General features: G+C 70.7%; 48 protein-coding genes and 1 pseudogene (2 of these 49 only partly in view). 24 read left to right on the top strand and 25 right to left on the bottom strand.

All coding sequences use genetic code 11. From position 1 onward, the window contains the following. The 8 genes from ACIRP7_RS06390 to ACIRP7_RS06355 form a co-directional block, all read right to left on the bottom strand. A protein-coding gene (locus ACIRP7_RS06390) for an alpha/beta fold hydrolase (protein ID WP_403654640.1) crosses the window boundary here: on the bottom strand, window positions 1-301 show its start. 1,001 nt of this gene lie to the left of the window's left edge; 301 of the gene's 1,302 nt are visible here — the first part of the coding sequence; its start codon is at window positions 299-301; the stop codon falls past the left edge of the window. Window positions 302-403: 102 nt separating this feature from the next. After that, window positions 404-1,423 (bottom strand): LacI family DNA-binding transcriptional regulator, encoded by a 1,020-nt coding sequence (locus tag ACIRP7_RS06385; RefSeq protein WP_403654638.1) that lies wholly within the window; start codon window positions 1,421-1,423, stop codon window positions 404-406. A gap of 79 nt (window positions 1,424-1,502) precedes the next feature. Beyond that, a complete protein-coding gene (locus tag ACIRP7_RS06380; protein ID WP_403654636.1) occupies window positions 1,503-2,927 on the bottom strand; it encodes a BNR repeat-containing protein in 1,425 nt (474 codons plus the stop codon). A 32-nt stretch (window positions 2,928-2,959) separates the two neighbouring features. Next, entirely contained in the window at window positions 2,960-3,280 is a 321-nt protein-coding gene (locus tag ACIRP7_RS06375) for an L-rhamnose mutarotase (protein ID WP_062040203.1), read from the bottom strand. Between the two features lie 17 nt (window positions 3,281-3,297). Next, entirely contained in the window at window positions 3,298-4,377 is a 1,080-nt protein-coding gene (rhaS, locus tag ACIRP7_RS06370) for a rhamnose ABC transporter substrate-binding protein (protein ID WP_403654634.1), read from the bottom strand. A 56-nt stretch (window positions 4,378-4,433) separates the two neighbouring features. After that, window positions 4,434-5,444 (bottom strand): ABC transporter permease, encoded by a 1,011-nt coding sequence (locus ACIRP7_RS06365; protein WP_403654632.1) that lies wholly within the window; start codon window positions 5,442-5,444, stop codon window positions 4,434-4,436. Beyond that, window positions 5,437-6,477, bottom strand: a complete 1,041-nt coding sequence (locus ACIRP7_RS06360; RefSeq protein WP_403654630.1) for an ABC transporter permease — start codon at window positions 6,475-6,477, stop codon at window positions 5,437-5,439. Before ACIRP7_RS06360 ends, ACIRP7_RS06365 begins: the two co-directional genes overlap by 8 nt. Further along, a complete protein-coding gene (locus tag ACIRP7_RS06355; RefSeq protein WP_403654628.1) occupies window positions 6,474-7,991 on the bottom strand; it encodes a sugar ABC transporter ATP-binding protein in 1,518 nt (505 codons plus the stop codon). The genes ACIRP7_RS06360 and ACIRP7_RS06355 overlap by 4 nt, the downstream gene beginning before the upstream one ends. A 274-nt stretch (window positions 7,992-8,265) precedes the next feature. Here ACIRP7_RS06355 and rhaI point away from each other — a divergent pair, with 274 nt between their 5' ends. The 6 genes from rhaI (at window position 8,266) to ACIRP7_RS06325 (ending at window position 15,970) form a co-directional block, all read left to right on the top strand. Continuing rightward, window positions 8,266-9,426, top strand: a complete 1,161-nt coding sequence (gene rhaI, locus ACIRP7_RS06350; protein WP_403654626.1) for an L-rhamnose isomerase — start codon at window positions 8,266-8,268, stop codon at window positions 9,424-9,426. Window positions 9,427-9,542: 116 nt separating this feature from the next. Next, complete coding sequence (locus ACIRP7_RS06345) at window positions 9,543-11,582, top strand: bifunctional aldolase/short-chain dehydrogenase (protein ID WP_403654624.1); 2,040 nt, start codon at window positions 9,543-9,545, stop codon at window positions 11,580-11,582. Then, on the top strand, window positions 11,579-13,015 hold the full coding sequence (locus ACIRP7_RS06340) for a rhamnulokinase family protein (RefSeq protein WP_403654622.1): 1,437 nt from the start codon (window positions 11,579-11,581) through the stop codon (window positions 13,013-13,015). The genes ACIRP7_RS06345 and ACIRP7_RS06340 overlap by 4 nt, the downstream gene beginning before the upstream one ends. Before the next feature lie 71 nt (window positions 13,016-13,086). Beyond that, window positions 13,087-13,842, top strand: coding sequence for a (Fe-S)-binding protein (locus ACIRP7_RS06335; protein WP_403654620.1), 756 nt, complete (start codon window positions 13,087-13,089; stop codon window positions 13,840-13,842). Then, complete coding sequence (locus tag ACIRP7_RS06330) at window positions 13,839-15,317, top strand: LutB/LldF family L-lactate oxidation iron-sulfur protein (protein WP_403654618.1); 1,479 nt, start codon at window positions 13,839-13,841, stop codon at window positions 15,315-15,317. The genes ACIRP7_RS06335 and ACIRP7_RS06330 overlap by 4 nt, the downstream gene beginning before the upstream one ends. Further along, window positions 15,314-15,970, top strand: a complete 657-nt coding sequence (locus ACIRP7_RS06325) for a lactate utilization protein C (protein ID WP_403654616.1) — start codon at window positions 15,314-15,316, stop codon at window positions 15,968-15,970. The genes ACIRP7_RS06330 and ACIRP7_RS06325 overlap by 4 nt, the downstream gene beginning before the upstream one ends. On the opposite strand, the gene ACIRP7_RS06320 is transcribed toward ACIRP7_RS06325, so the two are convergent. The 3 genes from ACIRP7_RS06320 to ACIRP7_RS06310 all read right to left on the bottom strand — a co-directional run bounded on the left by ACIRP7_RS06320 (window position 15,943) and on the right by ACIRP7_RS06310 (window position 20,363). Then, a complete protein-coding gene (locus ACIRP7_RS06320) occupies window positions 15,943-18,912 on the bottom strand; it encodes a family 78 glycoside hydrolase catalytic domain (protein ID WP_403654614.1) in 2,970 nt (989 codons plus the stop codon). The two genes, ACIRP7_RS06325 and ACIRP7_RS06320, sit on opposite strands and share 28 nt — an antisense overlap. A 149-nt stretch (window positions 18,913-19,061) precedes the next feature. Further along, window positions 19,062-19,661, bottom strand: coding sequence for a hypothetical protein (locus ACIRP7_RS06315; protein ID WP_403654612.1), 600 nt, complete (start codon window positions 19,659-19,661; stop codon window positions 19,062-19,064). A 57-nt stretch (window positions 19,662-19,718) separates the two neighbouring features. Next, complete coding sequence (locus ACIRP7_RS06310; protein ID WP_403654610.1) at window positions 19,719-20,363, bottom strand: hypothetical protein; 645 nt, start codon at window positions 20,361-20,363, stop codon at window positions 19,719-19,721. 142 nt (window positions 20,364-20,505) lie between these two features. Between ACIRP7_RS06310 and ACIRP7_RS06305 the strand changes: the two genes are divergently transcribed. From ACIRP7_RS06305 to ACIRP7_RS06290, 4 genes are all read left to right on the top strand, one after another. Continuing rightward, a complete protein-coding gene (locus ACIRP7_RS06305; protein ID WP_403654608.1) occupies window positions 20,506-21,291 on the top strand; it encodes an ABC transporter ATP-binding protein in 786 nt (261 codons plus the stop codon). A 3-nt stretch (window positions 21,292-21,294) separates the two neighbouring features. Next, window positions 21,295-22,605 carry an FtsX-like permease family protein gene (locus ACIRP7_RS06300; RefSeq protein ID WP_403654606.1) on the top strand — a complete coding sequence of 437 codons (1,311 nt, stop codon included), beginning with the start codon at window positions 21,295-21,297 and terminating at the stop codon, window positions 22,603-22,605. Between the two features lie 153 nt (window positions 22,606-22,758). Further along, window positions 22,759-23,616, top strand: a complete 858-nt coding sequence (locus ACIRP7_RS06295) for an AAA family ATPase (RefSeq protein WP_403655128.1) — start codon at window positions 22,759-22,761, stop codon at window positions 23,614-23,616. Next, entirely contained in the window at window positions 23,613-24,959 is a 1,347-nt protein-coding gene (locus ACIRP7_RS06290) for a VWA domain-containing protein (protein WP_403654604.1), read from the top strand. The genes ACIRP7_RS06295 and ACIRP7_RS06290 overlap by 4 nt, the downstream gene beginning before the upstream one ends. Before the next feature lie 356 nt (window positions 24,960-25,315). Here ACIRP7_RS06290 and ACIRP7_RS06285 read toward each other — a convergent pair whose 3' ends face one another. Next, window positions 25,316-26,017, bottom strand: a complete 702-nt coding sequence (locus ACIRP7_RS06285) for an SDR family oxidoreductase (RefSeq protein ID WP_403654602.1) — start codon at window positions 26,015-26,017, stop codon at window positions 25,316-25,318. Window positions 26,018-26,141: 124 nt separating this feature from the next. Between ACIRP7_RS06285 and ACIRP7_RS06280 the strand changes: the two are divergent. Continuing rightward, window positions 26,142-26,980, top strand: a pseudogene (locus ACIRP7_RS06280) (NAD(P)-dependent alcohol dehydrogenase). A gap of 19 nt (window positions 26,981-26,999) precedes the next feature. Here ACIRP7_RS06280 and ACIRP7_RS06275 read toward each other — a convergent pair. The 3 genes from ACIRP7_RS06275 to ACIRP7_RS06265 all read right to left on the bottom strand — a co-directional run bounded on the left by ACIRP7_RS06275 (window position 27,000) and on the right by ACIRP7_RS06265 (window position 29,169). Next, entirely contained in the window at window positions 27,000-27,359 is a 360-nt protein-coding gene (locus ACIRP7_RS06275) for a cupin domain-containing protein (RefSeq protein ID WP_403654600.1), read from the bottom strand. Between the two features lie 130 nt (window positions 27,360-27,489). Further along, window positions 27,490-28,473, bottom strand: coding sequence for a threo-3-hydroxy-L-aspartate ammonia-lyase (locus ACIRP7_RS06270; RefSeq protein WP_403654598.1), 984 nt, complete (start codon window positions 28,471-28,473; stop codon window positions 27,490-27,492). A 42-nt stretch (window positions 28,474-28,515) separates the two neighbouring features. Next, window positions 28,516-29,169: a transcriptional regulator gene (locus tag ACIRP7_RS06265; protein ID WP_403654596.1), complete on the bottom strand. Its 654-nt coding sequence runs from the start codon at window positions 29,167-29,169 to the stop codon at window positions 28,516-28,518. 141 nt (window positions 29,170-29,310) lie between these two features. On the opposite strand from ACIRP7_RS06265, the gene ACIRP7_RS06260 reads away from it, so the two are divergent. The 4 genes from ACIRP7_RS06260 to ACIRP7_RS06245 all read left to right on the top strand — a co-directional run bounded on the left by ACIRP7_RS06260 (window position 29,311) and on the right by ACIRP7_RS06245 (window position 35,858). Continuing rightward, a complete protein-coding gene (locus ACIRP7_RS06260) occupies window positions 29,311-30,477 on the top strand; it encodes an MFS transporter (RefSeq protein ID WP_403655126.1) in 1,167 nt (388 codons plus the stop codon). Between the two features lie 28 nt (window positions 30,478-30,505). Further along, window positions 30,506-32,263: a beta-galactosidase gene (locus ACIRP7_RS06255; protein WP_403654594.1), complete on the top strand. Its 1,758-nt coding sequence runs from the start codon at window positions 30,506-30,508 to the stop codon at window positions 32,261-32,263. After that, window positions 32,263-34,647, top strand: a complete 2,385-nt coding sequence (locus tag ACIRP7_RS06250) for a beta-galactosidase (protein WP_403654592.1) — start codon at window positions 32,263-32,265, stop codon at window positions 34,645-34,647. The genes ACIRP7_RS06255 and ACIRP7_RS06250 overlap by 1 nt, the downstream gene beginning before the upstream one ends. Window positions 34,648-34,766: 119 nt before the next feature. After that, window positions 34,767-35,858: a LacI family DNA-binding transcriptional regulator gene (locus tag ACIRP7_RS06245; RefSeq protein WP_403654590.1), complete on the top strand. Its 1,092-nt coding sequence runs from the start codon at window positions 34,767-34,769 to the stop codon at window positions 35,856-35,858. A gap of 4 nt (window positions 35,859-35,862) precedes the next feature. Here the strand turns inward: ACIRP7_RS06245 and ACIRP7_RS06240 are convergent, their stop codons facing one another. The 5 genes from ACIRP7_RS06240 to ACIRP7_RS06220 form a co-directional block, all read right to left on the bottom strand. Beyond that, window positions 35,863-36,867 (bottom strand): LacI family DNA-binding transcriptional regulator, encoded by a 1,005-nt coding sequence (locus ACIRP7_RS06240; RefSeq protein ID WP_403654588.1) that lies wholly within the window; start codon window positions 36,865-36,867, stop codon window positions 35,863-35,865. Between the two features lie 6 nt (window positions 36,868-36,873). Further along, window positions 36,874-39,777, bottom strand: a complete 2,904-nt coding sequence (locus ACIRP7_RS06235; RefSeq protein WP_403654586.1) for an aminotransferase — start codon at window positions 39,775-39,777, stop codon at window positions 36,874-36,876. Window positions 39,778-40,119: 342 nt separating this feature from the next. Continuing rightward, complete coding sequence (locus ACIRP7_RS06230; protein WP_403654584.1) at window positions 40,120-40,668, bottom strand: phosphatase PAP2 family protein; 549 nt, start codon at window positions 40,666-40,668, stop codon at window positions 40,120-40,122. Between the two features lie 56 nt (window positions 40,669-40,724). Further along, window positions 40,725-41,804 carry a YihY/virulence factor BrkB family protein gene (locus ACIRP7_RS06225; RefSeq protein ID WP_403654582.1) on the bottom strand — a complete coding sequence of 360 codons (1,080 nt, stop codon included), beginning with the start codon at window positions 41,802-41,804 and terminating at the stop codon, window positions 40,725-40,727. A gap of 99 nt (window positions 41,805-41,903) precedes the next feature. Beyond that, window positions 41,904-42,107, bottom strand: a complete 204-nt coding sequence (locus ACIRP7_RS06220) for a hypothetical protein (RefSeq protein WP_403654580.1) — start codon at window positions 42,105-42,107, stop codon at window positions 41,904-41,906. Between the two features lie 211 nt (window positions 42,108-42,318). Between ACIRP7_RS06220 and ACIRP7_RS06215 the strand changes: the two genes are divergently transcribed. Together ACIRP7_RS06215 and ACIRP7_RS06210 are read left to right on the top strand one after the other, a co-directional pair. After that, the gene (locus ACIRP7_RS06215; RefSeq protein WP_403654578.1) at window positions 42,319-44,517 is read left to right on the top strand and encodes an RICIN domain-containing protein; all 2,199 of its coding nucleotides are present in this window, start codon (window positions 42,319-42,321) and stop codon (window positions 44,515-44,517) included. Window positions 44,518-44,722: 205 nt separating this feature from the next. Next, window positions 44,723-46,981, top strand: coding sequence for a PQQ-binding-like beta-propeller repeat protein (locus ACIRP7_RS06210; protein WP_403654576.1), 2,259 nt, complete (start codon window positions 44,723-44,725; stop codon window positions 46,979-46,981). A 15-nt stretch (window positions 46,982-46,996) separates the two neighbouring features. On the opposite strand, the gene ACIRP7_RS06205 is transcribed toward ACIRP7_RS06210, so the two are convergent. Then, window positions 46,997-47,599 (bottom strand): TetR/AcrR family transcriptional regulator, encoded by a 603-nt coding sequence (locus tag ACIRP7_RS06205; RefSeq protein ID WP_403654574.1) that lies wholly within the window; start codon window positions 47,597-47,599, stop codon window positions 46,997-46,999. 86 nt (window positions 47,600-47,685) lie between these two features. Here ACIRP7_RS06205 and ACIRP7_RS06200 point away from each other — a divergent pair, with 86 nt between their 5' ends. Further along, window positions 47,686-48,054, top strand: a complete 369-nt coding sequence (locus ACIRP7_RS06200; protein WP_403654572.1) for a DUF1330 domain-containing protein — start codon at window positions 47,686-47,688, stop codon at window positions 48,052-48,054. A gap of 212 nt (window positions 48,055-48,266) precedes the next feature. Here the strand turns inward: ACIRP7_RS06200 and ACIRP7_RS06195 are convergent, their stop codons facing one another. Then, window positions 48,267-48,881 (bottom strand): SDR family oxidoreductase, encoded by a 615-nt coding sequence (locus tag ACIRP7_RS06195; protein WP_403654570.1) that lies wholly within the window; start codon window positions 48,879-48,881, stop codon window positions 48,267-48,269. Beyond that, window positions 48,878-50,464 (bottom strand): ISL3 family transposase, encoded by a 1,587-nt coding sequence (locus ACIRP7_RS06190; RefSeq protein ID WP_403654568.1) that lies wholly within the window; start codon window positions 50,462-50,464, stop codon window positions 48,878-48,880. The genes ACIRP7_RS06195 and ACIRP7_RS06190 overlap by 4 nt, the downstream gene beginning before the upstream one ends. Window positions 50,465-50,529: 65 nt before the next feature. Here ACIRP7_RS06190 and ACIRP7_RS06185 point away from each other — a divergent pair, with 65 nt between their 5' ends. Both ACIRP7_RS06185 and ACIRP7_RS06180 read left to right on the top strand, forming a co-directional pair. Then, the gene (locus ACIRP7_RS06185) at window positions 50,530-50,934 is read left to right on the top strand and encodes a sensor histidine kinase (RefSeq protein WP_403654566.1); all 405 of its coding nucleotides are present in this window, start codon (window positions 50,530-50,532) and stop codon (window positions 50,932-50,934) included. After that, on the top strand, window positions 50,931-51,596 hold the full coding sequence (locus tag ACIRP7_RS06180) for a response regulator (protein WP_403654564.1): 666 nt from the start codon (window positions 50,931-50,933) through the stop codon (window positions 51,594-51,596). Before ACIRP7_RS06185 ends, ACIRP7_RS06180 begins: the two co-directional genes overlap by 4 nt. A 905-nt stretch (window positions 51,597-52,501) precedes the next feature. On the opposite strand, the gene ACIRP7_RS06175 is transcribed toward ACIRP7_RS06180, so the two are convergent. Further along, on the bottom strand, window positions 52,502-53,467 hold the full coding sequence (locus tag ACIRP7_RS06175) for a pirin family protein (protein ID WP_403654562.1): 966 nt from the start codon (window positions 53,465-53,467) through the stop codon (window positions 52,502-52,504). Window positions 53,468-53,559: 92 nt separating this feature from the next. On the opposite strand from ACIRP7_RS06175, the gene ACIRP7_RS06170 reads away from it, so the two are divergent. The 3 genes from ACIRP7_RS06170 to ACIRP7_RS06160 are packed head-to-tail and all read left to right on the top strand — an operon-like array spanning window position 53,560 to window position 54,906. Continuing rightward, window positions 53,560-54,042 carry a MarR family winged helix-turn-helix transcriptional regulator gene (locus ACIRP7_RS06170; RefSeq protein WP_403654560.1) on the top strand — a complete coding sequence of 161 codons (483 nt, stop codon included), beginning with the start codon at window positions 53,560-53,562 and terminating at the stop codon, window positions 54,040-54,042. Beyond that, window positions 54,039-54,509 carry a MarR family winged helix-turn-helix transcriptional regulator gene (locus tag ACIRP7_RS06165; RefSeq protein WP_403654558.1) on the top strand — a complete coding sequence of 157 codons (471 nt, stop codon included), beginning with the start codon at window positions 54,039-54,041 and terminating at the stop codon, window positions 54,507-54,509. Before ACIRP7_RS06170 ends, ACIRP7_RS06165 begins: the two co-directional genes overlap by 4 nt. A 55-nt stretch (window positions 54,510-54,564) precedes the next feature. Next, window positions 54,565-54,906 (top strand): tetratricopeptide repeat protein, encoded by a 342-nt coding sequence (locus ACIRP7_RS06160; RefSeq protein ID WP_352384694.1) that lies wholly within the window; start codon window positions 54,565-54,567, stop codon window positions 54,904-54,906. 53 nt (window positions 54,907-54,959) lie between these two features. Here ACIRP7_RS06160 and ACIRP7_RS06155 read toward each other — a convergent pair whose 3' ends face one another. Further along, entirely contained in the window at window positions 54,960-56,351 is a 1,392-nt protein-coding gene (locus ACIRP7_RS06155) for a PepSY-associated TM helix domain-containing protein (protein ID WP_403654555.1), read from the bottom strand. A gap of 124 nt (window positions 56,352-56,475) precedes the next feature. On the opposite strand from ACIRP7_RS06155, the gene ACIRP7_RS06150 reads away from it, so the two are divergent. Next, on the top strand, window positions 56,476-56,768 hold the beginning of the coding sequence (locus ACIRP7_RS06150) for a peptide deformylase (protein ID WP_403654553.1). It continues 364 nt past the right edge of the window; only the first 293 of its 657 coding nucleotides appear in the window; its start codon is at window positions 56,476-56,478; its stop codon lies off the right edge, out of view.

The raw sequence follows: 56,768 nt of genomic DNA, 5'->3' as shown, positions 1-56,768 counted from the left end.
GGAGCGTCTGACGGTTGGCGGGCGTGGAGTGGCCGGTGCCGCGCTGGTCGAGCAGCAGGACGCGGTACTCCTTCAGGGCCCGGCCGAACCAGGCTCCCTTGCCGACGAAGCGGTTCGCCCCGAAGCCCGGGCCGCCCTGGAGATAGACCAGCCACGGCAGGTTCTGGCCCGCCTTGTCGCTCGCCACGGCCTCGCGGGCGTAGAGCTCGATCGTCTCCCCGGCCGGGTCGTCGTGGTCGAGGGGGACGGTGAAGCTGCGGTCGGTGAGGACGAGGCCGGGCTGGCGGTAGGTCGCGGTCAACAGGGCTCCCGGGACGGACGGATTCTTCAGGCGCGTCCCAGTTCAGCACATGTTCGTCCGCCGGCCGACCCCTTCGATCATGAAATCTTACTGACTCGCGGGTCAGCGGGCCGCCAGGCTGGAGCGCCGCACCACCAGTTCGGGCTGCAGCACCACCCGGCGGTGGTCGTGGCGCTTGCCGTTGGTCTCCGCCTCCTCCAGGAGCAGTTCGGCGGCCAGGGCGCCCATGGTGACGGCGGGCTGGCGGACCGAGGTGAGGGGGACGGCCGCGGCGGCGGCGAACTCGATGTCGTCGTAGCCGACGATGGCGAGGTCGTCGGGGACCGTGATGCCGGCCGCGTACATGGCCTGCAGGACGCCGAGGGCGAGCAGGTCGTTGGCGCAGAACACGGCGGTCGGGCGGTCGGCGAGGCCGAGCAGGCGGGCGCCGGCGTCCCGGCCCGCGGCCACGTCGAGCCGTTCGGTGGGCAGCTCGCGCAGGTTCTCGGGGCCCAGGCCCGCCTCGGCCAGCGCGGTGAGGGCGCCGGTGCGGCGGTCGCGGACCTGGTTGAGGCCGGGCGGGCCGCTGACGTAGGCGATGGAGCGGTGCCCGGCGTCCACGAGGTGGCGGACAGCCAGGGCGCCGCCGGCGACGTCGTCGACGGAGACCGAGCACTCGGTGGTGCCCTCGGCGACCCGGTCGACGAGGACGAAGGGGATGCCGTGGCGGCGGAAGGAGTCGATGTTGCGGCCGGAGGCGTCGGTCGGCGTGAGCAGGACGCCACGGACCCGCTGCTCGGCGAAGAGGGACAGGTACTCCGCTTCCTCGCTCGCGCTCTGGGCGCTGTTGCAGACCATCACGCCGAGGCCTTCCTCGCGGGCGGCCCGTTCGGCGCCGCGGGCGACGTCGACGAAGAAGGGGTTGCCCATGTCGAGCACGAGCAGACCCATGATCCGGCTGCGGCCCGCTCTCAGCTGGCGGGCGGACTCGCTGCGGACATAGCCGAGCCGGTCTATCGCGGACAGGACGCGCGCCCGGGTCTCGGTGGCGACGGAGTCCGGACGGTTGATGACGTTCGAGACCGTGCCGACGGAGACTCCGGCGGCGCGGGCGACGTCCTTGATACCCACCGACTGGGCCATCGGGCAGGGACCTCCAGGAAGACGGGGGCGACAGGACGACCTTCACATTATCGTCGAGTCGCCCCCACACCGGTCACGATCAGGCAGGCAGTGCGAAGTCGACGACGTGGAGCGCCGAGGGGGTCGTGCCGCTCGACTTCTCCTGGTACATGAACGACAGCACGTTGTCCTGTGCGATCCGCATCTCGTCGATCACGACCTCACCGAAGGCGTTGAGACCGCTGCCGTCGAACAGGATCTTCCAGTCGGTGTACCCGGACGCCTTGGAGGCGGCGGCGATCCGGCCGAACGGGAAGATCGCGTAGGCGTTGTCGTACTTGTCGAGGACCAGCTTGGTGCGCTGGCTGGAGCCGAGCACGACCGGGATCTCGGTCTTCTGCCAGGTGCCCGAGGAGTTCTTGCGGACGTGGAAGGCGCGGCCGTTGGCGGTGCGGTCGGAGACGTAGTTCGTGGTGCACTGACCGAAGCGGCCCGGCACGTACGAGATGATCGCGTGCGGCAGGCCGGAGGAGTCGGTGAACTGGCTCTCCTGGTTCATCAGGGAGTGGTCCGGGTTCAGCGCGTCGATGACCAGGCCGCTGTCGGTCACGGCGACCTTGTCGGAGCCGCCGGTGGTGCCGACGACGGTGCCGGCGTTGGTGCGCCAGGTGCGGCCGCGGTCGTCGGAGTAGACGTAACCGGTGTCGTGGTTGGTGATGCCGCCGCTGGAGCACATCACGGCGGCGCTCTGCTCGCGCCAGGTGAAGAAGGAGTGCAGCCGGCCGTTCTTGTCGTAGTCGATGCCGTGCAGGTACATGTTGCGGGCCGTCGAGGAGCCGTGCTCGCTGGTGTAGGTGCCGGTGGAGGCGGACCACTCGCCGAGGTCGGTCCAGGCCGAACCGTCGTACTCCGCCAGGGCGTTGCGGCCGTTGCCGGATATCCCGCGCCGGTAGCTGAGCTGGAGCTTGCCGTCCGGGGTGGAGACGAACTGCGGGTAGGTGAACTGCGACGTGAGGGCCACGCCGTCCAGAGTGGACTGGGGTGCGCCGAACCGGGCGGCGGTCCAGCTCAGTCCTGACGGGTTGTCCATGAGACCGGCGACCGACTTGACGTAGGTGAAGCCGTCGCTGTGCGAGTCCATGTTGAGGTGGAGGCGGCCGTCCACCTTGGAGACGCCCATGGAGATGACGTTGTGGGAGTCACTGGTCTTGAGGGTGTGTCCGACCTGGACGGTGGACCAGGTGCCCCCGCCGAGGACACGGCGGCCGACGACGGCGTTCTTGTCGGCGGTGTACCAGACGGCGTACTGATAGCCCTTGTAGGTCAGCAGGCCGTTCTTCTGGAACGAGTTGTTGTTGACGAGACCGTCGTAGGAGACGAAGAAGACGGCCTGGCTGTCGAGCGTGGTGGTGCCGGTCCGGGTGACGGAGGGACCGGGGTCGGCGGCGCGGGCGGTGCCGCCGGTGAGCGCGGTGGTGGACATGGCGGACACGATGGCACCTGCGAGCAGTGTGCGTCTTTTCATGGTGCGGCTCCTGCGGTCCTGATGGGGAGGTTTCAGGCGAGGTGGAACACCTCGGTGAGCGGTTTCATCGCCTCGTCGGGGCGGGCTCCGTCGAGGGACTCGAAGAACTCGCCCATCTCGGCCTGCCAGCGGGCGTTGACCTCGGTGGCTTCCATACCGGCCTTGGCGGCCTCGAAGTCCTCGGTCTCCAGATAGCCGACGAGCAGGCCGTCGTCGCGCAGGAAGAGCGAGTAGTTGTGCCAGCCGGTGGCCGAGAGTGCGTCGAGCATCTCCGGCCACACGGCGGCGTGTCGTTCGCGGTACTCGGCGAGCTTGTCCTGACGGACCTTGAGGAGGAAACAGACGCGCTGCATGAAGTACCGCTCCGCAACTAGAAGTTGAACTGGTCGATGTTCTTGGCGGTGAACACGGTCGGCTTGCCGAGGTTGATCACACCGTCCTTGCCGATGGTGTACGTGGTGCCGCCGGCCTTGAAGGTCTCGCCCTCCTTGCCGGTGATCTGGCCGGAGACCAGGGCGACGGCGGTCTGGGCGGCCAGTGCGCCGAGCTTCGCCGGGTCCCACAGCTCGAAGCCCTCGACGGTGCCGTTCTTGACGTACTTGCGCATGTCGTTGGGGGTGCCGAGGCCGGTCAGCTTGACCTTGCCCTTGTACTTGGAGCCGGAGAGGTACTGGGCCGCGGCCTTGATGCCGACGGTGGTCGGGGAGATGATCCCCTTCAGGTTCGGGTACTCCTGGAGCAGGCCCTGGGTCTGCTGGAAGGACTGCTGGGCGTCGTCATTGCCGTAGGCGACCTTGACGAGCTTGATGTTCTTGTACTTCGGGTCCTTGAGCTCGTCCTTCATGAAGTCGATCCAGGTGTTCTGGTTCGTCGCCGTCTGCGCGGCGGACAGGATCGCGATCTCGCCCTTGTTGCCGATCTGCTCGGCGAGCAGCTGCACCTCGGTGCGGCCCAGGTCCTCGGCCGAGGCCTGCGACACGAAGGCGTTGCGGCAGTCGGCCTTGGTGTCGGAGTCGTAGGTGACGACCTTGATGTCGTTCGACATGGCCTGCTTCAGGGCGGTGCACAGGGCGCCCGGGTCCTGCGCGGACACGGCCATGGCGTTCACCTGCTGCTGGGTGAGCGTGTTGACGTAGGAGACCTGCCCGGCGGTGTCGGTGGCGCTGGACGGACCGACCTCCTTGTACTTCGAGCCCAGCTCCGTCAGGGCCGCCTCGCCGCCCTTGTCGGCGGAGGTGAAGTAGGGGTTGTTGACCTGCTTGGGCAGGAAGCCGACGGTCAGGCCCTTCTTGGTGGCCGCGTTCGGGTCCGCCTTGGCGGTGGAGGCCGCCGAGGCGCCCTCGTCCTGCACGTCCTTCTTGGTGGTGCCGCCGCACGCGGTGAGCGCGAGGGCGAGGGAGGTGCCGGCGGCGAGGGCCGCACAGGAACGGCGGAGGGATGACTTACGCATGACGGATCTTCCTTACGAGGGTGAGCGGATACGAGGTTTCCTTGGGGCTTCCGGACCTATGCGGCCGGGGTGGGCGCCTTGGACGCCGGTGTCGAGGCGGCTCGGCGGCCGGCCCTCGCAACCGAGATCTGCCGTGCGACCCGGGGGCCGAGCACGGAGAGGACGAGGAGAACGCCGGTGACGACGATCTGGGACTGGGCGGAGACGTCCTTGAGGCTCATCACGTTCTGCAGTGCGCCGAGCAGGAAGACTCCCGCGATCGCGCCGCCGAGCGTGCCCTTGCCGCCGTCGAAGTCGATGCCGCCCAGCAACACGGCTGCCACGACGGAGAGTTCGAGCCCCGTGGCGTTGTCGTAGCGAGCGCTGGCGTAGTGCAGGGCCCAGAAGATGCCGGTGAGCGAGGCCATCAGGCCCGTCACCGTGAACAGGATCAGCTTCTGGCGCTTGACCCGGATGCCCGCGAAACGCGCCGCCTCCTCGCTCGCGCCGGTCGCGAACACCGACCGCCCGAACGGCGTGGCGTGCAGGACGACCACGGCGATCGCGAGCAGGACCAGGAAGGGCAGGAAGGCCTGCGGGATGAACGTGTCCCCGACCCGCCCCGCCGCGAAGTTCAGGTACTGCGTGGGGAAGTCGGTCACCGCGTCGGAGCCGAGCACGATCTGTGCGATGCCCCGGTAGGCGGCGAGGGTGCCGATGGTGACGGCGAGGGAGGGCAGGCCCAGCCGGGTCACGAGCAGGCCGTTGACCAGGCCGCACACCACACCGAGGACGAGGCAGATCGGGATGATCACCTCGATCGTCAGGCCCTGGTTCCACAGGGCGCCCATCACCGCGCCGGACAGGCCGGCCGTGGAGGCGACGGAGAGGTCGATCTCGCCGGAGACCACGAGCATGGTCATGGGCAGGGCGATCAGCGCGATGGGCAGGGTGTTGCCGATCAGGAACGACAGGTTGAGGGCGTTGCCGAACCCGCCGACGGTCCCGAAGGACAGCAGCAGCACGACGATGAGCAGCGCGCCGACGACCGTGTCCCAGCGGATCGCACGCGTCAGGGAGTCAGGCATGGCGGGCGTTCCTCTTCTTCAGGGCCAAGGCCACGCGCAGCGCGACGATCCGGTCGACCGCGATGGCGAGGATGAGCAGGATGCCGTTGATGGCGAGCACCCACACCGAACTGACGCCGAGGGCGGGCAGCACGCTGTTGATGGAGGTCAGCAGCAGGGCCCCGAGAGCCGCGCCGTAGACGCTGCCGGAGCCGCCGGTGAAGACGACACCGCCGACCACGACCGCGCTGACGACGGTCAGTTCGTAGCCGGTGCCGGTGCCGGAGTCGACGTTGCCGAACCGGGCCAGGTACATCGCCCCGGCGAGGCCGGCCAGGCCGCCGCAGAACGTGTACGCGGCCAGGATCCGCTTGCGCACCGGGATGCCGGCGAGCCGTGCGGCCTCGGGATTGGAGCCGAGTGCGTACAGCTCCCGTCCGCTGCCGAAGTGCTTGAGGTAGTAGGCGGTGGCGATGAGCACCGCGAGCGCGATCAGGGCCAGCCAGGGCACGGCGGAGATGCCGCCGGAGCCGAAGTTCACGAAGCTGTCCGGGAGGTCGGCCGCCGTGATCTGGCGGGAGCCGACCCAGATGGAGTCGATGCCCCGGATGATGTAGAGCGTGCCGAGGGTGACCACGAGCGCGGGCACCTGGCCGAGGCTGACGAGGAGGCCGTTGAGCAGGCCGAACCCGATGCCGAGCAGGACCGCGAGCACGATCGCCACGACGGGGTTGCCGCCGCCCTGGAGGTAGGTGCCGGCGGCGAAGGCGCTGATCCCGAGGGTGGAGCCGACCGAGAGGTCGACGTTCCTCGTGATGACGACCAACGACTGGCCGGTGGCGACCAGGACCAGGATGGTGGCGTTCAGCAGCAGGTCCTTGATGCCCTGCTCGGTGAGGAAGTCGCTGTTCCCGATCTGGGTGACGACGATCATCACCAGGAACACGGCCAGGATGGCGAGCTCGCGCATCTTGAAGACGCGGTCGACGAGCCGGGTGGCACCGGCCTTCGGCACCTCTGCGGGAGGGGCCTGCTGGGGGGTGGTGACCGTCATGCGGCGGCCCTCCCGGTGGCTGCGGCCATCACGGTTTCCTCGGTGGCGTCGGAGCGCGGGATCTCGGCGGTGAGGCGGCCCTCGTGCATCACGAGCACGCGGTCGGCCATGCCGAGGATCTCGGGCAGGTCGGAGGAGATCATCAAGATGGCCACCCCGTCGGCGGCCAGCTCGCTGAGCAGCCGGTGCACCTCGGCCTTGGTGCCGACGTCGATGCCGCGGGTCGGCTCGTCGACGATGAGCACCTTGGGGCCGGTGGCCAGCCACTTGGCGAGGACGACCTTCTGCTGGTTGCCGCCCGACAGGGTGTTGACGGTGTCGGCGATCCGGGCGTACTTCACCTGGAGCTTGACGGCCCAGTCGAGGGAACGGCTGCGTTCGGCGCCGCGGTCCATGAGGCCCGCCTTGACGGTCGCACGGAGGCCGGTGAGGCCGATGTTGCGCTCGATGGACATGTCCATCACGAGGCCCTGGGCGCGCCGGTCCTCGGGGACCAGGGCGAGCCCTGCGGCCATCGCGGTCGAAGGGGCGCCGTTGACCAGCGCCTTTCCGTCCACGGAGACCTCGCCGGCGTCCCAGCGGTCGATGCCGAACACGGCTCGGGCGACTTCGGTACGGCCCGCTCCGACGAGGCCCGCGAGGCCGACGATCTCGCCCTGCCTGACCTCGAAGGAGACGTCGGTGAAGACGCCCTCCCGGGTCAGCCTGCTCACCGTGAGCGCGACCTCGCCGGGGCGTACGTCCTGCTTGGGGTAGAGCTCGTCGAGGTCACGGCCGACCATGCGGCGGACGAGGTCGTCCTCGGTCATGCCCTCGATCGGCTCGCTTGCGATCCAGGCGCCGTCGCGCAGGGTGGTGACCGTCTGGCAGATCTGGAAGATCTCCTCCAGGCGGTGCGAGATGAACAGCACCGCGGCGCCCTGCTCTCGGAGCGCCTTGACGACGCCGAAGAGACGCGCCACCTCGCTGCCGGTCAGGGCCGCGGTGGGCTCGTCCATGATCAGGACGCGGGCCTCGAAGGACAGCGCCTTGGCGATCTCGACGATCTGCTGGTCGGCGATGGACAGGCCGCGTGCCGGGCGGTCGGGGTCGAGTTCGACCCCGAGGCGCTGCATCAGGGCCAGGGTCGCGGCGTGCGTGGCCTTGTGGTCGATCCGTCCGAGGGCGCGCCTGGGCTGGCGGCCCATGAAGATGTTCTCGGCGATCGACAGGTCGGGGAAGAGCGTGGGCTCCTGGTAGATGACGGCGATCCCGGCGTCGCGGGCGTCGCCGGGGCCGTGGAAGACGACCGGCTGACCGTCGAGCAGTACCTGGCCGGTGTCCGGCCGGTGCACTCCCGCGAGGGTCTTGATGAGGGTCGACTTGCCCGCGCCGTTCTCGCCGGCGAGGGCGTGCACCTCCCCGGGAAACAGCTCCAGGGAGACGTCCCGCAGGGCGCGAACCGCGCCGAAGGACTTCGAAATGTCCCTGAGCGCGAGAACCGGGGCCGGACCCGTGGTGGACGGGTGGGTCATTGGGGGCTCCTCGACGACGCCGGCGGGACGGCCCTCACGGCGTCGTGAAAGGTTTCAACTTGGTTGCCGGGACGTTAGACATGCCGCGCATGTCACGTCAATGGGTTCGTGTCGAAAAAGTTTCGATGAACTCAGGTCACAGTGGAGTCACGGGCAACAGCCTTGGTCGCAGGGGTTGACACCCTCGCGTGACCCCCATACTTTCCCGTCTTGAATCGTTTCACAGGGAAGCAGTTCGGACAGCCCTCAAGACCCGACGTCACAGGAGCCTCAAGTGACCGAGCTCACCGCGGTGAAGGCCGCTCTCAAGACCCAGGCCGTCGAGACGCCGTCGTGGGCGTACGGGAACTCGGGAACCCGCTTCAAGGTGTTCGCCCAGCAGGGCGTACCGCGCACACCGCAGGAGAAGCTGGAGGACGCGGCGCAGGTGCACGCGTTCACCGGAGTGGCCCCGACCGTGGCCCTGCACATCCCCTGGGACAAGGTCGAGGACTACGCCGCGCTGGCGAAGTTCGCCGAGGAGCGGGGCGTGAAGCTGGGCGCCATCAACTCCAACACCTTCCAGGACGACGACTACAAGCTGGGCAGCATCTGCCATCCGGACGCCTCGGTGCGGCGGAAGGCTCTCGATCATCTGCTGGAGTGCGTCGACATCATGGACGCGACCGGCTCCCAGGACCTGAAGCTGTGGTTCGCCGACGGTACGAACTATCCCGGCCAGGACGATCTGCGGACCCGGCAGGACCGGCTCGCCGAAGGTCTCTCCGAGGTGTACGACCGTCTGGGCGACGGCCAGCGCATGCTGCTGGAGTACAAGTTCTTCGAGCCGGCGTTCTACTCGACGGACGTGCCGGACTGGGGGACGGCGTACGTGCACTGCCTCAAGCTCGGGCCCAAGGCGCAGGTCGTCGTCGACACCGGGCACCACGCTCCCGGCACCAACATCGAGTTCATCGTCGCCACGCTGCTGCGCGAGGGGAAGCTCGGCGGGTTCGACTTCAACTCGCGGTTCTACGCCGACGACGACCTCATGGTGGGGGCGGCTGATCCGTTCCAGCTGTTCCGGATCATGTACGAGGTCATCCGTGGCGGGGGCTTCACGCCCGACGTCGCCTTCATGCTCGACCAGTGCCACAACATCGAGGCGAAGATTCCGGCCATCATCCGGTCCGTCATGAACGTCCAGGAAGCGACGGCGAAGGCGCTGCTGGTCGACCGGGACGCTCTTGCCGTGGCTCAGCGGGAGGGGGATGTTCTGGAGGCGAACGCGGTGCTGATGGATGCGTACAACACGGATGTGCGGCCGCTTCTCGCCGAGGTGCGGGAAGAGAGGGGACTGGACGCCAATCCGATGGCTGCGTATCGGCGGTCCGGGTGGGCGGAGAAGATCATCGCCGAGCGTGTTGGCGGGGAGCAGGCAGGTTGGGGCGCGTAAGCGTCTGCCGGGTTTCTGTTCGTTACGGGGTGCGGGCCGGTTCGTGGCTGGTCGCGCAGTTCCCCGCGCCCCTCAAAGCATCTCCCTAGCCCTTTTCCAGATAGGACTGAAAGTTCATGGCAACCCACCCCGAAGCCGCCGCCCTCCTCGCCCGGTCCCGTCGGCTTGGCTCCGATCCCCGTAACACCAACTACGCCGGCGGCAACGCGTCCGCCAAGGGCACCGGCACCGATCCCGTCACCGGTGGTGACGTCGAGCTGATGTGGGTCAAGGGGTCCGGGGGTGACCTCGGGACGCTGACCGAGGCGGGACTGGCCGTGTTGCGGCTGGACCGGATGCGGGCGCTCGTCGATGTGTACCCCGGTGTCGAGCGCGAGGACGAGATGGTCGCCGCCTTCGACTACTGCCTGCACGGCAAGGGCGGGGCGGCTCCCTCCATCGACACCGCCATGCACGGCCTGGTCGAGGCCGCCCATGTCGATCATCTGCACCCCGACTCCGGTATCGCGCTCGCCTGCGCCGCCGACGGGGAGAAGCTGACCGCCGAGTGTTTCGGCGACACCGTCGCCTGGGTGCCGTGGCGGCGGCCCGGGTTCCAGCTGGGACTGGACATCGCCGCCATCAAGGCCGCCAATCCGCAGGCGATCGGCGTCGTGCTCGGTGGGCACGGGATCACCGCCTGGGGGGACACCGCCGAGGAGTGCGAGCGGAACTCGCTGCACATCATCCGCACGGCGGAGGCGTTTCTCGCCGAGCGGGGGAAGCCAGAGCCGTTCGGTCCGGTGATCGACGGCTACGAGGCCATGGAGCCCTCGGAGCGGCGCGCACGGGCCGCCGCCCTCGCACCGCACGTCCGAGCCCTCGCCTCCCAGGACAAGCCGCAGGTCGGGCACTTCAACGACTCGGAGCCGGTGCTCGAATTCCTGGCGCGGGCCGAGCACCCCCGGCTCGCCGCGCTCGGCACCTCCTGCCCCGACCACTTCCTGCGGACCAAGGTGCGGCCGCTCGTCCTGGACCTGCCGCCGACGGCCCCTCTGGAGGAGGCCGTCGCGCGCCTCGAGGAACTGCACGCCGAGTACCGGGACGAGTACGCCGCCTACTACCAGCGGCACGCCCTGCCCGACTCCCCCGCCATGCGCGGTGCCGACCCGGCGATCGTGCTGATCCCGGGTGTCGGCATGTTCTCCTTCGGCAAGGACAAGCAGACCGCCCGGGTCGCCGGCGAGTTCTACGTCAACGCGATCAACGTGATGCGGGGCGCCGAGGCCGTCTCCTCCTACGCCCCCATCGAGGAGTCCGAGAAGTTCCGCATCGAGTACTGGGCGCTGGAGGAGGCGAAGCTTCAGCGGATGCCGAAGCCCAAGCCGCTCGCCACGCGGGTCGCGCTCGTGACGGGCGCGGGCAGCGGGATCGGCAAGGCCATCGCGCAGCGCCTGGTCGCCGAGGGCGCGTGTGTGGTGGTCGCGGACCTCAACACCGAGAACGCGGAAAGCGTCGCGGAGGGGCTCGGCGGGCCCGACAAGGCCGTCGCCGTGACCGTCGACGTCACCTCCGAGGAGCAGATCGCCGAGTCGTTCCGCACCGCGGTGCTGGCCTTCGGCGGCGTGGACCTCGTGGTCAACAACGCGGGCATCTCCATCTCCAAGCCGCTCCTGGAGACCTCCGCCAAGGACTGGGACCTCCAGCACGACATCATGGCGCGCGGTTCCTTCCTGGTGTCGCGGGAGGCGGCCCGGGTGATGATCGCGCAGAAGCTGGGCGGCGACATCGTCTACATCGCGTCCAAGAACGCCGTGTTCGCCGGGCCCAACAACATCGCCTACTCCGCCACCAAGGCCGACCAGGCCCACCAGGTGCGGCTGCTGGCCGCCGAGCTGGGTGAGCACGGCATCCGCGTCAACGGCGTCAACCCCGACGGTGTGGTGCGCGGCTCCGGCATCTTCGCCGGGGGGTGGGGTGCCAAGCGGGCGGCCGTGTACGGCGTGGAGGAGGAGAAGCTCGGCGAGTTCTACGCCCAGCGGACCATCCTCAAGCGCGAGGTGCTCCCCGAGCACGTGGCCAACGCCGTGTTCGCGCTGACCGGCGGGGAGCTGACGCACACCACCGGGCTGCACGTCCCGGTCGACGCCGGCGTCGCGGCCGCCTTCCTGCGATGAGCGCGAGCGTGAAGTCGTACGCCGCGGTCGACCTCGGCGCGTCCAGCGGACGTGTCATGGTCGGCCGCGTCGGCCCCGACAGCCTGGAGCTGACGGAGGCACACCGGTTCGTGAACCGTCCGGTCCGGGTCCCGGAGGGCCTGCGCTGGGACATCCTCTCGCTGTACGGAGGTGTCCTGGACGGGCTCAGGGCGGCCGGTCAGGTCGACTCCGTCGGCATCGACAGCTGGGCCGTGGACTACGGGCTGCTGGACGCCGACGGGGCGTTGCTCGGCAACCCGGTGCACTACCGGGACTCCCGTACCGAGGGGGTCGCGCAGAAGGTGTGGGCGACCGTGCCCGCACCGGAACTCTATGCGGCGACCGGCTTGCAGCACGCGCCCTTCAACACGCTGTACCAGCTCGTCGCCGACCGTCTCACCGGCGCGCAACGGCTGTTGCTGATCCCCGATCTGCTCACCTACTGGCTGACCGGCGAGCAGGGCACCGAGCTGACCAACGCCTCGACCACCCAGCTGATCGATCCCCGCACGCGCGGGTGGTCGTACGACATCGCCGAGCGGGTCGGGATCGACCTGGACCTGTTCGCACCGCTGCGGCAGCCGGGCGATCCGGCGGGACTGCTGCGGCCCGAGGTGCTGGAGGAGACCGGGCTGCGCGGGCCGGTGCCGGTGACGGCCGTCGGGTCGCACGACACCGCCTCCGCGGTGGCCGCCGTCCCCGCCTCCGGTGAGCGGTTCGCCTACATCTGCACCGGCACCTGGTCCCTGGCGGGCCTGGAGCTCGACGCGCCGGTGCTGACGGAGGAGAGCCGGGCCGCCAACTTCACCAATGAGCTGGGGCTCGACGGCACGGTCCGGTATCTGCGGAACATCATGGGGCTGTGGCTGCTCCAGGAGTGCGTACGGGCCTGGGGCGACCCGGACCTTGGCGAGCTGCTGCTCGAGGCGGCCAAGGTGCCGGCGCTGCGGTCGGTGGTGGACGCTTCCGATCCGGTCTTTCTCCCGCCGGGGCGGATGCCGGAGCGGATCGCCGAGGCCTGCCGTGCCTCGGGACAGCCGGTGCCCGTCTCCCCCGCCGAGGTCACGCGCTGCATCCTCGACTCGCTGGCCCTGGCCCACCGCACGGCGGTGGAGGAGGCGCAGCGGCTGGCCGACCACCCCGTGGACGTCGTGCACGTCGTCGGGGGCGGGACGCGCAACGCCCTGCTGTGCCAGCTGACCGCCGACGCCTGCGGGCTGCCGGTGGTGGCGGGACCGACCGAGGCGGCCGCGCTCGGGAACGTCCTGGTGCAGGCCCGGGCCCACGGCCTGGTGGGCGACCTCGCGGGCGGGCGCGAGCTGCTCACCCGTACGCAGCCGCTCACGCGGTACGAGCCGCAGGGCGACACCGCGCGCTGGCGTGCGGCGCAGGCCCGGCTCGCCGGGGCCTGACCCGGGTCTCCCCCGGGGCCCGCGCCCGGACTACGCTTCACTCATCCGACGATCGACCACAAGGAGCCGCGATGCGTGTCGCCCTGTTCCTGACCTGTGTCAACGACACGCTCTATCCGGACACCGGGCGCGCTGTGGTGAAACTGCTGACCAGGCTGGGCGTGGACGTCGACTTCCCGATGTCCCAGACCTGCTGCGGGCAGGCGCACTACAACACCGGCTACCGGCACGAGGCGGAACCACTGGCCCGGCATTTCTCCGATGTCTTCCGGGACTACGAGGCGATCGTGACGCCGTCCGGCTCCTGCGGAGCGATGGTGCGGGAGCTGTATCCGCGGATGGGTGAGCGGGCCCGGGCCGAGGGGCGCGGGGAGAGCCTCGCGGCCGTGCTGGCGCCCGTGGTGCCGAAGACCTACGAGCTCACGGAGTTCCTGGTGGACGTGCTCGGGGTGACGGACGTCGGGGCGTACTACCCGCACACGGTGACGTACCACCCGACCTGTCACGGGTTGCGGAGCCTCGGGCTCGGCGACCGGCCCCGGCGGCTGCTCCGTGCGGTCAAGGGCCTGGAGCTGAAGGAGCTTCCGGGTGCCGACGAGTGCTGCGGATTCGGTGGCACCTTCGCGCTGAAGAACGCCGATGTCTCGGCGGCCATGGGCGCGGACAAGGTGCGCAACGCCGAGTCGACGGGCGCCGAGGTGCTGTGCGCGGCCGACAACTCGTGCCTCATGCACATCGGCGGCACGATGGGCCGGCTGGAGTCGGGCATGCGGCCGGTGCACATCGCGGAGATCCTGGCGAGCACGGAGGAGGTACCGGCCGTATGAGCGGGACGTTCGTAGGGATGCCGGCCTTCCCGAAGGCCGCGCACGAGGCCGTCAACAACAAGACGCTGCGCGGTAATCTGCGCCACGCCACGCACACCATCCGCGCCAAACGGGAGAAGGCCGTCGCCGAGGTCTCCGACTGGGCGGAGCTGCGTGAGGCGGGCAAGCAGATCAAGGACCACACGCTGCGTCATCTCGACCGCTATCTCGTGCAGTTGGAGGAGTCGGTCACGGCGGCGGGTGGCACCGTCCACTGGGCCGCCGACGCCGACGAGGCCAACGAGATCGTGACCAAGCTGGTCAAGATGACCGGCGAGTCGGAGGTCGTCAAGGTCAAGTCGATGGCCACGCAGGAGATCGGGCTCAACGAGGCTCTGGAGGCCGAGGGCATCCGGGCCTACGAGACCGATCTCGCCGAGCTGATCGTGCAGTTGGGCAAGGACCGGCCCTCGCACATCCTCGTCCCTGCCATCCACCGCAACCGGGGTGAGATCCGGGACATCTTCACGCGCGAGATGAGCGAATGGGGCCGCCCCGCCCCCGAGGGCCTCACCGACACGCCCGCCGAACTGGCGGAGGCGGCACGGCTGCACCTGCGGGAGAAATTCCTGCGCGCCAAGGTCGGCATCTCCGGCGCCAACTTCATGGTCGCCGACACCGGCACCCTGGTGGTCGTGGAGTCCGAGGGCAACGGACGGATGTGTCTGACCCTGCCCGAGACACTGATCTCGGTCGTCGGCATCGAGAAGATCGTGCCGAGCTGGCAGGATCTGGAGGTCTTCCTCCAGACGCTCCCCCGCTCCTCGACCGCCGAGCGCATGAACCCCTACACCTCGACCTGGACCGGCACCACCGACGAGGACGGCCCGCAGAACTTCCATCTGGTGCTGCTCGACAACGGCCGCTCCGACACCCTCGCCGACGAGGTCGGCCGTCAGGCCCTGCGCTGCATCCGCTGCTCGGCCTGTCTCAACGTCTGCCCGGTCTACGAGCGGGCCGGCGGACACGCCTACGGCTCGGTCTACCCCGGCCCGATCGGCGCGATCCTCAGCCCCCAACTCCGGGGAACGGCAAGCGAGATCGACGCCTCACTGCCGTATGCGTCGAGTCTGTGCGGGGCCTGTTACGAGGTCTGCCCGGTCGCCATCGACATCCCCGAGGTGCTGGTGCATCTGCGGGAGCGGATCGTGGAGGGCGGGCCGGTGGTCCGCGAGGGCAACAAGGTGGTGCTCAAGCCCGCCAAGGGACACGCGGCCGAGCGGTCGGCGATGCGGGCGGCCCGCTGGGCGTTCTCCCATCCCGGTGTCCTGCGTACCGGCCAGCGGGCGGCCTCGCGGACCCGCCGTTTCCATCCGCGCACCCTGCCGGGTCCCGGCAAGGCGTGGAGCGGCACCAGGGACCTGCCGCCCGTGCCCGCAGAACCGTTCCGCGACTGGTGGCAGCGCACCAACGGCGGCAAGGAGGGCGGCAAGTGAGCAGCAGGGAACGGATCCTGGGCCGGGTGCGGCGCGCGCTGGCCGATGCCCCGGGCGAGGATGCCCCGATCGAGCGGACCTATCTGCGGGAACACGGCGACCGGAGCGTCGAGGAGACCGTGGAACTGCTGGCCGAGAACCTCGCCGACTACCGGGCGACAGTGCACCGCTGCACGGCGGCCGACCTGCCGGCGACGCTGGCCGGGATGCTGGCGGCCCGGGGATCGAAGACGGTCCTCGTGCCGCCCGGTCTGGAGCGGTCGTGGCTGGCGGAAGCCGACGCCGAGCAGGTCCCGGACCGGGTCGAGAGCACTCCGGACGCGCTGGACCGGTTGGACAGTGTGGTCACGGCCTGCGCGGTGGCCGTCGCCGAGACCGGCACCATCGTCCTGGACGGCGGCCCGGACCAGGGCCGCCGCCGTATCACCCTCGTCCCGGACCACCACATCTGTGTCGTACGCGTCCCGGACCAGGTCGTCTCCTCCGTGCCGCAGGCCCTCGAACGCCTCGACCCGGTACGCCCGTTGACGTGGATCTCCGGTCCGTCGGCGACCAGTGACATCGAGCTGGACCGGGTCGAGGGGGTGCACGGTCCGCGCACCCTGGAGGTGGTACTGGTGAACGCTCAGGCGAGCGCGGAGGTCAACTCGTAGCGCCCGGAGGGGAGTTCGAAGGCCGCGGTACCGTCCTCGAAGCCCAGGTACCGCACTCCCTCGACCTGCGACAGAGCTGTGCTGCCCTCGCGCACGGAGCCTGGGTCGGCCGTGGGGATGCGCAGGGTCGCGGTGCTGTTGGCGGGGACCGCGACCCGGTGCGTGAACTCGCTCTCCCGCACCGCCCACGCGCTGACGATCTCGCCGTACGGTGACCGGTGCGCGCCGGTGACCCGGGTGATCCTTCCGGTCGGGTCGAGGTGGGGCCGCAGGAAGAAGTGCTTGAAGCCCGGGTGGGCCGGGTCCTTGGCGATGCCGGCCATGCTCTCGTACATCCACTCCATGATCGCGCCGTAGGCGTAGTGGTTGAACGAGTTCATCTCGACCGGCCCGAAGCCGTCCTCCTCGGAGTACGAGTTCCAGCGCTCCCAGACCGTCGTCGCGCCGTTCCTCACCGAGTACAGCCAGGACGGCATCGCGTCCTGGTGCAACACCTTGTAGGCCAGTTCCACCTGTCCCTCCTCGGTGAGGACGGGCGCCAGGACGTTCACGCCGAGGAAACCGACGGACAGGGTGTTCTCGGCGTACCCGACACGGGTGCTGTCGGGGTGGGTGGCCTTGTAGGCGGCCGAGTTGCCGATGTTCTCGACCAGGAGCTCGACGAGAGCACGCCGCTGGACCTCGGTGTCGTACAGGCCGAGCTTGAGGACCCAGAGCAGCGCGGTCTGGCTGTCGTCCTCGGTCCGGGTGGGACTGCCTCCCGGGGTCCACGGCGGCGGGGAGCCGAGGCTGGAACGCACGGTGAGGCGGCCGTCCTCGATGCTCAGGTACTTGGTGACGAACGCCCGTTTGATGTGGCCGAAGAGCTCCTCGTAGGCGTGGGCCTCGGCGGTGCGGCCGGTGGCGCGGGCCATGTCCGCCATGAGCCGGGCGCTGTGGGCGTAGTAGGCGTCGCTGATGAGCTGGGTGCTGGTGACCTGGAAGGCCAGCCAGTCGCCGAAGACCGCGCCCTGTCCGGCGTAGCTGTCGCCGGTGCGCGCGCGGATCCAGTCCAGGTAGGCCGTCATCGCGTCCCAGCTGCGGTCGACGATGGTGGTGTCCCCGCTCATCTGCCACACGGTCCAGGGGACGACGACCCCGCAGTCCGCCCAACCGCTCGCCGGGACCGGCTCGTTGAAGCGGGCGCCGGGCGCGATCCAGGTGAACTGGGCGCCGTCCGCGCCGTAGGTGCGCTGGGAGTCGATCAGGATGTCCTGGAAGTGGCTCAGGAAGGCGACCGCGTCGGCGTTGTAGAGACCGGTCGGGGAGAAGACCTGAGTGTCGCCGGTCCAGCCGCAGCGTTCGTCGCGCTGCGGGCAGTCGGTGGGCACCCAGAGGTAATTGCCGCGCTGGCCCCAACGGACGTTGCTGATCAGCTGGTTGATGTCGGGATCGTCCGTGTCGACGGTGCCGATGTCGTGGAGGGCGGAGGTGGCGACCCTCCCGGTCAGTCCGGTGAGGGTGACGGTGGCGGTCGTGGTGACGGAGAGGTGGCGGAAGCCGTAGAAGGTCAGGGAGTCCTCGTGGGTCTCGCCGTTCGGGTCGCCCTTGAGGATGTATGTGCTGGCCGCCTCGGCGGTGCGGAGGTTGGCCCGGTAGACGGAGCCCTCGGGGCCGTCCGCGCCCGCGCTGGTGTCGTTGAGCATCTCCCCCGGCCTGAAGGTGACTTCGGCTCCGGCGGGACCGCGGAGGGTGTAGCGGGGGACGCCGACGAGGTTCTGGCCGAGGTCGATCACGGCTGTGTCGCCGGGGTGCAGGGTGAGGGAGGTGGTGGCGGCCTCGGTGGGGTCGGTGACCGTGCGGGCGGGGTCGGCGACGAAGTCCGTGCCGCCGGTGTAGACCGTGATCGATCGCGGCCTGCGGTCCCACTCGGGCATCAGCCGGGCCGACTCGCCCGGGTAGGCGACCAGCCGGGAGTCGGGGAAGCGGGTGGTGAAGTCGTGCTCCTCCGTTCCGGACCAGGCGGAGGCGTCGAAACCGTTCCCGGTCCAGCCGGGCAGTTCCCGGCGGGCGTCGTAGGTCTGGCCGTCGTAGATGTCGTCGGCGCGGTAGGGGCCGGTGTCCGTGGCCCTCCAGCCGTCGCCTGCCGTGGTCACGACGGCCTGCGTGGAGCCGTCCTCGTAGCGGATCAGGAGCTTGGCCTTGAGCGCGAGGCGGTTGCCGGCCTCGGAGTAGTAGACGCTGTGGTCGGAGACGCGGCCGTTGTACCAGCCGTTGCCCAGCACGGCCGCGAGGGTGACCTGCGGCTGCTCCGCGAGCAGGCCGGTGACGTCGTAGGTGAAGTAGCTGACCGTGGTGTCGTAGTTGGTCCAGCCCGGGGTGAGGAGTTCGTACGTGGTGCCGCCGTCCTGGGGCACGGTGACCCGGCGGCCGTTGACGTAGGCCTCGTACACGCCGAGCGCGGAGACGTAGAGCCGGGCCTCGCGCACCTGGTCCGCTGTCAGGGTCGTCTGCCTTCTGAGGAGCGGCGCGCCCGCGCTGTTCGGCGCCTTGCCCGCCATGCTGATCCACTGCGCGCCGTCCCAGCCGGTCACGCCGTCGGTGCTGAGCAGGCCGGTCTCGAAACGGGCCGCCGGGGCCTCGGGGAGCCTGTGGCCGGTCTCGTCCCAGACCTGGACGGTCCAGTGGTAGCGGGTGGAGGGGCGCAGTTCGGGGCCGGCGTAGCGCACGGCCACCGAGTCCGCGGAGTCGGTGCGGCCGCTGTCCCAGACGTCCGCGCGGCCCTCGGCCAGCCGGTCGGGGGTGGACGCGACCAGGATGCGGTACGCCCTCTGCCTCCGGCCGCGGACCCGGGACGCGGTGCGCCAGCCGAATCGCGGGCGGGCCGCGTCCACACCGAGCGGGTCGGTGCGGTGCTCCACCGTGAGGCCCTCGACGGCGGTGTGCTGGACTCCGTCGGTCATACCGTGGTCCCTTCGGCGGCTCGGGGTTGTATCGATTCAGCCGGTTCGGCGGTCGAAGCTACTGGACGAACGGGACGGGTGTCCACTGTTCGCGTCGCACGTTGAAACCGTTCAAAAACCGGAAAGCCACCTCCCGCGCCGCCGTCACGTCAGCAGTAGACGATCGGGCAGCTGCGCCGCAGGGAGTGCTGGGCGGCGCGCAGGTACAGCGCCACGTAGAACGCGGCGTCCAGGTCCTCGGCCCACGGTCCCGGTCGTGCGGCCGCGACGTCCTTCGCCGGCCCGTCCAGGAACCACATGGTCAGGTCGAGGTTGTCGCAGGCCGCCGGTATCTCGTCCACCGGCAGGCCGACGGCCCGCGCGAGCCGTTCGGCGAGGGCGAGCACCTGCGGGGCGCCGACGACCATCGTCGTGTCGGCGTAGGCGTTCTCGACCGGCAGCCGGATCTCCTCGTCAAGCGCGAACGGCACCAGCAGCGACCAGTCGCAGAGCATCTCGTACTCCTGCTGCGACAGATGCGCGCGGCACAGCGTCTCGAACCCGTCCATGGGAGGCACCAGCTTCTCCTCGAACGAGAGCCCCGCCCCGCGCACCACCCGCTCCGGTTCATCGGGCACCGACTCGTACGGAGGCAGCCCCCGGCGGCTCAACTCCTCGGCGAGCGCCGCGGCGAGGGTGCCCCGGCCGCCCTCGTCCTCATCCGTGTCGAACCACTCCTGCGCACCCACACTCACCAGATAGATCCCCATGCCCGGAAACGTACAGCGCCCCACTGACAATGCCCCGCCCCTTCCCCGGGCCCTCGGTCAGGGGCCGGTCAGCAGGAGGGTGGGCAGGGTGTCCTCCAGGATCCGCTCGCGGGGCAGGGTGAGGCCGAAGTGCCGCTGGAGCACCTCCAGGCAGGCCCGGTGCACGGCGAGGTCTTCGAGTTCGTCGTCGGGCAGGCCGGCCGCGGTGAGCCGCTCCTGGACGGCGGCGACCACCTCGGGATCGCCCTCGGGGCTGCCGTACCCCCAAGTTCCGTCCAGGTGCAGGTTGAACGCGCACATCAGGTTCTCGTCGTGGCGGTAGGCGAAGTTCGGGGGCACCGGCTTGCCGTTCTCCTCCTCGTACTCCAGGTGAAAGACGTGCAGGCCGCCGCGGTCGACCGGCCGGCTGCCCGTGCCGAACTCGCCCTGCCAGCCGCCGTACTTGATGACGTACGACCACTCGTCGAGCTCGCCGTGGCGCAGCGCGATGCCGTCCAGGACCTCGCCGTACAGGCCTTCCAGCAGGTCCTGCACCTGGCGGCCGGTGAGTTCTCCGATGGCGCGGGGCCGGTAGGGCCGGTGGGCGGTCTCGGCGATCCGCCGCGCCAGCGACTCCGATTCGAGGTCGGGTGCGATCACCACGCTGTAGCCGCCGTACGCGATGGACTGCGGTTCGGCGAGCCAGGCTATTCCGTCGGTCATGGCGGTCAACCCTGCCGTATCCGCCATGGTGGTGTCACTGAGTACACCCCTGAAGACGGGTTCTGTGCCCAATGTCCCGAGGCCCGCGGCTCCGTAGTTTCTTCAGCGAGGCACACGGCGTGCCGGACGAAGGGGGACGACGATGTTTCGGACAGGCTCACGACGCACGTACGACACGGGACCCGCCGCCGAGGCACTGCGGCTGGTGAAGGTCAGCAGGACCTACGGCACGGACGACAGTGCCGTGACCGCCCTGGACGGGGTCACGCTGAGCCTCGCCCGGGGCACGTTCACCGCGGTGATGGGTCCTTCGGGGTCCGGCAAGTCCACGCTGTTGCAGTGCGCGGCCGGTCTGGAGCGGCCGGACAGCGGCATCGTGCGGGTGGACGGCACGGAGCTGACGGGCGGAGGCGAGGCCGAGCTGACCAGGTTCCGGCGGGGGCGGGTCGGGTTCGTGTTCCAGCAGTACAACCTGCTGGAGACGCTGACCGTCGCCCAGAACACCGTCCTGCCGCTGAAGCTCGCCGGCCGGAAGGTGGACCGGAGGCGGGCGGAGGAGGTCCTGACGGCCGTCGGTCTCGGCGACCGGCTCGGGCACCGGCCCGACCAGCTCTCCGGCGGCCAGCGGCAGCGCGTGGCGATCGCCCGCGCGCTGGTCGCGGACCCCCGTGTGATCTTCGCGGACGAGCCGACGGGCGCCCTGGACACCCGTAGCGCGCGGGACGTGCTGCGACTGCTCCAGGAGGCGGTGCGGGTGCACGGCAGGACCGTGGTGATGGTGACCCACGACCCGGTCGCCGCCTCCTATGCCGACTCCGTGCTGTTCCTCGCGGACGGCCGGCTCGCGGGCCGGATGGACGCGCCGACGCCGGACGCGGTGGCCGAGCGCCTCGCGCATCTGGGCGACGACATGACAGTGGGGGTGTGAGCGATGTTCATGCTGGCGATGCGGTCGATACGGCAACGGCCCGGACGGTTCCTCGCGACCCTGCTCGCCGCCTTCCTGGGCGCGGGGATCATCATGACGTTCAACTCGCTGTACGACACGGCCGGCCGGCCGGGTGTCGATCCGGTGAGCTCGGACACGCTGACCACGTCGGCGAGTGTCGTCGGAGGCTACGGCACGCTTCTGGTGTTCTTCGCGGTGGCCTCGACACTGACGGTCAACGTGCGTCAGCGTGCCGCTGAGCTGGAGCTGCTGCGCTGTTCGGGGGCGACGCCGGGGCAGATCAGGCGGATGGTCGTGGGCGAGTCCGTGGCGGTCGCCCTGATCGGGGCCGTACTGGCGATCGGTCCGGCGATGCTCGGCGGGCAGGCACTGCTGGAGGTGTTCCAGGACAGCGGCCAGGTCGCGAAGGATGTGGACCCCTCCTTCGGTGTCGTCGCGTTGATGTCCGGCATCGACATCACCCTGGTCGCGGCGGCGGGCGCCGCCTTCCTCGCCCTACGACGGGCCACGCGCCGGCGTCGGCCGCGGGGTCGGGCGCGCACGTTCCTCGCGTACGCGGCGCTCGGCGTCGGGGCCATGTCGGTGACCTCCACCTTCGCCTTCTCGGCGACGGACGAGGCGCTCATGGCGACTCCGGCCTATGGGGCGATCCTGCTGTCCGTGGGGTTTGCGCTGCTCTCGCCGCGGCTGCTGAAGGGTGTCCTGGACCGGTTGCCGCTGACCGGCGCGAGCGGCTGGCTGGCCGTGCGGAACCTGCGGCGACGGGTGGAACACCTCTCCGGGATCCTGATGGCGCTGATCCTCTTCACGGCCGTGTCCGTGGCCACGCTGTACATGCAGGGTGTGGAGAGCGACGCCATGAAGGCCTCGGGCGCGGTCAGGACGGTCGACGCGAAGAACCTCCAGACGCTGAACCTCACGGTCGTCGGCATCATCGTGGTGTTCGAGTGCGTGATGCTGGTGAACTCGCTGTACGCGGCGACGACCTACCGGGGCCGGGAGTTCGGCCAACAGCGGCTGGCGGGGGCGAGTCCGGGGCAGGTGCTGGGCACGGTGGGCGTGGAGGGGCTGATCCTCACGGCGGTCGGGCTGTTCTTCGGCACGGTGGCGGCGCTGGCCGGGATCATTCCGTTCACGGTGGTCCGCAGTGACTCGGTGCTGCCGCACCAGGGGCTCGGCATCTGGCTGGCGGTGGTGGCGATCGCGACGGCCGCGACGGTCGGGACGAGCCTGGTCACGGCCCGCAGGGTGCTGCGTACTCCGGCGGTGGAGGCGGTGGGACTGGCGGCGTGAGGAGCTGCGGGCGGCGGGGGCGTCACTTCGGTGACGCCCCTTCCTGCTGCCCCGCGTCCGCGTCCGCCGGCCTTCGAACACGTTTACAGACGGGGTGAACAAGCGCTTAGATAGTTGACGGAACGAGTTCGCGCCGCCCTGGAGGCCCCGTTGCTGTTCACATCCGTCGACGACGTCTCCGCACGCCTCGCCGAGACCGGCTACCTCGCCTCGCCCGCGGTCGCGACCACCATCTTCCTCGCCGACCGGCTCGGCAAGCCGCTCCTGGTCGAGGGTCCCGCCGGGGTCGGCAAGACGGAGCTGGCCAAGGCGGTGGCCGAGGTCGCCGGGGCGCGGCTGGTCCGGTTGCAGTGCTACGAGGGCGTGGACGAGTCCCGGGCGCTGTACGAGTGGAACCACGCCAAGCAGCTGCTGCGTATCAGCGCCGGCCGGGACGAGACCTGGGACGAAGCCCGCACGGACATCTTCAGCGAGGAGTTCCTGCTCCCCCGGCCCCTGCTGACGGCGATCCGCGGCGACGAGCCCACGGTGCTGCTGATCGACGAGACCGACAAGGCGGACGTCGAGGTCGAGGGCCTGCTCCTGGAGGTACTCAGCGACTTCCAGGTGACGGTCCCCGAGCTGGGCACGATCACCGCGTCCCGCCGTCCCTTCGTCGTCCTCACCTCCAACGCCAGCCGCGAGCTGTCGGAGGCCCTACGCCGCCGCTGCCTGTTCCTGCACATCGGCTTCCCGGACGAGGAGCTGGAGCGGCGGATCGTCCGGCTGAAGGTGCCGGGTCTCGACGAGACGCTGGCCAGGTCCGTGGTCCGGGTGGTGGGGGCGCTCAGGGCCATGGACCTGCGCAAGGTGCCCTCGGTCGCGGAGACCATCGACTGGGCGCGCACGCTGCTCGCGCTCGGCGCGGACCACCTCGACGAGACGGTCGTACGGGACAGTCTGGGCGTGCTCCTCAAGCACCAGGACGACATCCTCAAGGCCGGGGCCAAGCTCGACCTGGACGCGGTGTGAGCACCGCCGACCGGCTCACCTCCCTGGTCGGGGCCCTGCGCGCGCACGGTGTGCGCATCGGGACCGGCGAGACGGTGGACGCGGCGCAGGCGGTCGAGGCGCTCGGACTCGCCGACCGCGAGCGGCTGCGGGAGGGGCTGGCGGCGACCCTGCTGCACAGCACGGCCCAACGGCGGGTGTTCGACCCGGTCTTCGACCTGTACTTCCCACGGGGAGTCGGCGCACCCGGCACCGGCCCCGCGGACCGGGAGGAGCTGCGCGAACGTCTCGCCAAGGCCCTCGCCGCGAACGACGAGACATTGATGGCCCGCCTCGCGGCGGAGGCCGTCGACGGGTTCGGCGGGTACGGCAACTCCCCCTCCTCGGACGGCTGGTCGTCGTACCAGACGCTCGACCGGCTGCGCCCGCAGACGCTGCTGGCGCGCGTGCGCGACGACGTGCGGGGGCAGCAGGGCATGTCGGGGTTCACCGACCGGCTGCTCGAGGACGAGATCCGGCGGCGCATCGAGGCGTTCCGCGCGCTGGTGGCGGCGGAGGCCCGGCGGCGGGTGGCGGAGCGGCGGGACAGGGACGAGATCGCCCGGCGGGCGGTGGCGCCGACGACCGACCGGGTCGACTTCCTGTTCGCCGGGAAGGACCGGTTGGCCGAACTGCGGCGCACGGTCCAGCCGTTGGCCCGCAAGCTCGCCACCCGGCTCGCGGCCCGCCGCCGTCGCGCCGCGCGGGGCACCATCGATCTGCGGCGGACCCTGCGCGGTTCGCTGTCGACGGGCGGGGTGCCGATGAAACCGGTGCTGCGCCGACGCCGACCCGCCCGGCCCGAACTGGTGCTGCTGTGCGATGTGTCGGGCTCGGTGTCGGGGTTCTCGGACTTCACCATGCTGCTGGTGCAGGCGCTGCACGACCAGTTCAGCAAGGTGCGGGTGTTCGCCTTCGTCAACCGCCTCGACGAGGTCACCCGGCTCCTCCAACACGGGGCGGCCGACGCGGCGGGACTCGGCGCCCGGATCCGGGCCGAGGCCACGCTCACGGGGTGGCACGGCAGCAGCGACTACGGCGTGGCGCTGGGCGAGTTCGCGTCGCTGTACGGGGACGGGCTGAGCCCGCGCACGACCGTGTTCGTCCTCGGTGACGCCCGCACCAACATGAGCGACCCGAACCTGCCCGCGGTCCGGGAGATCACCGAACGGGCGCGCCGTGTCTACTGGTTGAATCCGGAGGCACGTGCGCAGTGGGGCACGGGCGACTCGGCCGCGTACGAGTACGCCGAGCTGGTGGAGATGCACGAGTGCCGCGATGTCCGCCAGCTCAGCGCCCTGGTGGGACGGCTGCTGCCGATCTGACGAACGGCTCGGGCGGGACGCGGGCGCGCTGGATACCGTCCAGGCCGGGCTGCGTGTCGACCGATCGCTGCGTTCCACGCCCCGGCGTGCGGTCGGTGCGCGGCGGCACCTGGGCGGCGATCGGTCCGCGAGTGTGGGGGCGGGGCCACGGCTCGGCGGCACGTTCGTCCACGCCGACATCCTGGGCCGGCCGCACCGGGGGCCGGCCGGTACGCGCCGGCCGGGCTCGCCGCGGCACCTGGCCTGCGATCCCGGTCCGCGGGTGGGGGCGGAGCCCCCGAACTCGGCGGCACGTGTCCGCACCGACGCCCGTACCGCCGCCGTCCTGTGGCGGCCGTGCCGGGCGTCCAGGTGGCTCAGGCCGTCAACTGCGGGTACAGCGCCGAGAGGTCTGCGGCGAGTCCGGCCTTCACCTGGCGGCTCAGGTCGTCGGCGAGTACCTCGAAGGCGCCGGAGGCGATGCCGTCGAGGGCCTGCGCGGCCACACTCTCGGGGGTGACCTTGGGGGCGTCGACGTTCGCGGTCATGTCCGTGTCGACGTATCCGACGTGCAGCCCGGTGACCTCGATGCCGCGCGGCCTCAGGTCCAGGCGCAGGGAGTTGGTCTGCGACCAGAAGGCGGCCTTGGAGGCGCTGTAGGAGCCGGCGAGACCGATCCATGACAGTACCGAGTGGACGTTCAGGATGTGGCCGCCGCCGTTGCGCTCGATGACCGGCACGAAGGCGCGGGTGACGAGGAGGGGGCCGTAGAAGTTGGTCTCGAACTCGCGGCGGACGTCGTCGACCGGTGAGTCCAGGAAGTTCGCGTTCACGGACGCGCCGGCGTTGTTGATCAGCAGGGTGACGTCCTGGGCCTGCTCGGCGGCGGCCGCGACGGAGGCGGGGTCGCTCACCTCGAGGGCCAGCGGCACCGCGTCCGGGTGGGTCACGGTCCGCGGGTCGCGGGCGGTGGCGTACACCTTCTTCGCGCCCCGCTCGTACAGCGCGGTCACCAGTGCCCGGCCGATACCGCGGCTGCCGCCGGTGACCAGGGCGACGGAACCTTCGATGGTGGTCATGCGAGTCTCCAGGAGCATTGAGAAACTGATTGGTTTACCTACACCGAATAGAGTAAACCGATCGGTTTCCGATGGCAAGCGAGGGTCCCTTCCCCACCGGTACGGCTCGGCGGACACGCCGGAGCTGAGGGAGGTCGAGCAACCCGTACCCGCCGCCGACGAGGTGTTCTGCGGGTGCACGCCGCCTCGGTCAACGCCTACGACTGGCACTACCTGCACGGTGACCCGAAGATCGCCCGGCTGTCGTTCGGGCTGCGCGCGCCGAAGGTGCGGATCCGGGGCCGGGACTTGCGGGCCACGCCGAGGCGGTCGGGGCGGGAGTCAAGGGGCTGCGTCCGGGCGACGAGGTGTACGGCGAGACGGACCTCAAGCCCGCCGGCCTCTCCTTCGAGCAGGCGGCCGCGATGCCGCTGGCCGCGAACACCGCGCTCATCGGACTGCGGGACGTGGCCGGAGTCCGGGCCGGACAGTCCGTCCTGGTGAACGGCGCGTCGGGCGGCGTCGGGACGTTCGCCGTGCAGATCGCGAAAGCGTACGGCGCCGAGGTGACCGGCGTGTGCGGCGCGCGCAACGTCGAGCTCGTCGGGTCGCTCGGGGCGGACCAGGTCGTCGACTACCCCCGGGAGGACTTCGCCTGTGCCGGACGTCGCTACGACGTGGTGCTGGACCTGGTGGGCAATCGTTCACTGGGCGATCTGCGGCGCGCGGCGACTCCTGCCGGCACGATCGTCCTGTCCGGCGGGGGTGTCTACGAGGGCGGCAGCGTCCTCGGCCCGGTGCGGCTCACGCTCCGGGGACTGCTCCTCTCCCCAGGACAATCTCCAGGTCCTGCGGGAACTCACCGGGGCAGGCGGGATCGCCCCGGCCGTCGAGCGGATGTATCCGCTCGACGAGGCGGCCGAGGCCATCCGGCATCTGGAGGTGGAGCACGCACGAAGATCGTCATCACCATGTGAGAGGTGACGGCCCGGGACGGACGTGCTTACCGGCCCTTCGCGTACTCCCTCGCCATGCCACCCGCGAAGTCGTAGACCACGCACTGCTCGTCGCCGACGACCCAGGCGTCGTGCCCTGGCCCCGCCACGAAGACGTCACCGGGGCCCACTTCGCCCTCTCCGCCGCCGTCCATGGCGATGTGCATACGGCCCTGGACCACATAGCCGTTGTGATGGACCTCGCAGCTCTTGGTGCCCGCGATCGGTGCCACGGACTCGGACCAGCGCCAGCCGGGCTCGAAGGTGCCCACGGCGAAGTCCAGTCCGGACATGTGGACCGCTTCCAGATGCCCCTTGGGGAAGTCCCTGCGCTCGTCCGGCTTGTCGAGCGTCTTGATCTCGAACATGACGGCTCTCCCTTCCGGCCGTGTCGCAGCACGGCCGGGGCCGGTCTCCGTCTCCCACCCACGCCGGGCGGCACCGGCGGGGGCCGAGCCCCATCCCTCCATCGTCCGCCCGTCCGGCCGGGACTGCCATTCAGGCGAGGTCGCCGCCCGCACAGAGCCGCGCGAAGCGCTCCGCGTCCACATTGCCGCCGGACACGATCACCCCGACCCGCTCGGGGAGGTCGCTCACCCGGCCGCTCAGCAGCGCGGCCAGCGGGGTCGCGCCGCTCGGCTCGACGACGATCTTCAGTCGCTCGAAGGCGAACCGCATGGCCGCGCGGATCTCGTCGTCGGAGACCAGCGCGATCTCGTCCACCAGCCGCTGGTTCACCGAGAAGGTCAGCTCGCCGGGCGTGTGCAGGGCCTGTCCGTCGGCGATGGTCTTGGGCACCGGGATGCTGACGCGCCGCCCCGCCTCCAGAGACCGCCTGGTGTCGTCGCCGGCCTCCGGTTCCACCCCGACCATACGGATGCCCGGGTGCAGTCCCTTGGCGGCGGTGGCGCTCCCCGCCATCAGGCCGCCACCTCCGACCGGCGCGAGCAGCGCGCCCAACTCGCCTGTCTCCTCCAGGAGTTCGAGAGCGGCCGTGCCCTGTCCCGCCATCACGTGCGGATGTTCGTACGGCGGGATGAGCGCCAGGCCCCGCTCGACGGCCAGGGCCTCGGCGATGGCCTCGCGGTCGCCGGTGTAGCGGTCGTACGTGACGATCTCGGCGCCGTAGCCCTCGGTGGCCGCCCGCTTGGAGCGTGGGGCGTCCTCGGGCATGACGATCACCGCGGTGGTGCCGAGCTCGCGGGCGGCGAGGGCGACGGCCTGGGCGTGGTTCCCGGAGGAGTAGGCGGCGATGCCCCGGCCCAGCTGCTCCGGGGTCAGCCGGGAGGCCGCGTTGTAGGCGCCGCGGAACTTGAAGGCGCCGACCCGCTGGAAGTTCTCGCACTTGAGGAGGACCTCGGCGCCGACCAGGGCGTCGAGGGTCCGCGAGCGCAGCACCGGTGTGCGGTGCGCGACGCCCTTGAGCCGGGTGGCCGCGTCCAGGACGTCGTCCAGAGTGACCGGCGGGGTGGCGGTCGTCATGAGTGCCCTCCAGTGGTCGTCACGAGTGCCGTCCAGTGGTCGTCATGAGTGCCCTCCGGTGTTCGCCTGTTTTCGGGACTGGGACAGATAGCTGTAGGCGGAGGCGCGGGAGATCCCGAGCCGTCCGGCCACCTGCTCGATCGCCCGCCGGACCGCGAACACGCCCCGTTCGTCCAGGCTGCGGAACAGGTCCAGGCGTCCGGCGCGGTCGAGCAGTGCCCACGACTGATGCCGGTGCGTATCGAGCATGACGTCGACGACGGAGTCGATGTCGTCACCGAAGGTGGTGACGGGCGGTTCCTCGGAGGGCGCGCCGGTCCCGGCCAGGGCTCCCAGCAGGGCATGGACCTCGCTCGCCGCGGTGACATCGACATTGACGCACAGCGCGCCGAAGACCGCGCCCGAGGAGTCCCGCAGGAGCATCGTCGAGGACTTGACCAGCTTGCCGGTATCGGTTCGGGTGACGTAGTTCAGCTCGTCGGCCGCCTCGTCGCCGCGGGCGAGCATCCGCATGCCGATCTCGCTCATCGCGCCGCCCACCGTGCGCCCGGTCACCGATCCCGCGATGGCCACCACCGAGTTCTCCGGCTTCCGGTAGTCGTGCAGCACCACCTCGCACACCGGCCCGAAGGTCGCCGCGATCCCGCCGACGACCGATGTGAGCGCGGCGATGATCGCGTCCCGCTCGGTCTCCATCAGGTCCTCCCACCCCCACCAGTCTCTCTAGACTAGCAATCCAGACGCTGGACAGCCAGTCCAATCCTGCCCTCCTTCCCGTCTTTGTCCATGGATCTTGACGGCCTTGATGTTACCGGTAACATCAGCTCCATGTCCTCCATGTCCTCGACGCTGGCGCCCGCGCGCACTCCGGTCTTCAGCCCGGCCGCAGTGGTCGCCTCCTGCGTCGGGTTCGTGCTCATCGGCGCACTCCAGGCGCTGTACGGTCCGGCGATCCCCGCGTTCCGCGAGGAGTTCGGACTGTCTCCCTCGGCAGCGGGGCTCGGTCTCAGCGCCCATTTCGTCGGCGGGGTGGCCGGCGTCCTGCTGTTCGACCGGCTCTTCGGCCGGATCGGCAACCGGCGGATCCTGGGCGCCTCGTACCTGCTGATGGCGCTCGGCGCGGCGGGTTTCGCGCTCGCGCCGAACTGGCCCGCCGCCCTGACCGCGGCGCTGCTCGCCGGTCTCGGCTTCGGGGGCATCGACTACGGCCTGAACCAACTGTTCGCGGTGGGCTTCGGCCACCGGTCCACCGCGATGCTGAACATCCTCAACGCGCACTTCGGAGTGGGCGCGATCCTCGGTCCGGCGCTGATCGGCGCAGTGGGTGCCGGGCACTATCCGGCGGTCTTCCTCGGTTTCGCGCTCGCCAACCTGCCGTTGCTGCTGTGCCTGAAGGGCGTACGGAACCGGGCGCCCCAGCCGTCCGGCGCGCTTCTCGACTCCCCCGGCGCGCTCGGCCGCAGCCTGGCCTCGGTGCTCTCGGTGTTCGTCGCCCTCTACGTGCTGCACGTGGGCATCGAGGCGGGCGTCGGCGGCTGGGAGCCCACCCATCTGGACACCGTGGGATACGGGGCCGGGGTGGCCGCGACCGCCACCTCCGTCTACTGGCTGATGATGACGGTGGGCCGCTTCCTGGTCGCCCCGATCGCCCTGCGGTTCTCGGCGCAGACCATCATCACCGTGTCCTGCGCGGGTATGACGGTCTGTCTGCTCCTGGCGTCCGTACGGGAGTTGGCGCCATACGCCTACGCGGGTGTCGGTCTGTTCATCGCACCGATCTTCCCCACCGGCCTGCCCTGGCTGCACCGGGCCGCCCCGGGTGCCCGACGGGCCGGCGCGCTGGTCATCGCCGCCTCGATGATCGGCGGCGTGGCGGCGGGACCGGCGCTGGGCAAGGCCATCGAGTGGTCCGGGATCCGGGCCGTGCCACTCCTGCTGAGCGGTGTCTCGGCGCTGTGCCTGGCCGCCACGCTCTGGCTCGTCCGCAGTACCCGAACCCACTGAATTCCGCCGACTCGAAGGGATGCCCCGCATGCCCGCACTGACGACGTCCTCCGACGCCTTCCTCCTGCACGGTGAGCCGTTCCGGATCATCTCCGGGGCCATGCACTACTTCCGTATCCATCCCGACCAGTGGAGCGACCGGCTGCGCAAGGCGCGGCTGATGGGCCTCAACACCATCGAGACGTATCTGCCCTGGAACCTGCACGAACCCGAGCCGGGCAGGCTCGTCCTGGACGGCTTCCTCGATCTGCCCCGCTGGCTGCGCCTCGCCCAGGACGAGGGCCTGCACGTCCTGTTGCGCCCGGGGCCGTTCATCTGCGCCGAGTGGGACGACGGCGGTCTCCCCGCCTGGCTGCTGGCGGACCCCGACATCCGGCTGCGCAGCAGCGACCCCCGCTTCACGGCGGCGTTCGACGGCTACCTGGACCGACTCCTGCCGGCCCTGCGGCCGTTCATGGCCGCGCACGGCGGTCCGGTGATCGCCGTGCAGGTGGAGAACGAGTACGGGGCGTACGGCGACGACACCGCGTATCTCAAGCATGTCCACCAGGCGCTGCGCGAGCGCGGTGTCGAGGAACTGCTGTACACCTGCGACCAGGCCAACGCCGGGCACCTGGCGGCCGGCACCCTCCCGGGCACGCTCGCCACGGTCACCTTCGGCAGCCGGGTCGAGGAGAACCTGGCCGCGCTCCGCGCCCACCAGCCCGAGGGTCCGCTGATGTGCTCGGAGTTCTGGGTCGGCTGGTTCGACCACTGGGGCGGCCCGCACCACGTACGGCCCGCCGCCGACGCCGCGGCCGACCTGGACCGGCTGCTGTCGGCGGGCGCCTCGGTCAACATCTACATGTTCCACGGCGGCACCAACTTCGGCTTCACCAACGGCGCCAACCACAAGCACGCCTACGAACCCACTGTCACGTCCTACGACTACGACGCCCCGCTCACCGAGAGCGGCGACCCCGGTCCCAAGTACCACGCGTTCCGCGAGGTGATCGCCCGGCACACAGCCACGCCCGACGAGCCGGCCCCGGCGCCCTCGCCCAAACTCCCGGTCACAGACGTGGACCTGGACCACCGGGCGCCGCTGCTGTCGTATGTCCGAGGACTTCCGTCGACCGGCACCGAAGCCCCCGCGACGATGAACGAGCTCGGCGTGCACACGGGTTACGTGCTCTACCGCACGACGCTTCCCGGTTCGGGCGACGGTCTGCTGCACTTCCCCGGCGGGGTCGGCGACCGGGCTCAGGTCTTCGTCGACGGCGCCTCGGTGGGCGTACTGGAGCGGGAGCGGCACGACGAGACCCTGTCCGTGCGTGTGCCGCACGCCGGTGCCGTTCTCGAAGTGCTCGTGGAGAACATGGGCGGGGTCAACTACGGGCCGCGCATCGGGGCGCCGAAGGGGCTGCTCGGCCCGGTGTCCTTCCAGGGCACCGACCTGCGCGGCTGGGAGTGCCGGGCCGTGCCGCTGGACGACCTGGCCGCCGTGCCGTTCGGGCCGTCCGGGGCGACCACGGACGCGGTACCCGCCTTCCACCGGGGCACCTTCGAGGTGGACAGCCCGGCGGACACCTTCCTCTCCCTGCCCGGCTGGACCAAGGGCCAGGCCTGGGTCAACGGCTTCCACCTCGGCCGTTACTGGAACCGGGGCCCGCAGCACACGCTGTACGTCCCCGCGCCCGTCCTGCGCCCCGGCACCAACGAGCTGGTCCTGCTGGAGCTGCACGCCACCACCGGTACGCGCGCCCGGCTCACCGACACGCCCGACCTCGGACCGGAGAGCGACTGATGTCCCGCCCGCACCACCTGCGCCTCCCCTCCCCCGCCGGGCCTCCGCTGACCGGGCACCTGCCCTTCGCGGACGCCCCCGGGCTGTCCGACCCGATCGAGGTGACCAGCCGCTGGCTCACCCGTGGCGGCCGCCCCTGGTTCCCGGTGTCCGGCGAGTTCCACTACTCCCGCTACCCGGCCGGGGAGTGGGAGGAGGAGCTGCTGAAGATGAAGGCGGGCGGGGTCACGGCCGTCGCCAGCTACCTCATCTGGATCCACCACGAGGAGATCGAGGGCCGTATCCGCTTCGACGGCGACCGTGACCTGCGCCGCTTCGCCGAGCTGTGCGCCCGGCACGGTCTGGCCTTCATCCCCCGTGTCGGCCCCTGGTCGCACGCGGAGGTCCGGGGCGGCGGTCTGCCCGACTGGGTCCTGGCCCGCGACTGCGTGCCCCGCACCGACGACCCCGTGTACCTGGACGCCGTGCGCCCCTGGTTCGCGGCGATCGCCGAGCAGTTGAGCGGCCTCGACCGAGCCCACGGCGGCCCGATCGTGGCGATCCAGATCGAGAACGAGCTCTACGACCAGCCCGGCCATCTGCTGACGCTGAAGCGGATGGCCCAGGAGGCCGGACTGAGCGCACCCCTGTGGACGTCGACCGCCTGGGGCGGTGTGCAACTCCCGCCGGACGAACTGCTTCCGCTGTACGGCGGCTACACCGAGGCCTTCTGGACCGAGGCCGACGGCGGCTGGCCCGACACCTGCCGCAAGCACTTCTTCTTCACCCACCAGCGCGACGACGAGGGCATCGGATCCGACCTGCGCCCGGTCACCGTGCGCGGCAGCGAGCCCGACGCCTTCGCGGACCGGTTCCCCTGGGCCACCTGCGAGTTGGGCGGCGGCATGGCGGTGTCGTACCACCGTCGGCCGTATGTCGACCCCGACGACATCGGTGCGCTCGGCCTCACCAAGATCGGCTGCGGCTCGGTCTGGCAGGGGTACTACATGTTCCACGGCGGCACCAACCCGGCGGGTGAGCTCAGCACCCTGCAGGAGTCGCATGCCACCGGCTATCCGAACGACCTGCCCGTGCTGACGTACGACTTCCAGGCCCCGCTCGGCGAGTACGGCCAGTACCGACGGACCTATCACGAACTACGGCTCCAGCACCTGCTGTTGGCGGACTTCGGGCACCTGATCGCGCCCATGGAGTCGGTGCTGCCCGAGCGGCGGCCGGACGGGCAGTTCGACCGGGACACCCTGCGCTGGGCGGTGCGCGGTGACGGCGCCTCGGGCTTCCTGTTCGTCAACAACCACCAGCCGCACGAACAGCTGCCGGACCACCCGGAGACTTCTTTCACGGTCGAATTTCCCTCCTCCGAGCGCGGGTTGACCCTGCCCAGCACTCCCGTCACGGTTCCGAGCGGTGCGTACTTCTGCTGGCCGCTGCGGCTCGACGTGGCCGGTCTGCGGCTGGAGTGGGCCACCGCCCAGCCGGTGTGCACGGTCGACGTGGACGGCCGTACGGTCCTGGTGCTGGCCGCGACCGACGGCATCGCGCCCGAACTCGCCCTGGACGCGGCCACGGTCTCGGTGGTGCACACACCCACCGGCGATGTCACCCCGGTCGGCGACCGACTGCTGGTGACCGGGCTGCTTCCCGGCACCGGCGCCCTCGTGGAGGTGGACACCGCCGAGGGCGGCCGGGTCGGCCTGCTGGTGCTGGACGCGGCGACGGCCCGTACCGTCTACCGGGGCGAGGCATGGGGTGCCGAGCGGCTGGTGCTGAGCGGGGACGGTGTGGTCTTCGACCGGGACGAGGTACGGCTGCACGGTTCGGGGGCGGCGACCTCCTTCGCCGTGCTGCCCGCACCCGAACGGGCACCCGTGGTGGACGGCGTGACGGCCGAGGCGGTCGCGGACGGGGTGTTCACCCGTTACGCGGTCCCGGCGGCACCGGCCGTTGAGGTATCCGCGCCCGAGGTCACCCTCGTACGGGCCGCAGGGCCCGCCCCCGAGACCGTCACCGGTGTCCTGGACCGGGCGAGCGCGCCGGCCGACAAGTACTTCGACACCGTGGCCGCCGAATACCACGTCGCGGTGCCGAACGGCCTGCCGCCCGGGACGCTGCTGCGGCTGCAGTGGAACGGAGACGTGGGGCGGGCGTACGTGGGAGGCACGCTGGTCGCCGACCAGTTCTGGGGCGGGCGGGTCTGGGACATCGGCCTGGACCGGCTGCCCGCGGACGCGCTGCGCGCCGGGGGTCTGCGGCTGCGGGTGCTGCCGCTGCACGCGCAGGCGCCGGTCCATCTGCCCGAACAGGCGCGCGGTGCCCGGGAGACGGCCACCGTCACACACGCCGAGTGGATCATCCGGCACACCCGGTCGGTGCCGGCGGGCTGACCTGCCCCGGAGCCCCATGCCGCCGCCCGATTCCCGGTACCGGCCCGCCTATGCTGTGCTCCCCGGGCGGGCCGGGACCGCCGTACCACCGCCCCCACCACGTCGAGGAAACCGCCACCATGACCCCAAGCGCCGCCGAGGGAGCCGTGCCGAAGGGGCGCAGCCGACGCAACTTCGCCGGCTCGCGTCCGGTGATGGACGATGTGGCCCGGCTGGCCGGTGTCTCCAAGCAGACCGTCTCCCGGGTGCTCAACGAGCATCCGTCGGTCCGTCCCGAGACCCGCGAGGCGGTCCTGACGGCCATGCGAACGCTCGGCTACCGGCCCAGCCGCAGCGCTCGGTCGCTGGCCAGCGGGCGGACCCGGATGGTCGGGGTCATCACCTTCGACGCGGCCCGCTACGGACCGTCGGCGATCCTGACCGCGATCAACACCGCCGCCCAGGAGGCCGGCTATCTGCTCAGCTCCATCGCCCTGGACACGGCCGAGCACGACACGGTCGTCGAGGCCGTCGACCGGCTCTCCGCCGAGGGCGCGGACGGATTGATCGCCATCGCCCCGCAGTTGTGGGTGGGCCACGCCCTGGCGGACGCTCATCTGGACACTCCGCTGGTGGTGCTGGAGAACGGCTTCGACCCCGAGACCGAGCGGGTCACCGGCGACTCACGGGAGGGCGCCCGCAAAGCCACCGAGCATCTGCTGCGACTCGGCCACTCCACCGTCTGGCACATCGCGGGCCCGAGCGGCTGGACCTCCGCCGACCAGCGGCTGGCGAGCTGGCGCACCACGCTGGAGGCGGCCGACGCACCGGTCCCGGAGCCGCTGTTCGGGGACTGGAGCGCCGACTCCGGCTACCACCTGGGGCGCAGGCTGGCTCGGCGCGGGGACGTCACCGCGGTGTTCGTGTCCAACGACCAGATGGCCCTCGGCGTCCTGCACGCCCTGCACGAGGCGGGCCGCTCGGTGCCGGGCGAGGTGAGCGTGGTGGGCTACGACGACATCCCCGAGGCCGCGCACCTGCTGCCGCCGCTGACGACCGTGCGCACAGACTTCGCGGAGATCGGCACCCGGTCCCTGCGGCTCCTGCTGAGCCGGATCGACGACTCGGCCTCGCCGCCCGGGCCCGAGTCGCTCGTCCCCGTCGACCTCGTGGTCCGCGCGAGCAGCGGGGCGGCGCCGGAGGCGGTGAGAGCGGGGCGGCCCCGCTCCTGACGCGTCACGAGCCCGTGGACGCCCGGACGATCATGTCGATGGCCAGGGTGCGGGCCGTGCCGCGCCGGGCCTGGCCGGCGAGTATCTCGCAGAGCAACCGGACGCACTCCGCGCCCATGTGACGGGGCTTCAGGTCGATGGCCGTGATCGGGGGTTCCGCGGTCCGCATCGCCGGGCTGTCGACGCAGGACGCCAGCAGCAGGTCCTCGCCCACGACCCGGCCCGCCGAGCGGATCTCGGGCAGGACGGCCGCCGCGGCCCCGTCGGCCGCGCACACGATCGCGTCGGTCTCCGGGTTCGCGGCGAGCAACTCCCCTACGACGCCCCGGAGCACCTCGGGCGAGGAGCCGAACGGCGCCTTGCGCAGCAGCGGTGGGGCGTCGTGCCCGGCGCACCAGTGGGCGTAGGTGCGCTGGAGGGTGAGGGCCCAGTCGCCGGTGGTGTCGGAGGCGATGAACGCGGGCCGACGGGCACCCCTCGCGTGCAGGTGGTCGAGGAGTTCCGTCAGGGACGTCTCGTGGTCGGACCAGACCACACCGGCGGGTTGTCCTTCGCCGCCGTAGCGCTCGGCCGTGACGACCAGGAGCCCCGTGTTCATCAGCTGGTCCACGACCGGGTTGTCCGGCATCGGGTCGCACAGGATCAGCCCGTCGGCCTGCGGGAGGCGGCCGGAGGACACCAGGGTCACGTTCAGCCCGGCGCGCGCGGCCTGTTCCGCGACGCCGAACACGAACGACATGTAGTACTCGGCGCTGGTGAGGAACTCCGGGATGTGCAGCGCGATGGTGTCCGTGACGGAGGTGCGCAGGGTGCGGGCGCTCCGGTTGGGCGTGTACCCGAGGCGCACGGCGGCGTCCAGAACTGCCTGGCGGGTCGTGTCGGACACCCGGCCGTGGCCCCGCAGCGCGTCCGACGCGGTGGTCTTGGAGACCCCCGCGCCACGGGCGACGTCGGCGAGGGTGGCGGGCGCGACCGGTCCGGTCGGCAGGCGGGGGCTGCTGGTCGGCACCCTGCCTCACCAGCCGTGGGTCAGCACGTCGTCCAGGGCGGCGGCGAATACGTCGGCGCTCCGGCGGGTCAGACACAGCGGCGGCTTGATCTTCAGCACGCACTGGCGGTCCGAGGTCGGCTGGACGATCACGCCGAGTTCGCGCAGCCGGTCGCAGATCGCGGCGGTCTCCTCGGTGGCCGGCTCCAGGGTCTCGCGGTCCCGGACGAACTCGACGCCCAGATACAGCCCCGAGCCGTGCACCGCGCCGATCAGCGGGTGCCGGGCGGCGAGTTCCTCCAGCCGCCGTTTCAGGTACCCGCCCGTCTCCAGGGCGTTGTCCTGGAGCCGTTCGTCGCGCAGCGCGTCCAGCACGGTCAGCCCGACCACGCTGCTGACCGGGCTGCCCCCGGCCGAGGAGAAGAAGTAGCCCTGTGTGCGGTAGGCGTCGGCGATCTCCCGCCGGGTGATCACCGCGCCCAGCGGGTGCCCGTTGCCCATCGCCTTGGCGACGGTGACGATGTCCGGCACCACGCCCTGCTGCTCGAACCCCCAGAAGTGGGTGCCGAGTCGGCCGTAGCCGACCTGTACCTCGTCCGCGATGCACAGACCACCGACGGCGCGGGTGGCGTCGTAGACCTGCCGGAGGTAGCCGTCGGGCAGCGGGAGGCCGCCCGCGTTGCCGTAGAAGGGCTCGCAGACGAAGGCGGCGGGCCGGTGGCCCTGTGCGGCGAGTTCGGTGATCCGCGCGGCGGCCTCGGGCCCGTACCGCCGTGCCTCCGTACCGCGGTGGCGGCCGCGGTAGGAGTTGGGAGCGGCCACGGTGTGGACCCAACTCGGGCGTGAGGACAGGGCGTTCGGGTTGTCCGCGATCGAGGTGGAGACCGCGTCACTGGCGTACGTCCATCCGTGGTATGCCTCCTCGACCGCGACCGTGTCCTGCCGTCCGGTCGCCGCCCAGGCCAGGCGCAGGGCGAGATCCACGGCTTCGGAGCCGCTGTTGACCAGGAAGACGGTGTCCAGTTCCGCGGGCAGCAGCGCGGTGAGCCGCTCGGAGAGCTCGACCACCGAGCCGTAGTGGAAGCGGGAGTTGGTGTTGAGGCGGCGCCACTGCCGGTGCACGGCGTCGCTCAGCCCGGGGTGGCCGTGGCCGAGGATGGTCACGTTGTTGAGCATGTCGAGGTAGCCGCGGCCCTGGGTGTCGACGAGGTGGTGGCGCCAGCCGCGTTCGATACGGGGCGGCTCGTCGTAGTAGTGCTCCTGGACGCCGGCGAAGGCACGGTCGCGGCGGTCGAGGAGATCCTGGTCGGCAGACGCCTCCCCCGCGTCCCGCCCGGTGATCAGTGCCGTGGGATCCGGGCTCACCGCGAGCCAGCCGGCGGCCAGGGCCGGGGGCGCGAACCGAGGTGGCCGCCGGTCGGCCAGGGTCGACAGCTGGATTCCGAGGGTGTGTCTGCCGTCCCGCTCGGCGACGGTGCCGAGGCGCTGTCCGGCGGCGATCGGACCGGATGCGGCCGGGCCGGCGATGCCGGACAGCCACAGGACCGGTCCCTCGCCGCGCAGGTCGAGCGTCCCGTCGGCGTGCCGGGTGAGCGTGCCCGCCCAGGGCGCGTGCACCTCCAGGGCGTCCGCGAGATGGACGTCCACCGCGAGGGCGCAGGTCGCCGGGGCGTCCGCGGTGTCGATCGTGGTCCGGGTCATGCGGAACTCGCCGTGCCGGGTGCGGGCCGCCGGCCGGCCGGAGGCCAGGGCGGCTTCGGCGTCCGCGTCCAGCCATCGGCCCGTGTGCAGGTCGTCGCTCTGCGGGGAAAGGTCGAGGACCGGTATGTCCTCGGGCAGGTCCGGCAGCATGCGGTGGGCGGGTGCGGCGGCGACCTGGGGCAGGGGGCGGCCGAGCGTCTCCCGCAGCTGGGCCGTCATCACCTCGGCCGGGACGGAGACGGCCGACTCGAACATGGCCCACTCCCGGTCCAGGGCGGCGGAGGCGTAGCCGTTGCCGGGATCCTGGAGGACGTCGTACTGCCCGCTGACCACCATGACGGCCGCCCGCAGCACGACGAGCGGCCACAGTACGGCCGACTCGGCGTCGGAGAGCGGGCGTACGGCGTCGAAGGCGCGGGCGGCGGGCAGGACCGAGGCGGGTCCGGCGCCGTGGTGATGCAGGACGGAGGTGCAGGTGACCGCCAGTTCCGCCACGGTCCAGCCGGTGCCGAGGTCTCCGAAGTCGATCACTCCGACGGGCATCCGCCGGCCGTTCCTCGCGGTCTCGCAGACGACGTTGTTGTCGGTGAGGTCGCCGTGCACGAACTGGACCGGCAGGTCCTTCGCGTGCGGCTCCACAAGGGCGTACGCGGTGCGGGCGGCGTTCAGCACCTGGTCGGCGCGGGTCCGGTCGGGCCAGTGCGGGGCGAGGGCCTCGACCACGTCGAGGGCGTTGCGCAGGTCCCACGGCCGGAAGCGGTCGGGGTCGGGGGCGGTGAAACCGGCGAGGGCCGCGGCGACCTGCCCCGCGAGTTCGCCGAGGCGGGCGACGACGGCGGGGGCGAGATAGCGGCTGTCCATGATCGGCTCGCCCGGCACGAACTCCAGCAGGCGACAGGCCAGTTCGGCTTCGTCCGCGCGGAAGGGCTGCACCACGTCACCGTCGGCGCCGGGGACCGCCCGGGGCAGCCGGAGGCCGGGCAGCGCACGCGCCAGGTGCTCCACGGCCTCGCACTGGGCCCGCAGCTCGGCCGTCCGGGTGGCGGGGTTGGCGACCTTGAGGACGTACTCCCCGGTCTCGCCGCGCACCCGGTAATTGCGGTCCTGCTGGCTGCCCAGGTCCCGCACCGTGCCCCGCACCCCGAACCGGGTCGCCAGCACGGCCGACGCGGCGGCTTCGTCGATCGGTGCGACGGGTCGCACCAGCCAGTCGGTGGACGGCAGGCCCATGGGTCCGCTCCGCTTCCGCGGCGAGGCGCCGCTGCTCTGCCGGAACGTTCCGGCACATCGTGCGACGACGGTAGGACGAACCGTCTTCCCCGGTCAATGCTCCTCGGTCCCACTCGTCACGGCTCACGAGGATTACCTCGTGGGATACGGGTTACCCCCACGATGGGTCCCTGGGGAGCCGCGGCGGCGGCCCACGGTGGCTTGTCCCTTGTGTGCCCGCGGTGTGGGGCTGCCGGCACACAGCGGCGTCGGCCCGCTCAGCAGGTTCGAGCGGGCCGACGCGCACCCTCGCGTTCATCGCCGTCGAAGCACGGCCCCCGGGTCGCTTCCGGCAGAAGGACGTCAGAGCCAGTGGCGCAGGAACACGGCCGGGGCACGACGTGCGAGCCAGGCGCCGGCCAGGCCGATGGCGGCACCGGCGACGACATCGCTGGGATAGTGGGCCCCCGACTGCACCCGTTCGACGGCGACCACGGTGGCCGGCACCGCGCACAGCGCGCCCGCGGCCGGCCAGGTGGGGGCGACCCCGGCGGTGAAGGCGACCGCGGCCGCCGTGTGTCCGGAGGGGAACGAGGACGAGTCGGGGCGGTCGGCGACCTCGTCGTGCGGGATCCACTCCGCGGGCGGCCTGGGACGACCGGCCAACTGCTTGCACAGGCCGTTCGACACCAGTTGGGCCACCACCAGGGCACCCAGTCCGGCGGCCGCCGCCCTCCGGCCCCGCCAACCGCCCTTCCACGCCATCACGGCGGCGGCACCGCACCACAGCTTGGTGCTCTCGGCGGACTCCTCCACCGCCGACAACGCCTTGGCCACGCCGGGCGGGATCCGGGAAGCCGCCCGCCGTGTCAGAGCCTCGTCGACCTCATACAAGTCCGTCAGCAACCTCATGACCTGCGGTTGTCCCAAGTTCCCCGAGATAAGCAGTCCGGACCCGGATCAACCCGTCACTCGCCGTGCGCCGGTCCTGGGTCGTCGAGGCTGCGGAGGTCCTGCTCGTCCCACGTCCTGGTGTCGCGCGGCTCCGTGTAGGGCTCCTTGTCGGGCGGCAGCCCTCCGGCGATAGCCCGCTGCCGGACGGTCTCGGCGTCGAACTCCAGGCCCAGGAGGATCGCCAGGTTGCTGATCCACAGCCACACCAGGAAGACGATGACGCCGGCCATGGTGCCGTAGGTCTTGTTGTACGAGGCGAAGTTGGCGACGTAGAACGCGAATGCGGCGGATGCGACCAGCCAGATGACCAGGGCGAGGAAGCTGCCCGGCGTGATCCACCTGAACCCCTTCACCTTGGCGTTCGGTGTGCCCCAGTACAGGAGCGCGATCATGACCGTGACCAGGACCACCAGGACGGGCCACTTGGCGATCGACCACACCGTCAGGGCGGTGTCGCCGATCCCGATCGCCGTGCCCGCCTTGCGGGCGAGGGTGCCGGTGAAGACGACGATCAGGGCGCTGATGACGGCGAGCACCATCAGGACGACCGTCAGGCCGACCCGCACCGGAAGGATCTTCCAGATCGGGCGGCCCTCCGGCATGTCGTAGACCCGGTTGGCCGCACGGATGAACGCGGCCACGTACCCGGAGGCCGACCACACCGCCAGGACGATGCCGACGATCGCCATGAGCGATCCGACGCCGGCGTTGTTCTGGAGCTGCTCGACGGCCCCGGTGATGATGTCGCGGGCGGAGCCGGGGGTGAACTGCTTGAGATTCTTCAGCACCGTGTCCGTGGCGGACTTGCCGGTCAGGCCGAGCATGGACACCAGGACCAGGATGGCCGGGAAGAGCGACAGCAGACCGTAGTAGGTCAGCGCCGCGGCCCGGTCGGTCAGTTCGTCGTCCTTGAACTCCCGCAGGCTGCCCTTCAGCACCGCCCCCCAGGCCGTCTTCGGCAACTGCGACGGCGAGTCCGGCGCACGCTCCTCCACGGCGGGTCCCGGGCCCACCTCCTCGGACGGCGGGACCTCGCGCTCCGGAGCCTCGTCGCCGCCGTGGTGGTCTTTGCGTCCAGGAAGATGCAGCTTCATGCCCGCCGAGTACCCCCGGACCTCCGCCCAATCAGGACACCGGTGAATTCCGCTTGTGTCCTCGACGGCTCGGTCCGCCCGGCCGCCCCGGCAGTGACGTCACGCCGCGTCGAGGTCTTGCGCGGGCTGCCCGGCAGAACTGTGCCCGGTGCGGGACGGGGCCGCGCCACGGACCAGCCGCAGGTGACGTCCCCTGGCGTGCCGGGGTGTGGGCGGCCCGGCCGACAATCGGTCCTCGATGCGGTCCATGGCGTACAGCAGCGCCCCCAGGGCGGGCAGCAGCAACAAGGCGACGGCGATCACAACGCGGGTTCCCTCCCGGCGACGACGTCCAGCCGGGTTCCCCGCAGCGGCCGCCCAAGCCTCCCGAACCGGAAGCCGTGCGCTGCTCACCTCAACCCCCTTCCCTCAAAGCTTACTTCATCTCTTGACGTAAGTGGTCCACACCTTTAGGTTCACGGGTCAGCCAGACACCTCGCGATACCCCACCCCCCCACCATGAAGGGCTCTGCGCATGCACACCCTCACGCGCCTTCGTAGATCCGGCGCCGCCACCCTCGTCACGGTGGCCGCCGCGTCCGCCCTGACCGCCGTACCCGCACCCGCGGAGGCCGCCACCGCCCTCCCCACCGCGCTCCCCACCGGCTTTTCCACTGTCATGAACGCGGCAAGTGGGCGGTGCCTGGACGCCAGATCGGCCGGTACCGCCAACGGCACTTTCGTCCAGCAGTACGCGTGCAACAGCAGTACGGCCCAGCAGTGGAGTTTCACCGCCACCAGCGACGGCTACGTCCGCATCGGCAACCGCAACAACACCGGCCAGGTCGTGGACGTGGCCGACGTCTCCACCGCCGACAGTGCGCCCGTGCACCTCTGGGCGTACGGCGGCGGCGCCAACCAGCAGTGGCTGCCCGTCGACGAGGGCGGCGGCGCATATCACTTCGTCAACCGCAACAGCGGCAAGTGCCTGGACGATCCGGGCGCCTCGACCGCCGACAGCGTGCAGTTCGTGCAGTACACCTGCAACGGGAGTGCGGCCCAGCGTTTCCAGGTGGTTCCCCTTACCCCGTCCGCCACCAACCCCGACCTCGGCCCCAACGTCGTCGTCTTCGACCCGTCGATGTCGTCCTCGACGATCCAGTCGCGGTTGAACTCGATCTTCCAGCAGCAGGAGACCAATCAGTTCGGCGCCCAGCGCCACGCCGTCCTGTTCAAGCCCGGCTCCTACAGCGCGGACGCCAACGTCGGCTTCTACACCCAGGTCGCGGGGCTGGGGCTGACCCCGGACGCGGTCACGATCAACGGGGCGGTGCACGCCGAGGCCGACTGGTTCCAGGGCAACGCGACGCAGAACTTCTGGCGCGGGGCCGAGAACCTCTCCGTCAACCCCACGAACGGCAGCGACCGTTGGGCGGTCTCGCAGGCGGCGGCGTACCGTCGGATGCATCTGCGCGGCAACCTCGCCCTGGACGACAACGGCTGGTCCAGCGGCGGTCTGCTCGCCGACACGAAGATCGACGGTCAGGTCGACTCCGGCAGCCAGCAGCAGTGGCTGACCCGCAACTCCCAGCTCGGCAGCTGGACCGGCGCCAACTGGAACATGGTCTTCGTCGGCAGCCACGGCGTCCCCGGCACCACCTTCCCCAACCCGCCCCACACCACGGTCGCGCAGTCCCCGGTCAGCCGGGAGAAGCCCTTCCTGTACATCGGCGGCGACGGCGCCTACAAGGTGTTCGTGCCGTCGGTGCGGTCCAACTCGACGGGCACCAGCTGGGCGAGCGGCTCCCCGCCCGGCAGCTCCCTCTCCCTCGACACCTTCTACGTCGTCAAGCCTGGCGCAAGTGCCGCGGACATCAACGCGGCTCTGACAGCGGGCAAGAACCTCCTGGTCACGCCGGGTGTCTACCACCTCAACCAGACGCTCCAGGTGAACCGTGCCGACACCGTGGTCCTCGGCCTGGGGCTCGCCACCTTCGTGCCGGACAACGGCGTCACCGCGATGAAGGTGGCCGACGTCGACGGTGTGAAGGTCGCGGGTGTGCTCTTCGACGCGGGCACCACCAACTCGCCCACCCTGATGGAGGTCGGGCCGACGGGCTCCTCCGCCGCCCACGCCGCGAACCCGACCTCCCTGCACGACGTGTACTTCCGCGTCGGCGGCGCGGGCGTCGGCAGGGCGACCACCAGCCTCGTCATCAACAGCGACAACGTCATCGCCGACCACACCTGGATCTGGCGCGCCGACCACGGCAGCGGCGTCGGCTGGACCAGCAACACCGCGGACACCGGCCTCATCGTCAACGGCGACAACGTCACCGCGTACGGCCTGTTCGTCGAGCACTACCAGAAGTACCAGACCATCTGGAACGGCAACGGCGGCCGCACGTACTTCTACCAGAACGAGATGCCCTACGACCCGCCCAACCAGGCGGCCTGGATGAACGGCTCCACGCTGGGCTACGCCGCCTACAAGGTCGCCGATTCCGTCACCAGCCACCAGGCGTACGGACTCGGCAGCTACTGCTACTTCAACGTCAACCCGGGCGTGGCCGCCGAACGGGCCATCGAGGCGCCCAACACCTCCGGTGTGCGTTTCCAGAGCATGGTGACCGTCTCCCTCGGCGGCACCGGCACCATCCGGCATGTCGTCAACGGCACCGGCGGCCCGTCCAACTCCTCGACCAACGTGGCGAATCTGACCAGCTACCCGTAGAAGAGCCCGTCCTTCGGCCGCTTTCCAGAGTTCAGCAACGCCGGGCCGTGCCATCCACTGGTCGGCCCGGTCACCGTCAACTGCGATGTCATCGACCGCGGCCCCGCTGAGTCAGACCGGTCGGTCCCCTCGGACACCCGTGGGCGTACTAGTCTGATGTTCCTCAACGGCCGTTCGCGGTAGGGACATAGGAAGGTGACCGGCGATGTCGCTGAGCCCCGCCGACGCGGAGTCCATAGGCGGCTATGCGCTGGAGCACCGGCTCGGCAGCGGCGGCATGGGTGTCGTGTATCTGGGGCGCTCGGCCTCGGGGCGGCAGGTCGCGGTCAAGGTCGTGCACGCGCAGTACGCCCTGGACGAGGAGTTCCGGTCCCGCTTCCGTCAGGAGGTCGCGGCGGCCCGCCGGGTGAGCGGGGCGTTCACCGCCCCCGTCGTGGACGCCGACCCGGACGCCGAACTGCCGTGGATGGCGACGCTGTACGTGCAGGGTCGCACGCTGGCCGAAGTCGTGACCAGGGACGGACCGTTGGCCGGCCAGGACCTGCGCAGTCTCGCGCTGGGGCTCGTCGAGGCGCTGCGGGACATCCACGGGGCGGGTGTCGTGCACCGGGACCTGAAACCGAGCAACGTCCTGATGGCCGAGGACGGTCCGCGCGTCATCGACTTCGGCATCTCGCGCGCCGTCGACAACGAGGCCCTCACCGTGACCGGACGACTGATCGGCACCCCGCCGTTCATGTCCCCGGAACAGTTCGCCGCGCCCCGCGACGTCACCGGCGCCTCCGACGTGTTCTCGCTGGGTTCGCTGCTGGTGTACGCGGCCACCGGCAATCGCCCCTTCAGCGGCGGCAGCCCGTACGCGACGGGCTTTCAGGTGATGTACGAGGCACCGGCCCTGGACGGCGTACCGGAGTCCCTGAGAAGCATCGTCGAGCGCTGCCTGGACAAGGAGCCGGCCGCCCGGCCCGAACTGGCCGAGCTGCACCGGATGCTCCGCGCGTTGCCGGTCACCGCCGCGCCGACGACGCCGGGGGCCACCGATCCGACCGTGACGCCGGGATCGGGCGACCGGACGGGATCCCGCCGCCGGGCAAGCCTTACACACGCCGATCCACGCCGTGCGGCCGCTCGGAGAGCGGGGGAGACAAGCAACAGCAGAACCGGTCACGGCCGACGAGGGCGGCGCATCCTCGTCGGCCTCGCTGCGGCTCTGGCCGTGACCGGGCTGATCATCACGGCGGTGAAATGGGTGCCGGACCGGCTGACGGCCTCCGGACAGCCCACAGCGTCCGACTCCGCGGGCCCGCCCACTCCGGAACTTCCGGTCGGCTGGCGGCCGTGGCGGGCGAGTCTGAGCGTCGCCGTCGAGGGCGAACCGGTGGACGACCTCGCGTACGGGTGTGTGCCGGACGCAGCCACCCTGTACTGCGCCGGAACAGGCTTCACGGTCGCCAGGATCGACGCCGCCACCGGCCGCGTCCTGTGGCGGTACGGGACCAGTCCGCAGACGTCACGGCCCGTCGGGGTCCGGAACGGGCTGGTCTACGTGTATGAGAAGCCGGCCGACGCGATCTACGAGAACGCCACCTATCTGACCCGGCGGCTGGTCGCCCTGGACGCCGACACCAAGCAACGGCGCTGGTCACGCCCCGTCAGCGACGACCGGCCGGCGTACCTGTTCAGCCGTGGCGTGCTGGCGATGTCGAAGGACGCGAAGAAGTTCGTCGCCTACGACGAGGCGGGCAAGGAACTGTGGACGGCGCCGGCGCGGGCGTCCGCCGGGCACACGTGCATACCGGGGGTGCTGGACGGCGCCCCGTACGGCCTGTGCACACCGGACGACCCCGCCAGGGGCTCGGTCAGCCTCCTGCGACTCGATCCTGGCGACGGCACGCGCCACGAGGTCGCGACGCTGCCCGCCGGGTCTCAGCCGCTCGGCGTCGTCGGCGGACGGACGCTGCTGCTGGTGCCGCAGGACATGGAGTATGTGTCCGACAGTGGAGGGGACGAGCCGTACAGGCAATTGTTGAGCGTCGACCCGGGAAGCGGCGCCGTCCAGCGCATCCCCCTGCCGGCCGGTACCCGCGGCACCGCCGACCTCATCGGCGGGGTCGTGTACTTCGTACGGCCCAATGGAACGGTCACCGCCGTGCGGGCGGACAGCGGCAAGCGGCTCTGGCAGAGGTCGACGGACGGCGAGAACCTGTCGGCACCGGTGGCGTCCAGGACGTACGGCGACCTGTACTTCATCAACCGGTACGGCCGACTGCTGGCGCTGGACCGCGACACCGGCGCACCGAAGTGGCACACGACCGCGCTGGACAATCCCGGAGGCTCGGTGGAGGACACCACGCCGAGCGTGTTGCTCATCGACGACGCGATCGTGGCCGTGGCGGGCAACACCGCCTTCTCCGTACGACCGGACCAGCCCACTGTCCGGCCGTCACCGGCCACTGCGGGCTGAGTCGCCTCTCGGGAGTCACGGGACGCACAATGCCTGGCGCCAGTGATCGGTGACGGTGTGGCGCAGCCGCGCGGTGTCGACGGCACCGGGGTCGAGGAGGCGTTGCAGTCCGATGCCGCGCAGTTGTCCGGCGACCGCGACAGCGACATCGTCCGGCTCGGCGTCCGGACGTACGTCGCCGTCGGCGATCCCGGCGGCGACATCGTCGTGCAGGTCGCGGCGGAATGCCTCGTCGCGCTCGCGGAAGATCGGTGCCAGGTCGGAGGCGGTGGCCGCCTCGGCCCACAGGAGCAGGAAGGCCCGGTGCATCGTTCCGGCGTCCCCGAGGGCGCCGACGTAGCCGTCGATGAGTCGCAGGAGCCGGTCGAGTCCGGGCGGGAGGTCGGTGAGTCCGGGCACGAAGCCTGCTTGCGTCGAGCGGGCCAGCCGGTCGAGCAGGGCCTGCTTGGAACCGAAGTGGTGGGTGACGATCCCTCGGCTGTAGCCGGCCCGCTCCCCCACCCGCGCCAGTGTCAGCGACCGCACCCCCTGCTCGACAACGAGCTCGGCGGCGGCGTTCAGCAGTGCGGCTTCGGCATGTACCCGGCGTTCTTGCTGGGTGCGGCGAGTGGTGGTCATGAGGACATCCTACAAAAAACTTGCGTGTCAACCGACAAGTATGTGAGGTTGGCGTCTCCGAACGACTTTCTGACCGGGAGCCTCGCATGATCGAGATCGAAGACCGCGACCTGGACGTCCTGCTCGCGGAGGACCCGGGCGGTCCCGTGGTGATGCTTAACCTCCTGCGCTTCCGCCCGGACGGCGGCAGGGAGAGCTATCAGCGCTACGCCGACGCGCTCGGCGCGGGGATCAACGCGCGCTACGGGCTGCAGGTGGAGTACCTGGGTGCCGGCGGGCGTGCGCTGGTCGCCGAGGAGGGGCAGGCGTGGGACATGGTCGCGCTGGTGCGCTACCCGAACCGGCAGGCGTTCGTGGACATGATCCGTGACCCCGAATACCGCGCGGTGACCCATCTGCGCAGCGAAGCGCTCGTCGAGGCGGTGCTGCAGCCGACCTCACCGATGGGGGCGTGAGCGCGGCGGGGCGGCCGCAGGGGGTTCGTTGTACGCGGAGCTCGGCTCGACCGGGCCGGTTCGCCCCGAGCCGGGCTGATCTGCCTCGAAGCACGCGCAGAGGTGTCCTTTCTTGGACCCTGCGGTCACGAGCCAAGGGTGCACCGCGCCGGAGAAAAGAGCGAACGAGATGCTCGGCCGGATCCGACTGTTCGGCCCGGGAACCATGCGGGTCACGGGGCGAACAGACCGGGCTCGTGAGCGAGGGCGGCCTTGGCGCGCCGGCTGAGATCGTCCGCGACGATCTCCGACCGGCCTTTTTCCAGCCCGTCGAGAACGATCCGCACGAACTCGGCCGGATGGGTCTTCTCGACATCCAGCGCCGCGGTCATGTCGGTGTCGACCATTCCGACATGGACGCCGGTGACAGTGGTTCCCTGGGCCCTCAGCTCCAGCCGTATCCCGTTCGTGAGGCTCCACTGCGCTGCTTTGCTCACCGCATAGGAGCTGCTTCCCGGATAGGTGAACCAGGAAGCGGCTGACAGGATGTTGACGATGGCGCCCCCGCCGTTGCGAGCGAGCACCGGGGAGAAGGCGCGGACCATCGCCAGCGTCCCGAACACGTTGGTCTCGATCTCCGCCCGGATCTTGTCGAGATCGCCGGTCACGACGTCCTGGGCGTGGGCGACCCCCGCGTTGTTGACGAGCAGGTTCACGTCCTGGGCCTGCTCGGCCACGGCGGACACGGACTGCGGGTCGGTGATGTCGAGAGGCAGCGCCACCACCCCCGGGACGGTGATCCGTTCGGCATTGCGCGCTGTGGCGTGATTTTCGTAGGCGGAGATCATCTGGGTGCGGTGGTCGGCCGGCCCGCGTAACGGCGGCGGAGGTGGGCGATCAGGACGACGCGGTGGCGCAGGAGTGGAACACCGGCGCGTCCTGCCATCAGGCGTTTTTGGAGTTTGACGTCGGTGATGCGGCCTTCGTTGACGCCGGAGTTGTAGGTGGTGGAGATTCCCTGGGTGACGGCGTGCTGGTCTTCGCGTAGGGCTCCGGCGATACCAGCAAGTGGTGGCAGTCCGCTGTGGGAGAGCTCGTCGAGCCAGGCCGGCAAGGGTGCGGCGTCGCGGTTGGCGAGCATGGCGGCGAACCGGCGGACCAGGTCGTGGGTGTGCTTGAGTTCCGGACAGTGATCGAGGAGCCGGTGCAGGCGGTGGGTGACGTGCAGGCCGCGGTGATCCGGGTGGGAGGTGATCCAGCAAGCGGTCTCGCGCGGGGATGGCGGGCGCTCGCGGGGCTGGTCGAGCGGCAGTCCGCGTCGCAGGGGAGCGATGGCCATCTTCACGCGCTGGTAGTGCCCGAGGTAGCCCTTGGTGCGGAGTTCCTGATGGAGGATCATCGCGTTGTGTTCCCCTTGGTCCCAGCGTTGTTGCAGGTAGTCGCGGTAGGGATCCAGGGTGGAGGGCTTGCGGGGTGGGCGGCGAACGACCTCCTGCCAGTTGCGGGCGCGGGCATACTTGCCCACGGTGCGGCGGTCCAGGCCGAGCTCTCGGGCCACGGCGCTGTAGCTCCGGCCGGATCCGGTCAGGGTGTGGACGGCCTGGAACAGTCTTTTGGCGTGCTGCTCGGCTCGTGTGTCCGCTGCGGCGTTCTCGGTGGCTTCTTCGTCTGGTGCCGGATCGGCCTCTTCGGTCGGCAGGAGGGCTGTGGGCAGGCAGCTTCGGTGGGCGGCGGCGATGTCCTGGACGCGACGCGACAGTCCTTGCCACAGGTGGAAGCGGTCGCTGACCTGCATGGCTTCGGGGGCGCCGACGGCGATGCCCTGCCGGTAGGTCAGCGAGCCGTCGCGGCATACGATCTCGACGCCGGGATGCTCACGAAGCCAGCGGCTGAGTTGTTCGGCGTCCCGGCCCTCCCAGAGCGTGAGGGGCAGACGGGTGGTGGCATCGACCAGGAGGGTTCCGTAGGTGTCGCTGTAGAGGGCGAAGTCGTCCACGCCCAGCACCCGCGGGGTGACAAGGGTTGGCAGCGGCATCCGCATCAACTGCGACAGGACGGTGCATCGCGAGAGCGTGACGTTCAGGACGCTCAGCATGCGGGCGCCTCCCCGGCCTGCCAGCAACACCCCCGCTGCCTCGACCACCTGCTGCAGCAGCGGCGTGCGCCGTTGGTAACGCACGGTCAGACCCGGTACCTGCTCGGCGAACGTCACCTTTTCGCAAGCGGCGTTCTCGCAGTACAGACGGCGCACGCTCAGCTCGATCAGCACGGCGCGGTCGCCCAGTGACGTATCGCCGAGCCGTCTGACGTATCGGCTGTGACACCATCCGCTCGGCGTCCCGCAGCCCGTACACGGCGCGGGAGCAAGGGACCGCGTACGCGCACGGACAACCACCACAGGTCCGGAGCCGTCGACCGAGAAGACCGACACGCCCGCCAAGTGCGGTAACAGGTAAGGAAGTTCAACAGAACACACTGAAAGGCTGCCCGCTATGCGTGCCGGCCGACCACGGCACCCAGATGATCTCCGCCTACGAAAATCTTGCCAGAGCCCTCACCGTGTACCGCGTCGTGCAGGAGTCGCTGACCAACACGCTCAAGCACGCGGGGATCGGCACCTCCGCCGAAGTCACCCTCGGCGTCGAAGAGGGAGAGGTACGGATCCGGGTCGCCGACACCGGCGCACCGCCAGGGGCTCCCCCGCCGCCGAAGCCGGCAGCACAGGACCACGACGCCGGCCACGGCCTGGTCGGCATCCGCCAGCGTGCCGCCATGTACGGCGGCACCGTCATCATCGGACCTCGCGACACCGGACACGGCTGGGTGGTGGACGTCGTACTCGACGTACCCTCCGCACCCACATCGTCCGCAACGGAAGCACCGGGAGAACACCACCCATGACCACCGTGCTGATCGCCGACGACCAGCCCCTCCAGCGCATGGGCGTGCGCATGCTCCTGGAGGGCACCCCGGGCCTGGACCCGGTCGGCGAGGCCGGGCACGGTGCCGAGGCCGTCCGAATGGCCGCCGAACTCCGCCCCGACGTCGTCCTCATGGACATCCGCATGCCCGGCATGGACGGCATCGAGGCCACCCGCCGCATCGTCGCCGTCGGCGGCCGCACTCGCGTCCTCATCGTCACCACCTTCGACCTCGACGAGTACGCCTACGACGGCCTGCGCGCCGGCGCCAGCGGCTTCCTGCTCAAGGACGCCCGCCCCGAAGAACTCATCGCCGGTATCCACGCGGTCGCCACCGGCGACGCCGTCGTGGCCCCCCGCCTGACCCGCCGTCTCCTCGACGCCTACGCCCACCAGGTCCTCGCACCGGCCGACGCCGCCCTCGGGGACCCCCGGCTGCAGACCCTCAGCGACCGCGAACGCGAGGTCCTGATCGCCATCGGCCAGGGCTGGACGAACACGGAGATCGCCGAACGGCTCGTCCTCACCGAATCCACCGTCAAGAAGCACGTCGGCCGCGTCCTCGCCAAGATCGGGGCCCGTGACCGCATCCAGGCTGTGATCACGGCGTACGACGCCGGGCTGGTCAGGGCCAAGCCATAGCCCGGGAGGCCCGGTCGGGATGTCTGGCGGCGGTGGCCCGGGCCCTCGGGTGCCACGTCCTTCCACTACCCGGCGCGCGGCTGCCCCGGTTGGCCGAGGCAGGGGGCGCGACCGTTTGCGATCTTCGCGCACCCACCGACGCACTGGGGCCGGTCACGGGACGCACAGGGAGGCGAGCCCCCGCACCCGTTGGTCAACGGAGACCCCCGCCTTGGCGACCTGGCTGCGGCCCGGCCGCGGTAGCGGACGGAATGAGACTGCTCGACCGAAGAGTCTGCCCTCCACGTGCAGCCCGGCCACCTTCGTCCACGCTCCGAGGCCGGAGCAGATGAGAGCTGGTGCATGTGACGTCGCTGACGTCGACGCACTTGCCGCTGTGGACTGCGGCGAGTTGATAGTCCTGACTGTTCCCGAGTGCGGTGACGCTTCTCAGGAGCAGGACCACCAGCACGACGAGGCTGCGAGACAGGCCGACTCGTCGGCGCCGGCCCCCGAACAAGATCCGGACCATACCCGGGCCGAAAGCCGCTCTCCGCTTCCAGCGGGGTCATTTCCGCAGCGCACTTCGCATCGGACGAAGAGTGCAGTGCGAGGTGAGCAGTGACGACACCTGGCCTTGTCGACTCCGCACAAGGCGACAGCGCGAGGCACGTGAATCCGCGCCAATCGACTCTGCTCCGAAGGGAACCTTCACCGTCGCCTGACGGGGCATCAGGAAAGGCAGCAAAAGTCAGCAAGAGCTCTGCCGCAGCCGCCCACAGACGGCCACACCGTGGAATCGCCGCCCACACGGGCCCAGACGGCAACGCGGTCGACTGCCCTCCGACAAGCGGTCGACCGGCGAAGGTGTTGCCCGGCCGCGCCCCACTCGATAACGCCGCCGACACGCCAGGCATCCCTGCAGGTCAGCGCACCCTGCCCCGCGGCTTCAACGGCAGCGGCGGCAGTTCCGGAGCGGGCAGCGGATCGCCGTCGTAGCCCTTCACCTCACCGAAGCGGGAACCCGTCATCCAGTCCTGACGCGCCTGCTCGATCTCCTCCTGGGACCGGCCGATCCAGTTCCAGAACATGACGAGCTCCTCCTCGAACGGCTCGCCGCCGAGGAGCATCAGGCCCGCGTCGGACTCGGCGCGCAGCGGGAGTTCGGTGCGGCCGCAGCCGAGGTAGAGCATCGAGCCGGGCAGCACCGCCACCCCGTCCACGTGGGCCTCGCCGGACATGGACAGGACGGCGTACTCGAAGTCCGGTTCCAGCGGCAGGCGTACGTCCGTGCCGCTGGCGAGGCTCAGGTCGGCGCCGACGATGGGGGTGTACGCCGTTCCGGGTGAGCGTGCGCCGTCGAGCTCGCCCAGGATCAGCGTGGCCGTCAGGCCGGGGGCCGTGATCTGCGGCAGCCCGGTGTGGTGCTCGAAGTGCGGGTCGGTGTGGCGGTGCCCGTCCGGGAGGGCTACCCAGAGCTGCGCGCCGTGCAGGAACCGGGCGTGGGACTTCGGGCTCTCCTCGGAGTGGCTGATCGCGCGGCCGGAGGTCATCAGGCCCAGCTCACGGGGGCGGATGGTCTGGAGGCTGCCGGTGGAGTCACGGTGCAGGACCTCGCCCTGGTGCAGCCAGCTCACGGTCTGGAGGCCCATGTGCGGGTGCGGGGGCACCTGCATGCCCGGCTCGTCGGCGATGTCGTCGGGGCCGTAGTGATCGACGAAGCACCAAGCGCCGACCATGCGGCGGCCCAGGTTGGGCAGCAGTCGGCGCACCTCACTGGACTCGCCCAGCTTCACGCGGCGGGGGCTGAGGAGTTCGCGCACGGGTTCCGCCACCACGAAGCCGCGGCCGCCGCACAGGGAGGGAACCGCCTGGCGATCAAGATTGCTCATGTCGCCCAACCTAGACCCGTGAGACGTTTCCCGTCAGGCCGTCCCGCCGAGAATAGTAGCCATGGACATAGTATCCATGTACCGTATCGAGCATGAGTACGACATCCGAGGACGCCACGCCCGGTTTCCTGGTCTGGCGACTGTCGATGAAATGGCGGGTCGCGGTCGACCGTGCGGTGGCGCCGCTCGGCCTGACACACGCCCAGTACTCGCTGGTGGCCTCGCTGTACGGCATGCAGCGCGGCGGCGAACGCCCCAGCCAGCGACGCCTGGCCGACCAGACCGGCCTGGAACCGCTCTACGTCTCCAAGCTGGCGCGCTCCCTGGAGAGCGCCGGGCTCCTGGAGCGCGCCCGCGACCCGCGCGACCCGCGCGCGGTGCAACTGGCGCTCACCGAGGAGGGCCGCGAGCGCACCCGGCAGGCCATCGAGGTCGTCCAGGGGCTCCTGGAGCAACTGCTGGCACCGCTCGGCGGCCTGGACAGCGCGCGCACGCGGGAGTTCAGGCGTGAGCTGACAGCCCTGCTCGACGCACCTCTCGATCCGACGAACGAGAACCTCAAGGAGCAGTCATGACCACCACCACTCCCACCGCCACTGCCGTCCTCAACCCCCGCGTCATAGCCCTGGCCCACTACGCGGCCCGCGCGGTTCTCGAGAAGGTCCTGGCCCGCCACGGCGTGACCTTCCAGCAGTCCGTCACCTTGCGACTGGCCGCCGTCGCGGAGGGGCCGGTCGAGCGTGACCGCATCGCCGGGGACGTCGTCGGCGCTCTGAAGATCGACGCGGCGGAGGCGCACTCCGTGGTCGACGAGCTCGTCTCCGCCGGACTGCTGGCTCCCCATGAGTCGCCCCATGAGTCGCCCCAGGTGCGGATCACGGACGCCGGCCGGGAGCTGTTCGAGACGACGTCCGCCGAGACCGCCCCCGTCACCGCCCGGGTCTACGCCGACATCCCCGCGGAGGATCTCGCGGTCGCCGGACGCGTACTGAGCCTCATCACCGAGCGCGCGGACGCGGAGCTCGCCGCCCTGGCCGAGTAGTGGAATATTGAACTACCCGGTTCCGTTGACGGCCTCGAAGGCTTAGGAGGCACGAGTGGAGACCACGTACTACGACCACGGAACACCGGCGGAGCGCTGGGAGCGCGCGCAAATGTTCTTCGACGCCAAGGAGTACGCCACGGCGGCGCGCGTCCTGGACGGACTGGTCGAGGAGGTTCCGGAGCAGACCGGGCCGCGGCTGCTGCTGGCGCGCGCCTACTACCACTCGGCCCAACTGCGGCGCGCGGAGAGCGAGTTGCGGGTGATCGTCGAGCGGGACCCGGTCGAGCAGTACGCCCGGCTGATGCTCGGCCGCACCCTTGAGCGGCAGGGCAGGCAAGAGGAGGCCGAGCCCCATCTGCGCCTCGCCTCGGCGCTGGCGGGCGACTTCGAGTAGGCCTCGACGACACATGGGCCCGGTTCCGCACAGGAGCCGGGCCCACGTCCGTCTCAGGCCGTCGCGTTCCTCTGCCCCCGCCGATGGGCGATCTCGCCGAGGACCACGTCGGCGACGATGAAGCCGGCCAGTGGAATGCCGAGCAGCGGCACGAAGTAGCCGAGGACGGCGACCAGTACCACGCCGGGCACCAGGATCTGCGGCGGGACCTGCTGCCAGGCGCCGCGTGGGATCGGCCGGCCGAAGGCGGATCCCCGGCCGCGCTGCCACCACATGCGGTAGCCCCACACGATCAGCAGGACCAGCGAGAGTGCGAGCAGCATCAGGGCGATCTGGTTGACCAGCCCGAACAGAACACCGGTGTGCAGGTCGATGCCCCAGCGGGTCAGCTTGGCGAGCAGCGGGTAGTCCGCGAACCGCAGCGTGTCGGTGACCTTGCCGGTGGCCGGGTCGACGGCGACCGAGTCCTGCTTCTCGGGCCAGCCGCGCTGCACCTGCCGTACGACATAGGCCGACGAGGCGTCGGCGGGCGGGACGATCTCGACCGGGTCGCCGAGACCTTCGGCGCGGGCGGCGGCCAGCACCTTGTCGAGGCCTACGCCGTGCTCGGCGTCCCCGGCCGAGGCGGACGCGCCGTGGCCCGAGTGGTCGCCGCCCGCAGCCGAGGAGACCGAGGGCGTGGACTGGCCCAGCGAGGTGCGCAGTTCGTCGATGGTGGCGCCGGCGTACGTCGACCAGGTCAGTCCGGTCGCCGACAGGAAGACGAAGCCGGCCGCGGCCCAGACGCCGACGGTGCCGTGCAGCCCGAGAGTGCGGCGCCGCCCGCTGGCGCCCCGGACCTTGCGCAGGGCGCGGCGGCGGGAGAACCACAGCACGATGCCGCCGCCCGCGATCACCCACAGCCAGCTGGCGGCGAACTCGCTGTAGAGGCGGCCATTCTCGCCGAGGTGGAGGTCGCGGTGGAACTCGTCGATCCAGGTGCGCAGCGGCAGTGCGCCGGTCGAGCCGTACTGCTCCAGCGCGCCGCGGACCTTGCCGGTGTACGGGTCGACGAACACGGCCAGGGTGTGGTTCGGGTCGACTCCCTTCACGCCGGACAGCATCACCCTGGTCGTCGCGTCGGCCGCGGGCGAGGGCCGTATCGCCGAGACCGTGCCCTCGGGGTGGGCCTTGCGGGCGGCGTCCACCTGGTCGGAGATGGGCAGTTCGGCGTCACCGACGGCGATGGTCATCTCGTGCCGGTAGACGATCTTCTCGGCCTGGAAGGCGCCCGCGTACAGGAAGCCGGTGACGGCGGCGATGAGCAGGAAGGGGGCGACGAACACACCGGCGTAGAAGTGCAGACGCAGCACGAGCGGGCGCAGCGGGGCCCATCTGCTCGGGGTCGGCGCCGGGGCGACCGGTTGCGCGGCCTCGTCCGTGGACGTCGGGGGGGCGATGGACATCGGCGGTTCTCCGAGGACTGGGGACGGACGGTGGCGGTCCAGTAGTCGGAGAGCGGGGACGCCGAGTTCCCGGCACTTCCAGTGACCTGCGTCACACACGTGGTTCTCGTGACATCCTGGCGCGATGGCAACTCCGAGTCACCGCAAGCCCCTTGCCGAACTGGTCGAGGAACTCCTCAGCACGGACGGCCCGCTCCCGATCGTCGCGGCCGGCGATCCGGTGCTGCGCCAGGGCATCGAGCCTTACGACGGCCACCTGGACGGCACCCTCCTGTCCCGTTTCGTCGAGGCCCTCCGCATCACGATGCACGCGGCGCCCGGCGTGGGGCTCGCCGCCCCTCAGGTCGGAGTCCCCCTGCGGATCGCGGTGATCGAGGACCCCGCGCCGGTTCCCGAGGAGATCCGGCTGGCGCGTGG

This window comes from Streptomyces sp. NPDC102270 (assembly GCF_044766405.1).
In the GTDB taxonomy this organism is placed as follows: Bacteria; Actinomycetota; Actinomycetes; order Streptomycetales; family Streptomycetaceae; genus Streptomyces.
This window is presented reverse-complemented; position numbering and strand designations above follow the sequence as displayed.

Coding starts and splice junctions, on each gene's coding strand:
- ACIRP7_RS06270 (WP_403654598.1), bottom strand. CDS start 28,473: ATGACGACCGCCACCCCGCCGGTCACTCTGGACGACGTCCTGGACGCG.
- ACIRP7_RS06165 (WP_403654558.1), top strand. CDS start 54,039: ATGACCACCACCACTCCCACCGCCACTGCCGTCCTCAACCCCCGCGTC.
- ACIRP7_RS06335 (WP_403654620.1), top strand. CDS start 13,087: ATGCGTGTCGCCCTGTTCCTGACCTGTGTCAACGACACGCTCTATCCG.
- ACIRP7_RS06200 (WP_403654572.1), top strand. CDS start 47,686: ATGATCGAGATCGAAGACCGCGACCTGGACGTCCTGCTCGCGGAGGAC.
- ACIRP7_RS06205 (WP_403654574.1), bottom strand. CDS start 47,599: ATGACCACCACTCGCCGCACCCAGCAAGAACGCCGGGTACATGCCGAA.
- ACIRP7_RS06195 (WP_403654570.1), bottom strand. CDS start 48,881: ATGATCTCCGCCTACGAAAATCACGCCACAGCGCGCAATGCCGAACGG.
- ACIRP7_RS06300 (WP_403654606.1), top strand. CDS start 21,295: ATGTTCATGCTGGCGATGCGGTCGATACGGCAACGGCCCGGACGGTTC.
- ACIRP7_RS06210 (WP_403654576.1), top strand. CDS start 44,723: ATGTCGCTGAGCCCCGCCGACGCGGAGTCCATAGGCGGCTATGCGCTG.
- ACIRP7_RS06260 (WP_403655126.1), top strand. CDS start 29,311: ATGTCCTCGACGCTGGCGCCCGCGCGCACTCCGGTCTTCAGCCCGGCC.
- ACIRP7_RS06360 (WP_403654630.1), bottom strand. CDS start 6,477: ATGACGGTCACCACCCCCCAGCAGGCCCCTCCCGCAGAGGTGCCGAAG.
- ACIRP7_RS06215 (WP_403654578.1), top strand. CDS start 42,319: ATGCACACCCTCACGCGCCTTCGTAGATCCGGCGCCGCCACCCTCGTC.
- ACIRP7_RS06340 (WP_403654622.1), top strand. CDS start 11,579: ATGAGCGCGAGCGTGAAGTCGTACGCCGCGGTCGACCTCGGCGCGTCC.
- ACIRP7_RS06345 (WP_403654624.1), top strand. CDS start 9,543: ATGGCAACCCACCCCGAAGCCGCCGCCCTCCTCGCCCGGTCCCGTCGG.
- ACIRP7_RS06355 (WP_403654628.1), bottom strand. CDS start 7,991: ATGACCCACCCGTCCACCACGGGTCCGGCCCCGGTTCTCGCGCTCAGG.
- ACIRP7_RS06385 (WP_403654638.1), bottom strand. CDS start 1,423: ATGGCCCAGTCGGTGGGTATCAAGGACGTCGCCCGCGCCGCCGGAGTC.
- ACIRP7_RS06330 (WP_403654618.1), top strand. CDS start 13,839: ATGAGCGGGACGTTCGTAGGGATGCCGGCCTTCCCGAAGGCCGCGCAC.
- ACIRP7_RS06305 (WP_403654608.1), top strand. CDS start 20,506: ATGTTTCGGACAGGCTCACGACGCACGTACGACACGGGACCCGCCGCC.
- ACIRP7_RS06235 (WP_403654586.1), bottom strand. CDS start 39,777: ATGGGCCTGCCGTCCACCGACTGGCTGGTGCGACCCGTCGCACCGATC.
- ACIRP7_RS06275 (WP_403654600.1), bottom strand. CDS start 27,359: ATGTTCGAGATCAAGACGCTCGACAAGCCGGACGAGCGCAGGGACTTC.
- ACIRP7_RS06265 (WP_403654596.1), bottom strand. CDS start 29,169: ATGGAGACCGAGCGGGACGCGATCATCGCCGCGCTCACATCGGTCGTC.
- ACIRP7_RS06315 (WP_403654612.1), bottom strand. CDS start 19,661: ATGGGGATCTATCTGGTGAGTGTGGGTGCGCAGGAGTGGTTCGACACG.
- rhaS (WP_403654634.1), bottom strand. CDS start 4,377: ATGCGTAAGTCATCCCTCCGCCGTTCCTGTGCGGCCCTCGCCGCCGGC.
- ACIRP7_RS06250 (WP_403654592.1), top strand. CDS start 32,263: ATGTCCCGCCCGCACCACCTGCGCCTCCCCTCCCCCGCCGGGCCTCCG.
- ACIRP7_RS06225 (WP_403654582.1), bottom strand. CDS start 41,804: ATGAAGCTGCATCTTCCTGGACGCAAAGACCACCACGGCGGCGACGAG.
- ACIRP7_RS06245 (WP_403654590.1), top strand. CDS start 34,767: ATGACCCCAAGCGCCGCCGAGGGAGCCGTGCCGAAGGGGCGCAGCCGA.
- ACIRP7_RS06255 (WP_403654594.1), top strand. CDS start 30,506: ATGCCCGCACTGACGACGTCCTCCGACGCCTTCCTCCTGCACGGTGAG.
- ACIRP7_RS06180 (WP_403654564.1), top strand. CDS start 50,931: ATGACCACCGTGCTGATCGCCGACGACCAGCCCCTCCAGCGCATGGGC.
- ACIRP7_RS06365 (WP_403654632.1), bottom strand. CDS start 5,444: ATGCCTGACTCCCTGACGCGTGCGATCCGCTGGGACACGGTCGTCGGC.
- ACIRP7_RS06175 (WP_403654562.1), bottom strand. CDS start 53,467: ATGAGCAATCTTGATCGCCAGGCGGTTCCCTCCCTGTGCGGCGGCCGC.
- ACIRP7_RS06155 (WP_403654555.1), bottom strand. CDS start 56,351: ATGTCCATCGCCCCCCCGACGTCCACGGACGAGGCCGCGCAACCGGTC.
- ACIRP7_RS06320 (WP_403654614.1), bottom strand. CDS start 18,912: ATGACCGACGGAGTCCAGCACACCGCCGTCGAGGGCCTCACGGTGGAG.
- ACIRP7_RS06230 (WP_403654584.1), bottom strand. CDS start 40,668: ATGAGGTTGCTGACGGACTTGTATGAGGTCGACGAGGCTCTGACACGG.
- ACIRP7_RS06380 (WP_403654636.1), bottom strand. CDS start 2,927: ATGAAAAGACGCACACTGCTCGCAGGTGCCATCGTGTCCGCCATGTCC.
- ACIRP7_RS06310 (WP_403654610.1), bottom strand. CDS start 20,363: ATGACCGACGGAATAGCCTGGCTCGCCGAACCGCAGTCCATCGCGTAC.
- ACIRP7_RS06285 (WP_403654602.1), bottom strand. CDS start 26,017: ATGACCACCATCGAAGGTTCCGTCGCCCTGGTCACCGGCGGCAGCCGC.
- ACIRP7_RS06170 (WP_403654560.1), top strand. CDS start 53,560: ATGAGTACGACATCCGAGGACGCCACGCCCGGTTTCCTGGTCTGGCGA.
- ACIRP7_RS06375 (WP_062040203.1), bottom strand. CDS start 3,280: ATGCAGCGCGTCTGTTTCCTCCTCAAGGTCCGTCAGGACAAGCTCGCC.